Below are 47,624 nucleotides of genomic sequence, written 5' to 3'. Positions count from 1 at the left end.
GGGTGCGGCCTGTGGGGGGCTCGCGCTTCTTGTTGGGCTCTTTTGGGGCGTGGCCCCCCCCGCGCCCGCGGCTGGGGGTTAAACCACGTCTGTCGTTCCCGGCCTCCGGGCGTTCTCGGTGGCGCCTGGGCCGCGCGACCTCCGCGGTACGCGGCCCAGGGCCGTCAGGGGGTCGCCGCGAGGGCGGGGGAGGGGATGGCGAGAGCGGCCGCGTGGGCATCCATCCGCTCGGCGGCGAGGATCGCGGCGGCCGTGTCCGCGCGGGACGCGGCCACGACGAGCGCCCGCCCGGCGAGGGCATGGGCTCGTCGGTGCAGCGCCTCGCCGCGGGCGCCGCCGGCCTCGCCCGACTGCCCCGTGGCAGTCGAACGGACCGGGCGCAGCCCGCGCCGCAGTCGCGCGACCTGCTCGCTTATACGGTCGGCGGCGCGGTCGAGGTCGGGTTTCGCGTCCGCGCCGGCGGCGGTGCCGGTGCCGGCATCGGCGGAGAGGGCACGCAATTCGTCGGTCACTGCCAGCAGCGCGGCCAGGTGCCCGGCGAGCTGGATGTCCAGCTCCTCCCCGCGGGAGCGGTGCGGGTACTCCGGCTCGGCCATGCTGTGGACCGATTTGGTGCGGATCGGCTCGTACATGTTGGCCTCCACCAGGTCTAGGAGCCCATCCTAACTTAGATCGTGTCTAAAGTTCACGCCTGGCGAGAAGAAAACCCCGATGCCCAGGGGCATCGGGGTTCGAGGGGGCGGCCGAAAGGCGTCCCTAAGGCTGGCCGTAGCCGTCCAGGAAGCGCCCGATCCGGGTCACCGCGTCCGCCAGATCCTCCTTGTGCGGCAGCGTGACCAGCCGGAAGTGGTCCGGCTCCGGCCAGTTGAAGCCGGTACCGTGAACGATCATGATCTTCTCCGCGCGGAGCAGATCCAGCACCATCTGCCGGTCGTCCTTGATCTTGTAGACCTTTGGATCCAGCCGCGGGAAGGCGTACAGCGCGCCCCTCGGCTTCACACAGGTCACGCCCGGAATCTGCGTCAGCAGGTCGTACGCCGTGTCGCGCTGTTCCAGCAGCCGCCCGCCCGGCAGTACCAGATCGTTGATCGACTGCCGTCCGCCGAGGGCCACCGCCACCGCGTGCTGCGCCGGGACATTCGCGCACAGCCGCATATTGGCGAGGATCGTCAGCCCCTCGATGTAGCTGGAGGCGTGCCCCTTGGGGCCGCAGACCGCGAGCCAGCCGCTGCGGTAGCCCGCCACGCGGTACGCCTTCGACAGACCGTTGAAGGTCAGCGTCAGCAGGTCCGGCGCGATGGCGGCGGTCGGTGTGTGTGTGGCGTCGTCGTAGAGGATCTTGTCGTAGATCTCGTCGGAGCAGACGATCAGACTGTGCCGGCGGGCGATGTCGGTGATGCCGCGCAGCAGCTCGTCGCCGTACACCGCACCCGTCGGGTTGTTCGGGTTGATGACGACGATCGCCTTGGTGCGGTCGGTGACCCTGCGCTCGATGTCCGCCAGGTCCGGCATCCAGTCGGCCTGCTCGTCGCAGCGGTAGTGCACGGCGGTACCGCCCGCGAGGGACACGGCCGCCGACCACAGCGGGTAGTCCGGCGCCGGGACCAGCACCTCGTCGCCGTCGTCGAGCAGTGCCTGCATCGACATCTGGATGAGCTCCGAGGCGCCGTTGCCGAGATAGATGTCCTCGACGTCCAGCTCGATGCCCTTGGTCTGGTAGTGCTGCATCACCGCGCGACGGGCGGCCAGCAGGCCCTTCGCGTCGCCGTAGCCGTGCGCGCCGCCCAGCGAGCGCAGCATGTCCTCGAGGATCTCCGGCGGGCACTCGAATCCGAAGGGAGCCGGGTTGCCGGTGTTCAGCTTGAGAATGCGGTGACCCGCCGCCTCGAGCCGCATGGCCTCCTCGAGTACCGGGCCACGGATCTCGTAGCAGACATTGGCGAGCTTCGTTGACTGGATCACCTGCATATCCGCCACCTTACGGGCGTGTAACTCCGGCAGCGCGGTGTTTTCGGCCACGTGGGCGAAATCGTTGTGCGCTGAGGCGGCTCGGGACGTCCCGGTTCAGGCCGTGGTTCGCCGCCGCACCGAGCGTCCCGCGAGGACGTCCGTCCGCAGCCCGTCTTCGATGACAAAGCGACCGTCGATCAGGACGTGCGGAATGCCGGTCGGGAGGGTGCGCGGGGCTTCGAAAGTGGAGCCGGCGCTGACCGTCTCCGGGTCGAAGAGGACGAGGTCGGCGCGGTGGCCCTGCCGTACGAGGCCGCGGTCGGACAGCCGTAGCCGGGCCGCGGGACGCGAGGTGAGATGCGCCACGCACTCCTCCAGCGAGAGGACGCCCAGCTCGCGGACGTACTTCCCCAGGTACTCCGGGAAGGTGCCGTACGCGCGCGGGTGCGGTTTGGCCCCGCGCAGGATGCCGTCGCTGCCGCCGGTGTGCACCGGGTGCTTCATGATCGCCCGGACGTTCTCCTCGTGCCCGACGTGCTGGAGGATCGTCGTGCCCAGCCGGTCGTTCACCAGGAGCCGGCGGGCGGTCGCGAACGGCTCCTCGCCGCGCTCGGCGGCGGCCCGCGCGATCGTCTTCCCCACACAGCCCGCCAGCCCCGGGTCGGAGACCCCCGACACCTCGATGGTCTCCCACTCGACGGGCACTCCGTGGCAGCCGTCCGCGCCCTCGACCTCCATGGCGTGCCGGATGCGCTCGGCGCTCTCCTCGTCCCGCAGCCGGGCGAGGATCGCGTCGGGGCCGCCCTCGCCCGCCCAGCTCGGCAGCAGCGCGGCGAGCGTCGTGCAGCCGGGCAGATAGGGATAGGTGTCCAGGGAGATGTCGGCGCCGTCCGCCAGTGCCCGGTCCAGCAGCGCCAGCAGTTCCGGCGCGCGCCCCCGGTTCACGCCGAAGTTCATGGTGGCGTGGGCGAGGTGGAGCGCGCAGCCGGCGTCCTGGGTGAGGGTGACCATCTCCTGGTACGCGTCGAGGGCCCCCGCGCCGTACGAGCGGTGGTGCGGGCAGTAGTAGCCGTCGTACGCGGCCACGACCCGGCACAGTTCGGTGAGCTCGGCGTCGGAGGCGTACATGCCGGGGGTGTAGGTGAGCCCGGAGGACAGCCCGACGGCTCCCTGCTGAAGTCCCTCGGCGACCAGGCGCCGCATCCGGTCCAGCTCGTCCGGGGAGGCCGGGCGGTCCTCCCAGCCGACGGCGAGCATCCGGACGGTGCCCTGCGGGACGAGGTACGCGGCGTTGACCGCTATGCCCCGGCCGTCGAACCCGTGGTCGAGGCGGTCCAGATATTCGCCGACGGTCCGCCAGCCGAAGTCGATGTCGGTGGTTCCGGGCGCACCGCCGTTCCATCCGGTGATCTGGCGGCGGACCTCGGCGAGGGTGCGGTCGTCGACGGGGGCGTAGGACAGGCCGTCCTGGCCGATGACCTCCAGGGTGACGCCCTGGGCTGCCTTGGCCTCGTGCGAGGGGTCGCGGAGGAGGGCGAGGTCGCTGTGGGCGTGCATGTCGACGAAGCCGGGGGAGAGGGCGAGGCCGGCGGCGTCCAGGACGCGCCGTGCTGCCGGGCGGGGGCCGTCGCCCTCGCGCACGATGGCGGCGATCCGCCCGCCGTCGACCGCGACGTCCGCCCGGTACGAGGCACCGCCGGTGCCGTCGATGACGCGTGCGTCCCGGATGACGAGATCCATTGCGGCGACTGCCTTTCCGGCCGGAGCCTTTTCTCGTGTCCGCGGCTTCTCGTGTCCGCGGCGCGTCAGAAGAAGGTGCGGATGTAGTCCGTGACCGTGCCGTCCTGTGCGACCAGCGGGATGAGCTGCCACTTGTCGAAGGTGGTGCACGGGTGGGACAGGCCGAGCCCCACCCAGTCGCCGACCTCGAGATCCACGCTGTCGGCGACGCTCAACCACCCGTGCTGGTCGGACAGTCCTGTCACGGTGAGCCCGGCGGCGGGCCGCACCGCGCCGTCGCGCGCGGACCGTACGAGCTGAGCCTGGGGGAGATCCAGGTCGTACGGGGCGTCCCGCTTGCCCGCGTTGACGAACGCCTGGCCCGGCTCGGGCCGGGAGACGACCTGTGCCCACAGCCGGAAGCCGGGCTCCAGCACGCCTTCCTGCGGGACCCGGTTGAAGGGCGTGACACGGCGGTAGTGGCCGTCGTCGTGCGAGATGTACGCGCCCGAGCGCAGCAGTTTCAGTACGGGGCGGGAGAGTTCCGGGAGCTCCGCGAAGGTTTCCGAGACCGCGTCGAACCAGGCACTGCCACCTGCGCTCAGCACGATCTCGCCGGTCTCCGCGAAGCGGCCCGCCGCGTCGAACCCGGCGGTGAGGGAGACGAGCCGGCGCAGCCAGTCCGTCACTTTCCCGGTGTCCGCCTGCGGTACCTCGCCCTCGTAGCCCGCGACGCCGGCCAGCCGCAGCGTACGGACGCCCGCGACGGCGTCGGCGACCGCCGCGCAGTCGGCGTCCGTACGGGCGCCGGTACGCGCCCCGTCGCCGGCGCCCAGCTCGACCACGACGTCGACCGGGCGGGAGGCCCCGGCCGCGGCCAGCGCCTCGTCCATCAACTCCACGCCCCGCACCGAGTCCACGTAACAGATGAAGCGGAAGTCCGGGTCGGCGTCCAGCTGTCCGGCGAGCCAGCGCAGCGCGGCGGCGTCGACCAGTTCATTGGCGAGGAAGATCCGCTGGATTCCGAACGCCCGGTAGACGCGGACGTGGGCCGGCACGGCGGCGGTGATCCCCCAGGCGCCGTGGGCGAGCTGCCGCTCGAACAGCTGCGGTGACATGGAGGTCTTGCCGTGCGGGGCGAAGGCGAGCCCGTGGGCGGCGGAGTAACGCTCCATCAGGGCTAGGTTGTGCGCGACGGCCTCCGCCGAGAGGGCCATGACGGGGGTGGTGAAGCCGCCGGTGAACAGGTTGCGTTGCTCGGCGGCCAGTGCGCCCACGGTCAGCCCTTCGGCGTCCGGGGGGAGCGCCTTGAAGCGGTGGTCGACCCGCTCGTCCGCCAGGCGTGCGACGGCGTTGTCGGCGGCCATGGAGTCTCCTCGAAGTCACTGTTGCGCTCTCTGCAACACTCATTGCGTATAACGCTTGCGGCTGTCTAACATCCACGCAACCGCCGGGTCAATGGTGGGCACCGCCCCCGGCCCCGTCCCGAGCCGGGAGCGAGAGCCGAGGAGAGCGAAGGACCGTGACCGCACTTTCCGATGTCGACGTCGTCTGCCTGGGCGAGTCCATGGTCACCTTTGTGCCCTCGCGCCCCGGCCGCCTCGCCGACGTGCCCGCTTTCGAACGCGGGATCGGCGGAGCGGAGTCGAATGTCGCGTGCTGCCTCGCCCGCGCGGGACACACCTCGCGCTGGCTCAGCAGGGTCGGTACGGACGGCTTCGGTGATCACCTTCTGGACGCGGTCGCCGCGGCGGGGGTCGATACGTCCGCGGTCCAGCGCGACCCGGCGCGTCCTACGGGCATTTACTTCCGTACGGCCGGTGAGCGGGCGACGGACTCCGCGGGCGCTCGCGCCGTACGCGCAGCCGGGTCCGGGGCGACGGGTCCGGTGGACGCGGTGGGGCTCGGTCCGGCGGAGGCGGCGGGGCTCGGTCCGGACGCGGTGGGGCTGGGTCCGGCGGAGGCGGCGGGGCTCGGTCCGGCGGACGCGGCAGGGCTCCCGGAGCCGCCGGCCGAAGTCGTCTACTACCGGGCGGGGTCGGCTGCGTCGGTCATGTCCCCCGCCCTCATGCCGCGTGCGGAGGCCTGGTCCGGCCGCATCCTCCACTTGAGCGGCATCACCGCCGCCCTGTCCGAGGACTGCCTCGCCCTGATGCGCGAGCTCACGACCCGCAGGCCCGGCCGGCCCCTGGTCTCCTTCGATGTGAACTACCGCGCGGCGCTGTGGGAGAGCCCGTCCCTCGGCGATCCCGCGGATGGGGCTGACGGGTCCGCCGCTCCCGTCCCGGCGGCCGGCGGCCGTCCTGTGGACCGGTCCAGTGACAGCGCGGGCCGCGCCCGCCGGGCGGTGAGGCCCGGGTCCACCGTGCTCGCCGAACTCGCCCGCGGCAGCGACATCGTCTTCGTCGGCGAGGACGAGGCCGCGGCGGCCTGGGGCCTGCACGGCCCGGACGCCATCCGGGCCGCTCTCCCGGAGCCGGATGTGCTGGTCGTCAAGCAGGGCGCGGAGGGTGCGACCGTCTACGCACGGACGCCGGATCCGGCTGAGGGCGGGAGCGCCGGGCAGGCTGCTGCCGGGCGGAGCGGCGCGGGCGCGAACGGGGCCGTCACCGGGACCCGGTCAGCCGCCGGTGCTGTACTCACCGCCGGGCCCGCGCCCGCCGCCGGGCCCGGAGCGGCGGTCGGGACCGGGCCGGCAGTCGGGACCGGGCCGGCAGCCGCGGCCGGTCGGGGCGACACCGTGACCTTCGAGCCGGCGCTCGCCGTCGACGTCGTCGCCGCCGTCGGCGCGGGCGACGGTTTCGCCGCCGGCTTCCTCTCGGGCACCCTGCGCGGTCTGCCCACCGCGGAGCGACTGCGGCACGGCCACCTCATGGCCGCCGCATCCCTCACCGTCCCCGGCGACCTCGGCAGCCCGCCCTCCCGGGGCCACGCCGATCGCCTCGCCACCCTCGACCCCGCCGGGTGGGAGACACTGCGTCTCGGCCCCGGCTGGACGACCGACGGGGCCGAGGCCGCACGGGTGGAGGTACGTACGCCATGAGCCAGACCGTCGATCGCGCGCTGAGCATCCTGCCGCTGCTGGCGGAGGGGCCGGCGAATCTCGAGCAGGTGGCGCAGCGGCTCGGCGTCCACAAGTCGACCGCGCTGCGCCTGCTGCGCACCCTGCACGAGCACGGCATCGTCTACCGCCAGCAGGACCAGCGGTACCGGCTGGGCGCCCGGCTCTTCGCCCTCGCCCAGGAAGCCGTCGAGAACCTCGACGTCCGCGAGATCGCCCACCCCCACCTTGTCGAACTCAACGAGAAGTGCGGGCACACCGTCCACCTCGCGGTGCACGAGGAGAACGAGGTCCTCTACATCGACAAGGTCGAGAGCCGCTACCCGGTCCGGATGTACTCCCGTATCGGCAAGCCCGTCGCCATCACCGTCGCCGCCGTGGCCAAGCTGCTCCTCGCCGACCTCGCGGAACCGGAGCGGCGGGCTGTGGCCGAGAAGCTCGACTACCCCATGTACACGGCCCGTTCGACGCCGAACGCGTCCGCCTTCCTCGCCGAGCTGGCCAAGGTCCGGGAACAGGGCTGGGCCACGGATCTCGGCGGCCACGAGGAGTCCATCAACTGCATCGGCGCCCCCATCCGGGGTACGGACGGACGCGTCGTCGCAGCCTGTTCGGTCTCCGCGCCGAACGTTGTCATCTCCGCCGACGAACTCCTCAGACTGCTCCCGCTGGTGCGCCGTACCGCCGACGCCATCAGCCGCGAGTACTCAGGCAGCGCCAACACCCCTGCACAAGCGGGCCCGAAGAAGGAAGCAGCCACATGAGCGACAAGCTCCGGAAGACCGCGATCACCCCGGCCACCCACACCGCCCCGCCGGCCAAGTTCTCGCACGGTGTGCGGAAGGGCAACATCCTCCAGGTCGCCGGCCAGGTCGGATTTCTCCCTGCCGTGGAGGGCCAGGCCCCTACCCCGGCGGGCCCGAGCCTGCGTGAGCAGACCCTCCAGACCCTCGTCAATGTCGCCGCGGTACTCGAAGAGGGCGGCGCGAGCTGGGAGGACGTGGTCATGATGCGCGTCTACCTCACCGACACCGCCCACTACGCGGAGCTGAACGCCATCTACAACGACTACTTCGCCGAGCTGAAGGAAGCCCCGTCGGCCCGGACCACCGTGTACGTCGGCCTGCCCGCCGGCCTCCTCGTCGAGATCGACGCGCTCGCCGTGCTCGGCTGAGTTGCCCGGCAGGCACCGTCCCCATGAACCCCGCGGTGGGCGGGAGCGGAGCGACTTCCCCCCGTTGTGCTCCGATCCCCCGGACCCGCCCACCGCGGTCGCACCACCAGCAGGCACCAGCCACGGCCCACCAGCAACTGCACCACCGGCACGGACAGTTACCCATCCCGAGAGCCCCGAAGGGGCGTCACCCCCTGATTCAGCACCAGGTTCGGTCCATTCCCCCGTACCGGCGCGCGGTCCCCCTGCCGTGCCGCGGTCCCCCCTGCCCGGAATCCACGGAGTCCCCATGCTGCTCGCCGCCAACCCGACGCCGCCGCCACCGCCGCCGCCCCACACCGGTGGGCTGCTCGCGCTCATACCCGGCACGGCCGGTCTGCTGACCGTCGCCGCCCTGGGGATCGCGCTCCTCCTCTTCCTGATCATCAAGGTCAGACTGCAGCCCTTCGTCGCGCTGCTCGCCGTCTCCATAGCCGTCGGCCTGGGCGCCGGACTCTCGGTCACCGAACTCTTCGGCACCGTCCAGAAGTCCGACGCCGTATCGCTGATCGAGACCGGTATGGGCGGCATCCTCGGCCATATCGCGATCATCATCGGCCTCGGCACGATGCTCGGCGCGATCCTCGAAGTCTCCGGTGGCGCCGAGGCGTTGAGCTCACGCCTGCTGGGAGTCTTCGGCGAGAGGCGCGCACCGCTCGCCATGGGCGTCACCGGAGTCGTCTTCGGCATCCCGGTCTTCTTCGACGTCGGCATCTTCGTCCTCGCGCCGATCGTGTACGCCGCCGCCAAGCGCAGTGGAAAGTCGATCCTGCTCTACTGCATGCCGCTGCTCGCGGGTCTGTCCATGACCCACGCCTTCCTGCCGCCGCACCCCGGCCCGGTCGCCGCCGCGGGCCTGCTCGAGGTCGACCTCGGCTGGGTCATCCTCATGGGCATCGTCGTCGGTGTCCCCTCGGTCCTCGCCGCCTGGGTGTACGCGGCCTGGATCGGCAGGCGCCTCTTCGTCGCCGTACCGCAGGACATGGTGGAAGCCGCGGAGGAGGCCAAGGCCGCCGTGGCCGCCGAGCAGCGGGCCATCGGCACCCGGGCGCCCGAGAAGCCGGTCGCCGTGAGCACCGTCCTCGCCATCATCGGCACCCCGCTGGTGCTGATCCTGCTCGCCACCTTCTCCTCGATCGCGCTCGACCCGAGCACGCTCCGCTCGGTCATCGAGTTCTTCGGGCACCCCTTCGTGGCACTGACGATCGCGCTGTTCCTGGCGTACTACCTGCTCGGTCTGCGCCGCGGGTGGTCCCGCAAGTCCCTGGAGACGGTCTCCACCGCCTCGCTGAAGCCGGTCGGCAACATCCTGCTGGTCGTCGGCGCGGGCGGGGTCTTCGGCGCCGTCCTCAAGGGCAGCGGGGTCGCACAGGCGCTCGCCGACGCCTTCAACGACGTCGGCCTGCCGGTCATCGTGCTGGCCTGGCTGATCTCGGTCGTCCTGCGCGTCGCCCAGGGCTCGGCCACCGTCGCGATCGTCACCACCGCGGGCATCGTCCTCCCGCTGGTCGAGGGCGGGCACCTGTCACAGCCGCATCTCGCGCTGATCATCATGGCGATCTCGGCGGGCTCGATCTTCGCCTCGCACGTCAACGACGGCGGGTTCTGGATGGTGTCGAAGTACTTCGGCATCTCGGAGCGCGACACGCTGAAATCCTGGACGGTGCTGGAGACGGTCCTGTCGGTCGCGGGCTTCGTGGTGTCGGCGCTGCTCAGCCTCGTCATCTAGGCCTGTGTCAGAAGTCCTGCCCGGAGGGGCGCCCCGTGTCCGGGGCGCCCCTGCTCTCAGCTCGTCGAGCAGTACTGATCCTCCTTGCCGATGGAGCGGTACATGCAGTCGGCGTTCTCCAGGAGTTGCAGTACGGCGTCCCGGTTGCGGCTGGTCTCCCGCTCGATCACCTCGTCGGGCGGGTAGAAGCCGCCGCCCCCGAACCCGGACGGATACATCTCGAACGTGTAGGCGAAGATCTTCTGGTCCCCCCACAGAAAGTCGTCGATGGAGCCGTCGGTGATGTAGAGGTCGCTGGCCTGCTCGGGCGTGTAGCCGTTGCTGGCGGCCATCTTCTTGCCGATCGTCGCGAAGGCGTCGTGGTCGTCCTGCGTCATCCCGGGCGCGGTGTCCGCGTTGGTGTACCCGTACGGCCACAGCACCAGCTCGCTGTAGGTGTGGAAGTCGATACCGGCCTTGATCTGCTGCTTGCCGCCGATGACGCGGCTGCGGGCGAAGTCGGCGACGACCTTCACCTCGGGCGCGGACTCGGCGCGGGTTCCGCGGTAGGTCTCGGAGCCGGGGCTGCCCGAAGAGCCGCCGCAGCAGCCCCACTTGTAGTCCCAGTTGCGGTTCAGGTCCGTGCCGACCTGGGAGGAGCCGGAGTTGGGCTGGCGGTTCTTGCGCCAGCTGCGGTAGTTGCCGCTGGCGATGTCGTACTCGCCGCCGTCCGGGTTCAGGTCGGGGACGATCCAGATCTCGCGGCTGTCGACGGCGTTGGTGATCCGCGAGTCCTGGCCGTAGTCCTCGCCGAACTCGCGCAGCAGATAGAGCGCCATCTCGACGGTCAGATGCTCGCGCGCGTGCTGGTGGTGGGTGAAGAGCACCTCGGGCTCGGATTCGTCGGTGCCGACCTTGTCGCTGACCTTGACGGCGACGATGTCCCGGCCCTCGTGGGACTTGCCGATGACCTTCTTGCTCATGATGCTCGGGTACTTGGCCACCTTGGCGTCGATGTCCGCCATGGCCTCTCCGTAGTTGTTGTAGCCGGAGTCCGCGGGCGGGAAGTCGAACGGCTCGACGGCGCGGCCGTTCGTACGGGCCGGGGGGCCGGGCAGCGCGCGGAGCCGGTAGCCGAGGCTGCGCAGCTCCTTCGCCTGCGCGGCATCGGCGGTGACCACCACGGAGTGGTCACCCACCTCGTCGATGGACACTCCCGTTGCGGCGAGTGCGGTGCGCTCCGAGACGGTGGCCGGGCCGGTCACCTCGTACTGCCGTACGTTCTCGTCGGCGGCCGAGACCGAGGAGGGGGACGGCGAGGGGTTGTCCGCCTGGGCGGTGATGGGCGCGGCCAGGGCGATTGCCAGCAAGGTGGCCAGGGCGGTGGTCCGTCTGCCGCGAATTCTCAGTCGCATGAAGTCTCCTGGGAAGTCCAGTGTGGGGGTGCTCAGTGCGACGACGATCGTGCGGGTGTGCGAACCCAGCTTCGAGCGATGGCATGCAACGGTCAATAGGAGAGGGGCCATACGTGTGTCATCCGGTCCTCATGCGTGGTTGATCCCGCCATCCGGGGAATCCACAATGCGCATGACAACACCGAAGGAACTTCGGTACAGAGGGGACCCCCACATGAAGAAACCTCTCCTTGCCGCGCTGCTGGCCGTGATTCTGGCCGGCGCGGGCTCGGCCCCGGCCGCGGCCGCCAGCCGCGACTGGACCGCACCTCACGAAAAGGCGAAGGCCAAGGTCAAAGCCGTCGACTTCGCCGGGACGGTGGCACTCAGCAACTGTTCGGGCTCGGTCGTACGTACGCCGGGCTCCGCACCCCAGGACCCGGCGCTCGTCCTGTCCAACGGCCACTGTCTGGAGGGCGGCATGCCCGACGCGGGCGAGGTCGTCGTCGACAAGCCGTCCACCCGCAGCTTCAGCCTGCTGAATTCGGCCGGTTCGAAGGTCGCCACCCTCCGCGCCACCAAGATCTCGTACGCGACGATGAAGGACACCGACATCTCGCTGTACGAACTGAACACCAGCTACGCCCAGATCGAGTCCTCCTCCGGTATCCGGGCGCTGGAGCTCGCTTCCGGCCGTCCGGTGCAGGGAAGCGCTATCAAGGTGGTCTCGGGCTACTGGAAGCGGATCTACAGCTGCAACATCGACGGCTTCGCCCACCGACTGCGCGAGGGCGACTGGACCTGGAAGGACTCGGTCCGCTACACCCCCGCCTGTAACACCGTCGGCGGCACCTCGGGCGCGCCCGTGGTCGACACCGTCGGCGGCAAGGTCGTCGCGGTGAACAACACCGGAAACGAGGATGGCGAGCGGTGCACGGTCAACAATCCGTGCGAGGTCGACGAGGGCGGCAATGTGACGGTGCGGGAGCGCATCAACTACGCCCAGCAGACCTACGGCATCACCAAGTGCATCGGCATCGGCAACAAGGTCGACCTCGGCCTCCCCGGGTGTGAGCTGCCCAAGCCGCAGGACTAGCCGGCGCGCTGCCGGAGCGGAGCGATCGCGCCGCCCACCGCAAAGGGCCGCCGCCGTGTGGGAACGGCGGCGGCCCCGTTGGGGGGTGGTCCGGCTAGGGGAGGCCGTGGACGTGCGAGCCCACCTGGCCCGAGAACTCGTTGCCGTTCGTGGCGTCCCAGTTCGTCGACCAGGTCATCGCGCCGCGCAGGTCCGGATACGTCTTGCTCGGCTTGAACGAGCCGCACCCCGTGCCCTTGGTCAGGCAGTCCAGAGCGGCGTTGACGACGGTCGGGGACACGTACCCGGAGCCCGCCGCACGGGAGGAGGCCGGGATGCCGATGCCGACCTGCGAGGGCGCCAGGCCGCCTTCGAGCTGGATACAGGCGAGGGCGGTGAGGAAGTCCACGGAGCCCTGGCTGTAGACCTTTCCGTCGCAGCCGAGCATCGAGCCGCTGTTGTAGTACTGCATATTGACGACGGTCAGGATGTCCTTGATGTTGAGCGCCGTCTTGAAGTACTCGTTCGACGTCGACTGCATGTCGATCGTCTGCGGCGCCATGGTGATCACCAGATCGCCGCCCGCCTTCGACGAGAGCGACTTCAGCGCCTGCGTCATATACGTGGAGTTGAGGCCGTTCTCCAGGTCGATGTCCACGCCGTCGAAGCCGTACTCCTGCATCAGCGTGTGCATGCTGTTGGCGAAGTTGTCGGCCGAGGCCGAGTCGTTGACCGCGACCGCGCCCTTCTCTCCGCCGACAGAGAGGATCACGGACTTCCCGGCGGACTGCTTGGCCTTGATGTCGGACTTGAAGTCCGCCTCGGAATAGTTCAGCCCCGGGTCGAGGGTGAAGTCGACCGCTCCGGGCGTGCCGGTCGCGTCGGCGAAGGAGACGGCGATGATGTCGTACGCGTTCTGGACGTCGCTCAGTTTCTGGACGGCGGCGCCGTTGTTGAAGTTCTGCCAGTAGCCCGTGACCGCGTGCTTGGGGACGGCGGTTGCGCCGGCGGGCTCCTGCGACGCGTTGGCCGTGCCCAGGCCGACCAGTCCGGCGGCGGCGACCGCCGCCGCGGCAAGACCGCCGACGAGCCGTTTCCTCCTGCTGGATCCGTGGGATCGTGCGCGTTCCACGACTGCCTCCGGTGTGGGGGGAGTTGGGGTGCTACGTGGTGAACGCCGGGGGCCCCTGCGTCGTTGGCGTACAACGTGGTCCAGACCAATGCGGTTGTCAACCCCTCCGGCGGAAGCGCGGAAGCACACAAGGAAGGGCCGGTGCGGTCGTACCTCTTGTGCGCTGCGCCACATCCCGGTTTCAATCCGCAGGTCGGGTCGGGGAGACGAGTGCGGAGGCAGCCAGTGGCGAAAACCAGTGAGAGCGGCACCGGTGAGCTCATCCAGGAGCCGCGCAGATCGAGTTGGCGTTACATCGGACCCGGAATGGTCGTGGCCGCCACCGGCGTCGGAGCCGGTGACCTCGTCGCGACCCTGATCGCGGGCAGCAAGTTCGGCCACACCCTGATGTGGGCGGCCGTCATCGGATGCCTCGTCAAGATCTCCCTCGCGGAGGCCGCGGGCCGCTGGCACCTGGCCACCGGACGCACTCTCTTCGACGGCTGGCGCAGCCTCGGCCCGTGGACCACCGTCTACTTCGCCGTCTACGTCGTCATCTGGGGATTCGTCTACGGCGCGACCGCGATGTCCTCCAGCGCTCTCCCGCTGGTCGCGCTCTTCCCCGACTTCCTGGGCCTCAAGACCTGGGCGGTCATCACCGGTCTGATCGGGCTGGTCTTCGTCTGGTTCAACCAGTACGCCATCTTCGAGAAGGTCATGACCGTGCTGGTCGGCGTGATGTTCGTGGTGGTCGTGTACGTGGCCGCCCGCGTCGGGCCGGACATCGGGGCGTCGTTCGCCGGACTGGTGCCCGTACTGCCCGACGGGTCGCTGATCTACACGCTCGGCCTCATCGGCGGCGTCGGCGGCACGATCACCATGGCCGCGTACGGCTACTGGGTCAACGCCAAGGGCTGGACGAACAGCAGCTGGATGAAGGTGATGCGGCTGGACAACCGCGTCGCGTACATCACCACCGGCATCTTCGTCGTCGCGATGCTGATCGTCGGCGCCGAGCTGCTGCACTCCGCGAACATCGCGCTGACGCAGGGCGACAAGGGGCTGCTCGACCTCGGCACCATCCTGGAGGAGCGCTTCGGCGCGACGACCGCCAAACTCTTCCTGGTCGGTTTCTTCGCCACCTCCTTCTCCTCCCTGATCGGGGTGTGGCACGGAGTCAGCCTGATGTTCGCGGACTTCGTCGCGCGCTACCGCAGGGCCAGGCGTACGGGCGCCGCCGGGGGCGAGGGATCCTCGGCGCACGACGACGTCGTCGAGGAGGTCGCGACGGGCGAGGCCGAGCGGTCGCTGCCCTTCCGGGCGTACCTGCTGTGGCTGACCTTCCCGCCCATCAGCCTGCTCTTCCTCGACCAGCCCTTCGGACTGGTGGTCGTCTACGGCGTGCTCGGGGCGTTCTTCATGCCCTTCCTCGCGCTGACGCTCATCTGGCTGCTGAACTCCGACCGTACGCCGCGCGAGTGGCGCAGCGGGCTGCTCAGCAATGGGATGCTGGCGGCGGCGGGGCTGCTGTTCGTCGTGCTGTGCGTGCAGCAGGTGCGCGAACTGCCCTGGTAGCCACCGGATACGTACGGGCCCGCACCACGCGTGCGGGCCCGTACGCGCGTGCCCGCGGTGGTGCGGGCGGGGGCTGCCGTCCCCGCTCCGGCCGGACCGGGGGCGAAACCGGTGCACCTGTTCCGGATGTGCACTCTGAGGTCATCATTCCTCGCTGAGTGTTCTCTGACGCTCAGGGCGCGGATAAGCTGCGGAGGCAGCAGGACACCGCAGTACTGGAGCAGCGCGTACAGGGAAGATCTACCGGTCCCGGTCCGACCGGGGACGGAGCGGAACGGGGAACCACACGTGCTCACCGCGATAGCAGTCACCAGCTCCGAGCTGGTGCTTCCACCGTCCGATCGCCACACGCCCACCGCGGTCGTACTTCAACCGCCGGGAAGGCAGGAGTTAGAGGCGGCTCTTGTCGACATGCAGGTGCTGATCGAACAGCACGGATACGTTATCGCGCTGTACCCGTCCTCAATCGATCAAGGGTTCGCCCGGCGTCTGCACACGCTGCGTTCGGTCATGGAGAGCGACCGAATCGCGCTCCTGCAACTCGACCTCCCGCCGCTCGGGGCGGCCGTACTCGCCCGCCAGCTGCGGCAGTTGTCGCTCGGTGACTTCAGTCCCGGCGTACTCGCCTCGGCGGCCGGGCTGCTGGCCCACTACATCTACGCGGGCGCGCTGCTGGGCTCCGTCGCCAAGCTCGACCGGGTCTCCGTCAGCCTGAGATCCCACGTCACGTCGTGGGTGCCGGGCGCACAGTTCGGCGTACTGGCCGGACCGACGCCGCAGCTCGTCAAGGCCGGCACGGAAGCGCCGCCGGCCGGCCCCTCCTTCGCCACACAGCTCACGGTGGCGAACGGGCAGCTCCAGTCCGACTGGGTCACCACGACACTCGCCCGCCACTGGCGCGTCCAGGACGTGCGGGAATCCCCGCTGCCGGCCGAGTCGCCGCGTTGGTGGGGCACCTCGAAGCTGATCGAGTTCGCCGCGGCGATCAGCGACCCCGGGGTGCTGTACCAGCTGGTCGCATCGGTGCGCCGGGACATCTGCTACTGGTGCGGGCTCGAATTCATCGGCGACCAGTGCGCGTTCTGCTGCGCCACGATTCAGCGGACCGAGACCCCGTCGCCGCACGGCGGTGCCGTGGCCCGGTACGAAGCGCCCGCGTCCGGCCGTCCCCGGTGAATCCCCATGGCTCCCCGGCGCCGCGGCCGATCCCCTGCCGCCGGAGGCCCCCTGCGCTCCGAACCGTTCCCCGTCCGTCACCAGCACCGGCTACGTTCCCGAACGAGGTTTTCCCGCTATGAACTCACGCCAGCGCCGCGGCGTCATCCTGCTGCTCCTGTCGGTTCTCTGCGCTCTCGGGGCGTTCGCAGGCGTGCTCTCCGTGATCAGCGACGTGGAGTCGAAGGTCGGACCGGAGAAGACGGCGTACGAGCTCAAGGCCGACGTTCCCGCCTACAAGACCCTGGACGCCGGTCAGTTCACGAGGATATCGGTGCCGGAACGGTGGCTTCCGTCGACCGCGGTGACCGATCTCGACGAACTGGACGGCAAGATCGCCGTCAATCCGCTGCGCAAGGGCTCCCTGCTGCAGTCGGACATGGTTGCCGACCGCCCCGAACTGAAAGCGGGCCAGCAGGAGATCGCCATCATGATCGACGCGGCCACCGGTGTGGCGGGCAAGATCAACCCGGGTGCCACGGTCAACATCTACGCGACCTTCGAGGGCGACAGGGAGGGCACCGCTCCCGTCTCCAAGGTCATCGTCAGCAACGCACAGGTCATCGACGTCGGCGAACTCACCGCTCTGCGGCCGGGGAACGACCGGGAGCGTCAGCAGGCCGAGGGCGGGGAAGCCGTCCCGATCACCTTCGCCCTGAACACCGTGGACGCGCAGCGCGTGGCGTACGCGGAGTCCTTCGCCGCCCACGTCCGGCTCGCCCTGGTCGCTCCCGGCAGCGATGCGTCGATCCCGCGGGGCGAGCGCACGTACACCCTCGACGGAGACAGGTGAGGCAGCGGATGGTCACCAGAATTCTCCCGGCGGTCAGCGACCCCGACGCGGCACGGGCGGTCACCACACTGCTCAGCCAGCTGCCCGACACCGAACCCCTGCCTCCTGCCGCCGACTCGACCTCCCTGATCGACACCCTCGCCCAGCTCGCGAACGAGTCGATCGCGGATCTGCCCGAGGTGGTGCTCGTCCATGAGCGCGTCGCTCCGGTGCCGGCGCTGGAACTCATCCGGGAGGTGGCACTCCGCTTTCCCGCGGTCGGGGTCATCCTGATCACCGCGGATGTCAGTCCGGCGCTGTACTCCGCGGCGATGGACTCCGGGGCGCGCGGCGTCATCGGACTGCCCCTCTCGTACGACGAGCTGGCGGCGCGGGTACAGGCCACGGTCCAGTGGTCGGTGGGGGTGCGCCGTCACCTCAGCGCCGACGCCGACGTCTTCACCGGCCCCGGGGGCACGGTCGTCACGGTCACCGGCTCCAAGGGCGGCGTCGGCGCCACCCTCACCGCCGTACAGCTGGCGCTGGGGGCGCGTGCCTCGGGCCGGAGCGTCGCGCTGGTCGACATGGACCTCCAGTCCGGCGATGTGGCGTCGTACCTGGATGTGCAGTTCCGCCGGTCGATCGTCGACCTGGCGGGCATCAGCGACATCTCACCGCGGGTGCTCCAGGACGCGCTCTTCACCCATCCCACGGGTCTCGGCCTGCTGCTCGCGCCGGGCGAGGGCGAGCGCGGCGAGGAGGTGAGCGACCGGGCGACCCGGCAGATCGTCAGTGCGCTGCGCAGCCGCTACGACGTGGTCCTCATCGACTGCGGCACCCATATGAACAGCGCCAACGCCGCGGCGGTCGAGATGGCGGACATCGCCCTCCTGGTGACCACGCCGGACGTGGTCGCCGTACGGTCCGCCAAGCGCATGGTCCGGCTCTGGGACCGGCTGCAGATCCGCAAGGCGGAGGAGACCACCACCGTGGTCAACCGTCACAACCGCCATACCGAGATCCAGCCCTCGGTCATCGGGCGGACCACCGGGACACATGTCGCGCGGACCGTCGTACCGGCCAATTTCAAGGAGCTCCAGCCCTGCGTCGACGCCGGGCGCGTCCAGGACATCGACAGCCGCAGCACCGTCAAGCAGGCGCTGTGGGGGCTGGCGGGAGAGCTCGGTCTGGTGCAGGCCGCCGAGCCGCAGGGCGGCGGCAGGGGCAGCAGATTCCGCAGGCCGGCGGGGGACCGCGGATCGCTCCCGGTCCGTCGCCGGCGCGGCCGCGACAGCGGGCAGGTCTCCATCGAGTTCGTGGGAATCACCCCGCTGATCATCGTGGTGCTGGTGCTGCTCTGGCAGTTCGTGCTCGTCGGCTACACCTTCACGCTGGCGGGCAACTCGGCCGACATGGGCGCCCGTGAGGCCGCTCTGAGCGGGCAGGGCGGGGGCGGCGACATCGAGGCCGCGGTGAAGGAGGACCTCCCCCGGGCGTGGGCCGAAGGCGCACGGGTCGGCCACCACTACGAGAACGGGCTGGCGAAGGTGACCGTCGACCTCAAGGTCCCGGTGCTCTTCCCCGGCGGCATCGACTTCCCGTTCACGGTCACCGGCGACGCCGGTGCGGCCGAGGAGGGCTGAGGAGTGCGGGCGGGCGAGCGGAGCGGGCGCGAGGATCCGGGACGGGCACGGCAGCCGGACCGCGGCCAGGTGTGGAGCGGGCGCGGGGACCCGGGACGGGCACGGCAGCCGGACCGCGGCCAGGTGTCGATCGAGTTCCTGGGCTTCCTGCCGATACTGCTGGCCATCGCACTCGCCGTGGTGCAACTGGGCATCGGGGCCTACGCCGCCTCCCAGGCGGGTACGGGGGCGCGGGCGGCGGCGCGTACGGCCACGCTCGACCATCCCGTGACCGACCCGGAGACGGCAGGGCGCGCGTCGATGAGCGGCTGGATCGCCAAGGGGGCCCGGATCGGCATCGCCGACGGCGGGGCCACGGGCGGGGTCTCGGCCACCGCCACGGTCAAGATCCCCTCGATCATTCCGGGTGTCGACTTCGGGACGGCCGAGAAGACCGCCACGATGCCCCGCACGCCGGACTCCGTGTCGCACGTACCGAGGAGCACCGGATGAGCCTGAGGGCGCGCATCGCCACGCCCGAGACGGCGGGCGGGCAGCACGAGGAGAGCCATCTCGTCGCGGTCTACCGCGTCAAGCTGCTGGAGGAGATCGACCTCGCGGAGATGTCCCTGCTGGCCGCCGCCGAGCGGCGGGCCCGCCTGGAGCGCGTCCTGGGGCACATCATCAGCCGTGAGGGCCCGGTTCTCTCCACCCACGAGCGCTCCCTGCTCATCCGCAGGGTCATGGACGAGGCGCTCGGACTGGGCGTGCTCGAACCGCTGCTGGAGGACGCGTCCATCACCGAAATCATGGTGAACGGCCCGGATCAGATCTACGTCGAGCGGGCCGGACGGGTCGAGCGCCTGCCGATGCGCTTCGCCTCCAACGAGCAGCTGATGCAGACCATCGAGCGCATCGTCTCGACCGTCAACCGCCGGGTGGACGAGTCGAATCCGATGGTCGACGCACGGCTGCCCTCCGGGGAACGCGTCAACGTCATCATCCCGCCGCTCGCGCTCACCGGCGCCACGCTCACCATCCGCCGCTTCCCGCGCGCGTACAAGCTCCAGGAGCTGATCGGCCTCGGCACCCTCGACGAGCAGATGCTGATGCTGCTCTCGGCCCTGGTCCGCGCCAAGTTCAACATCATCGTCTCCGGTGCGACCGGCGCCGGGAAGACGACGCTGCTCAACGCCCTGTCCGGGCTGATCCCCGAGGACGAGCGCATCATCACGGTCGAGGACGCGGCCGAGCTCCAGCTCCAGCAGTCCCATGTGATCCGCCTCGAGACCCGCCCGCCGAACGTCGAGGGCAAGGGCCGGGTCACCATCCGCGATCTGGTGCGCAACTCGCTGCGGATGCGCCCCGACCGGATCATCGTCGGCGAGGTACGCGGCGGCGAGACCCTGGACATGCTCCAGGCGATGTCCACGGGCCACGACGGCTCGCTCGCGACCGTGCACGCCAACAGCGCCGAGGACGCACTGATGCGGCTGCAGACCCTGGCGTCCATGTCGGAGGTGGAGATCCCGTTCGAGGCGCTGCGCGACCAGATCAACAGCGCTGTCGACTGCATCGTCCAGCTGTCCCGCAACGCGGACGGATCGCGCAAAATCAGCGAGATAGCGATGCTCTCCTCACGAGGCAGGGAGACCTTCCGGATCGTCTCCGTCTGCCGGTTCGAAGCCCAGCCCATGGGCGCCGACCGCGTCGTGCACGGCGCATTCGGGTACTTCGCGCTGCCCGGCCGGACCGCGGAACGCCTCACCTACGCCGGCGAGCCGGTTCCGCCCGCCTTCGGAGTCGCCACCTCCGAGGATCAACTCGCCACCCGAGAAGCCAAGTAAGCCAGCCACGAGGAAGCCGACCCTGGACATGGAGAATCTCGCGCTACCGACGATCGGCATCGCACTGCTGTGCTGCGTTCTCGCGGTCATGGGCGTGCACACCTACGCGTCGGGGAAGGCCCAGCAACAGGCTGTCGTGGACCGGCTCTCGATCACCGGCCCGCCGGCCCCCGCCGGCCGCAGGCGCCGCTTCCGGGGCGTCGACCGGAGGATGCGGCAGACCCGGTACGGCAAGAAGCTCGACAACAGGCTGGCGGCGACTGGCCTGGACCTCACGGTCGGTGAGTTCACCGCCTACATGGTCTTCCTGGCGGCCGGTCTGTGGTTCGTGGGCTCATCCGCGCTCGCCGCGTTCTTCGGTCCGATCGCCGGACTGCTCGGCATCTGGGCGGCCTTCGGCTTCCTCGGCTGGCAGCGTGGCAAGCGCAACGAGAAGTTCATCAACCAGCTCCCCGAACTCTCCCGGATCCTGGCGAACGCCACTCAGGCGGGCCTCGCGCTGCGTACCGCCCTGTCCATGGCAGCCGAGGAGCTGGATGCCCCGGCCGGCGAGGAACTGGGCAAGGTGGCCGACAAGCTGTCGGTCGGCCACTCCATCGACGACGCACTGGGCGAGCTCACCGACCGGCTGCCCTCCCGCGAGCTGGTCGTCCTGGTCACCACACTGGTGCTGTCCAACCGCGCGGGCGGTACGGTCGTCGGCTCGCTCCGGAACCTCACCGTGACACTGGAGGAGCGCAAAGAGACCCGCCGCGAGGTCCGTACACAGCTCTCCCAGGTCCATATGACGGCCTTCGCGGTGCCCGTTCTGGGCCTGGGCGCACTGCTGCTGATGAACCAGGTCATGCCGGGATCGCTCGACAGGATGACCTCGTCGCCGCTCGGCCAGGGAGCGGTCGTCGTCGCCTTCGGCCTCTACGCGCTGGGCTTCTTCATGATCCGCCGTATGTCGAAGATCGACGTCTGAGGGAGGGAACGGAGCGATGGGACTACTGCTCGCGTCGGTGACCGGCCTGTGCATCATGGGCGTCTTCCACGGACTGCGGATGTACCGCGCCGAGGCCAAGCTCCCCGGGGACCTCGCCGTCGCCCTCGAGGTCGGAGCCGCCCGTACGACGGCCGTCGGCTCGTTCATCGACCGACTCGGCATGCGCTTCGCACCGACGGTGCTGCGGATGATGGGCCCGAAGCGGGTCAACGCGACCCGCCGCAGAATCGACCTCGCGGGCAACCCAGGCGGTCTGACCATCGACCGCTACGCCGCCCGCCGCGCCGTTTACGCCATCATCGGCGTGCTCGGCGCGTTCGTCATGCTCGACAAGGGCAACTTCGTGCTCGCCGTGCTGCTCCTCGCCTTCGGCATGTGGTGGACGGATGTCGGCATCTGGTCCGCGATCCGCCGGCGCAAGGACGTCATCGAGCGGACCCTGCCCGACTTCCTCGACGTCCTGGCGGTCGTGGTCAGCGCGGGCCTGGGCTTCCGGCAGGCACTCGACCGCGTCGCCGAGAAGTACGAGGGCCCCTGGGCCGACGAACTCCGGATCACCCTGCGGCAGATGGACATGGGCGTCAGCCGTCGGCAGGCCTTCGACGAGCTGCGCAGACGCAATGATTCCGAGCAGGTCGCGATGTTCGTCACGGCGCTCCAGCAAGGAGAGGAGCTGGGTGCCCCGATCGTGGACACCCTCATCCAGATCGCCACGGACATGCGCCGTACGGACGCCCAGAACGCCCGCCGCAGGGCCGCCAGAGCCGTCCCGAAAGCCACCGCGGTGATCACCACCTTCATGGTCCCGGCAACCATGATTCTGCTGGTCGCGGGCTTCGTCTTCGGTTCAGGTGCGGACTTCGGCTCGGTCACGGGACAGTGATGGATGTGAGGGAGGAGGCGTCAGGGGCATGTTCTTACGCAAGGGCGCGGCCGCACCAGGTGGTCTGACCTGTGGGCCCACGGTCCATCCCGCGCTCACCGCAGTCGTCCCCATGGCGCCTCCGGTCGGTGCTGGGGGGCCGGCCGGACACGGCCCGGATGCACCGGCTGAACCGGCTGAGTCGTATGCACCGCATGCACCGGCCGAACCAGCCGAACCGGCTGAACTGACTGAACCGGTGCGTCCGGTTCACTCGGCTCAGCCGGTGCATCCGGCGTATCCGCTGGCGCCCGAGCACCCCGGCGGCGGCGTTCGGCAGAGCCCCGAGCCCGCCGCCGTGCCCTCGCTCAACATCCAGGTGAGCGCCCTCCAAGCGCTGTGCCGGCAGGTCTTCGGCTTCCGGATGGCGATGATCGCCGTGGCAACCCCGGCGGCGCTCGCCCGTACGGCACCGGGGCCGGCCACATGGCTCGTCGGCGGCGCCGTGATCGTCACCTTCATGGGCTCCTATGTGCTCTTCCGCGACTGGGAGCGGTTCGGCCCGCTGCTGCTGCGGCATCCGGCGCTGCTCGCCGCCGACATGCTCTTCGGCTCGCTGCTCCTCGTCACCGCGACGCCCGAGTCGACGCTGGGATACGTCACCAGCTGTACGCCGCTGCTCGCCGGTCTCCTCTACGGGTGGCGCGGAGCGGGGGTCTTCGCGGGGCTCGAGGTGTTCATCCTGGCCCTCGTCCACGCCGCCGACGAACGCCTGGACGCGACCATGGCGGGCGCCTTCCTGCTGCCCGGGTTCTGTGTCGTCGCGGGGGCGATCGGCGTCACCCTGCGCGGCCTCATGTTCCGCTTCGGGGCGGCGACCCAGGCCCTCACCGAAACCCGCGCCCGCCTCGCCGTCACCGAGGCCGTCGGCGGCGAACGGGCCCGGCTCGCACGGGAGATGCACGACTCGGTGGCCAAGACCCTGCACGGAATGGCACTCGCCGCGGACGGACTGGCCGACTCCGCCGGAGGGATGGATCCCGAAGAGGTCAAGCGGCAGGCCGAACTCATCGCCCGGGCAGCCCGGCGGGCCGCCGCCGAGTCGCGCGAGCTGCTCTCGGACCTGCGCCGGGAGAGCGACATCGACAGCGCCGGTCTGGATGTGCCGGATGAACTCGCCGCTCGGGTGGCGGACTTCGCGAGTGGCAGCGGCCTGGACGCCCGCTTCCGGCTGCTGAACTCGGCCCCGATACCCCCGGTGCCGTACGCCGTGGCACGGCATCTGCTGACGATCGTGAGCGAGGCCCTGGAGAACGCCGGCCGGCACGCCCGTCCCACACGCGTGGAGGTGGAGACGGGCATCGTCGACCGGGCGTTGCGGATCAGCGTCCGCGACGACGGCCGCGGCCTGCCGACCGGTACCACGCTCGACAGTCTGCGCCGGTCCGGGCACTTCGGCCTGGTCGGCATGGTCGAGCGGGCGGCGGGCATCGGGGCCCGGATAAGGGTCGGGAAGGACCGGGGGAGAGCGGGCACCGAGGTCCGTCTCGACCTGCCATTGGCCGCCGTGCGGCCCGCGGACCCCACGCTCGCCCAGCACACGGGGGAGAGGAGCCAGGCCGATTGAACTCCCTCCGGTTCCTTGCTCCGTTCCCCAACCCTCATGAGAGGAGGCCGCAACCATGAAGGATCCGTCCCGACCCGGTGGACGCGGCGCCACGCCGACTCATGCGCCCCCGCTCGCTCCGTCGCACGCCGTTCCCCCCGGCTCCGCGCACACCCCGCCGCGGCTCCCCGTACCGCCCACACCGGCCGAATCGCCGGAAGCTTCTTCCGCGCCGAGTCCGTTGCGCGTGGTCGTCGCGGACGACAATCCGGTCGTACGGGCCGGGCTGGGTGTCCTGCTGGGCGGCCGGCACGACATCGAGGTAGTCGCCGAGGCCGCTGACGGGCGGCAGGCCTGCGAGGCGGCGCGGCGGCACCACCCCGACGTGGTCCTGCTGGATGTCAGGATGCCCGGCGTCGACGGCATTTCGGCGCTGCCGTACCTGACCGGACTGGCGCCCGTACTCATGCTCACGTACAGCCGCGAGAGCGGCATCGTGCAGGAAGCGCTGCGCCGGGGCGCGGGGGGCTACCTCGTGCATGGCGAATTCACCGCCGATCAACTCGTCCTGGCAGTACGGGACATCAAGTCGGGCCAGGCGCACTTCACCGCCACGGCTGCGAACGCCTTGCTGGAGCACCTTCGCCTGCACGGCATCCCGCAACAGGCCGGCCCCATCCCGGATGGTCAGGGAGGGGCTCGGAACCAGCCATCGAGGCAACAGAGTTCTTTGCAAGTGCGACCAGGTATGGCACAGTCGTTATCCGGACCGGAATGGCGCCGGCACTCCCCGGCTCCCCGGCGGACCCCGGGTCAGGAGACCCGGGGCCAGGGCCCTCGGGTGGACCGGGCGCAGTTCGGGCTGAGCCGGCGGGAGGTGGAAGTGATGGACCTGATCGCGACGGGTATGTCGAACCAGCACATCGCGGCCACCTGCTTCATCAGCGAGAAGACGGTGAAGAACCACATCAACCGGATTTTCGGCAAACTGCGGTGCAGTACCCGCAGCGAGGCGATCGCGGCGTGGATGGGCACCTCACGAGGAGGCCCGTCGGATGCGTGGAGGGGGGCGCACGGTGGCTGACGGAGGATGGCTCGTGGGCGGCAGGGCCCGGACGATGGGCCCCGGGACCACCGGGCCACGAAGCGGTGTCGAATACGGGCTACAAAATGCGACTTGGGCCTCGATATGGGCCCGTGGACCCTGGGCGCGGTCCGGTCGTCCAGCGTACGTTGCTCATGTCGAAGTCGATAGCGGCGCCGGCGAGGAAGCGACCGGGAACGGGGACGCCACCGACAAGGCTCACTCGGCGCTCGTAGCGGGGGCGGGCCCAAACGGAGGGGAACATCATGAGCGACCTGATGACCAAGGCTTATGTTCAGGCCGACGTTCACGCCAGCCACTGGACCAAGACCGCCGCGGCGAAGTTCAAGAAGCGCTATGCCAATCCGAGGGACCGCGGTCAGACGGCGGTCGAGTACCTGGGCATCATCGCGGTGGTCGTGCTGATCGTTGGCGCACTGGCAGGCACCAAGATCGGCCAGACGATTTACCGGGCAATCGGCACTCAGATCAGCAAGGTCGCCAAGTAGGTGTGACCGTACGCAAGTACGGCGATGCAGGGCAGGCCTTCCCCATCTACATCACGGTGGTGGCAGGCCTGCTCTTCCTCGCGTTTGCTTACTTCGCGGTCGCGCAGGCCGTGGACAAACGCAGTGGTGCACAGACCGCTGCCGACTCCGCAGCCTTGGCGGCATCACAGGATGCTCGCGATCAGCTGCGCGAAAGTCTGCTCGATTCGCTCCTGGATCCGGACACCTGGGAAGACCTGGTGAACGGGCAGGGGGTCGAGTACACGGGGGCGTGTGCACAGGCTCAGTCTTTTGCGGCGAGGAACGACGCCGATCTGGTGGGACAGGGCTGCCAACGGGTGGACGACGGGTTCACGGTCACGGTCGAGACCCGCGGCACCGTGGGAGATTCAATCGTCCCTGGCACCGAGAACAAGCACGCTCAAGCGACGGCAACCGCAGTCATCGAACCGCTTTGCGGCATCAAGCCGAGTCATTCCGACGACGGTAAGCCGGACAAGGGCAAGGACAAGAAGAAGCCCAAGCTTGAGCTCGAGTGCGGTGACCAGGACTGGATCATCGACCCCGAGGACATAGCCGATCGCCCGGATGCGGCAGACCTGTTCTCCGTTCACCTCGAAGACTGACCCGCGCGCAGCAGACGACGAGCAAAGGAAGCACGTGTCATGAGTATTCGGCATACGACGGGGGCCCGTAGGGGACTGTCCGCTGTGGTGTTGGCAGCCGCCATGGCCCTCGCCATCTCTGGCTGCGGCGGCGACAGCAATGATGATGGCGGCGGCCGGACGGAGTCCACCAAGTCCGTCCAGGGCGGCAAGAATGGCGGGTCCCACGGGCAGGACAACAAGGTTCCGGACACAAGCCAGACCTTGGCGGAGATCAATGGCAGGAACGGCATGGTCGTCACGGTGAATTCGGCGGAGCGCGACTCGGGCGGATTTGTCACCGTCACGGGGCAGCTGAAGAACACCGGCGAAGAGGACTTCCTCTCGTCTGATGCCACCCTTTGGGCAGGAGACGAAGCGGAGATCGCCAAGCATGGCGAATCCATCGGCGGTACGACCCTGATCGACAGCGTGGGAAAGAAGCGCTATTACGTCCTGCGGGATACCGATGGACGCCCGCTCTGCACCACCTTCGCGTCGGACATCGACGCCGGGAAGAGCGTCCCGATCTTCGCCCAGTTCCCCGCTCCTCCCGCGAACACCAAGCAGGTGGACTTCCAGATCCCGACTTTCCCCTCCGCCACCATCGAGATCTCGGGGTGAGCGGCCGCATGACCACGACGTGCTTGTCCCGTAAGGCTGCCGCCGTCGCCATCACCACGGTCGCCGCAGCCACCTTCACGCTCACACCCGCCCCACACGCCCTCGCGGACGATCCACCCGGTACACCGGGGTCCGCGGCGCCACCTGTGAAGGTGGACGCCAACGACCCCGATCTGAAGATGGTCAACGGCGCCAGTCTCGCCGCGTCCAAGGTGCTCGACATCAAGTCGGTCGTCGAGACTCAAGGTGGCGAGGAGCGGCGCGAGGACACCAACCAGAGTGTGAAGTTCGCGCTTCAGGCCGAGGTGCTCTTCGGCAAGGACAGCGCGAAGCTGAGCAGCGACGCACACTCCCGTATCAAGGAGATCTCCGAGGAAATCAAGAAGCAGGACGCGCAGAACGTCCGTGTCTTCGGCTTCACCGACAATCTCGGTTCTTCGGCTCATGGCGATGTGTTGTCCAAGAAGCGGGCCGACGCGGTACAGAAGGACCTCGCGCAGGACCTGGGCTCCGGGATCAGTTTTGAGATCCGCGGCTACGGCGAGGAGTATCCGATCGCCGCAAACGATGACGAAGAGGGCCGAAAGAAGAACCGTCGCGTCGAGGTCAGCTTCCCCCGAGCCGAAAGCTGAGCGTCCCGGTCTTCAGCTGAGCGTCTGTAGGGTCTCAAAGTTCTTGGCAGAATCTCGCGGTCGTTGGCAGGAGGGTGGCAGAAATGCCACCGCCGTGAGATTCGCAGGTCAAGTGCTTCACCCGTATGGTTGGCTCGGGCGATAGTCTGAGCCACCCAAGGCGGGTGCCTGGCACCTTGGCTCCACAGATGGCCGTCTGTGGGGTCTGGGGGTGCGTCATGGTGACTGCAACGGTCAGTGTCCGTCGGCGGGTTGGCGATGTCGTTGATGAGCGGGCATGGGCTGAAGCATCAACCGATCTATTGCAGTCGGCCGTCCCATGGCGAACGTTCCGCTGGTACAAGGGGCAGCAGCACTACTCGGGCACCTACTGGTCAGCAACGACGCGTGATCACGTGATCTACGAATCGCGCCTTGAGCTGGCACGGTTACTCTTCGCTGACTTTGACCCCTCCGTACGGCACATCGTCGCTCAGCCGTTCCTGATGAAGGCCACGGTGGAGGGGAAGGTTCGCAAGCACATCCCCGACTACCTGCTGGTTACGGAGCAGGGTCCTGTGGTCGTGGATGTGAAGCCGCTGCATCATTTGTCCAAGGCTGACGTGTCTTTCACGTTCGACTGGGTACGGCAGGCGGTGGAGTTCCGAGGTTGGGGGTTCGAAGTCTGGAGTGAACCTCCCTCGGTGGAGCTGGAGAACATTCGGTTCCTGTCTGGCTATCGCCGGGACTGGCTCTTCAGTGCCGAGCTCCTGGATGAGCTCAGCCGTGCTGAACTCGATGGAGTTTCACTGGGCCAGGCCACTCGCTGCCTTCCCGGCCGGCCCGAGCCGGAAGTCCGCGCAGGTGTCTGCCACCTGCTCTGGAAGCGTCGTTTCGCTGTGGACCTGGAGCGTTCACTCAGCCCATCGAGCGTGCTGAGGTGGGTGGGGTGACCAGGGCGGGCGCACGTGAGTCGGTGCCCGTTTCCGCTACGACGGGGAGACCGTCGAAGTGGTGGAGATGGCCGCGACCATGGCTGGCAACGAAGTGGTCTTGAAGGACTCCCGGGGTCGGCTGCTGCGGCTATCGCTGAAGGAACTGCTGTTCTCCGACCGCACCGCCATCATCCCCGATGATCCAGGACCATCCGGGGATGATGCCGAGGAGATCGCTTCCGTCATCTTGGGGCAGCTCACGGAGGCCGAGAGGGCGACGGCCCTGGAACGGGCTGCACATGTGCGGGAAATCCTGACCGGGTATCGGTCCGGCAGCGGGGAACTCGCTCAAGACGGGGAACCTCGCCCCGAGTACTCTCCGGCACGGCCTCTGGAAGAGCGCTATGCGGCGAAGGCCGCGGAACTTGGCGTCGGACACCGCTCCGTGAGCCGATGGGTCGCTCTATTCCGTGCGGGCGGCGAGGCAGCGCTTGCCCGCACGAAGGGGACCCGTCGGAAGCCGCAGTCCACTGCGGATGAGCGGTGGGTTGAGACCGTGCTTGAGGTGATGGTCGAGCACACCGGGGAGTCCAAGCCGTCGCGCACGATCGTGATTGATCGGACCCGGGCCCGGGCCCGGGTGATCGCGCGGTTTGGTCCGGATGTGGTGCCTCAGCCGATCCGGGCGACGGCCTTTCGGGTGCTGTCGGAGCTGGAGCGGCAGCATCCGCTGTTCCGGCTGAGTACGAAGCGGAACCGGGATATCGCCGATCGGCCTGATGGTGTCTACGGGAAGCTGCGGCCCACGCGGCCGGGCGAGTACCTGCTGATGGACTCCACCCGGCTGGATGTTTTCGCGTTCGACCCGTTCACGCTCAGGTGGGTGCAGGCGGAGCTGTCTGTCGGGATGGACTGGTACACGCGCTGCATCACCGGCATCCGGCTCACACCGGTGTCGACGAAGGCGGTCGATGTGAGCGCCGTCCTCTACCAGTGCTTCCGGCCGCGGCCCGCGGGGCGGGATTGGCCGCGGGAGGCAGTCTGGCCCGAGCACGGCATTCCGCGGACGGTGCTGGTCGATGCCGGTGCGGTCGAAGGTCCTGGGCTGGCGTCGCCGCCGATCGTGCCGGAGACGCTGGTGGTCGACCACGGCAAGGTCTATGTGTCGGAGCATCTGACCAGCGTTTGCCGACGGATGGGCATCGCCATTCAGCCCGCGCGGCTGCGGACGGGCCGGGATAAGGGTCCGGTGGAGCGGTTCTTCCGGACGCTGCGGGAGGACCTGCTGCAGGCCCTGCCCGGCTACAAGGGACCCGACATCCACTCTCGGGGCGAGTGCCCGGAGGACGACGCGTTCTTCTTCCTGGACGAGTTGGAGGCGATCATCCGGGAGTGGACCGCGACGGTGTATCACAGGCGGCCGCATTCGAGTCTGGTCGATCCGGGCACGCCGGGGCTGCGGATGTCGCCGACGGCGATGTTCGAGCATGGCATGGCCCGGGCCGGCTACATCGAGGTGCCCCGGGATCCGAACCTGGCCTTCGAGTTCCTGCACACCAAGTGGCGCACGATCCAGCACTACGGCGTGGAGATCGACCGGCGCCGCTACAGCGGGCCGGGGATTAAGGAGGCCAGCAGCATCAAGAGCCCCTATGACAGCCCGGTCAAGAACGGCTGGCCCCTTCAGGTCGATCCGGACGACATCACCCGGATCTATTTCCGTGATCCTGACCGGTGCTGGCGCACCTTGCGCTGGGAGCATGCGCCGTCCGGTTCGATGCCGCTGAGTGAGGACGCGTTGGCGTTCGCGCGGAAGCTGGCTGCGGCGAAGTATCGCTTTCCCGACGACAAGCTGGCTGCGGCGAAGTATCGCTTTCCCGACGACAAGCTGGCTGTCGCCGACTTGCTGGAGCGGTGGAATCTCGGGCTGGGGACCACGATCGCCGAGCGGCGGATGGCCCTGCGGCTCTCGCGTGAGCAGGCCGCGATCGAGGTCCCGGAGACCGAGGACGACGCCGTCTCCCTTTCCTCCGTACGCAAAGCCCTCGGAGAGTCCGCAGAGCCCACCAAGCAGACGCTGCAAAAGCCGGAGCCGGAGATGGCTGCGGAGATGGGGGACGACGACGCGGCGGACCTTGAAGACCTGGGCGAGGACGGGGACTTCTACGCGGACGCGCTGGAGGACGTGTGAGTACCGCCGCCGGTCAGCCTGATCTGGGCAATCTCGCGCTGTCCAGGAAAGAGGACTTCAGAGCGTTCGCCAGTACCCCGCGCCGCATCCAGCCGGCGCTGCTGAGTCGGGCCCAGCTGCGAGCCCTGGGGGCGATAGCGCTCGCCGAATACAACCGGCTGCGGCGGGAGTGGCACGCCAACCTCGGCCCGATCAAGACCCCGCAGCTGGCCGAGTTGCACGAGGACCTGTGGGACATCGTCGACAGCAATCTGCAAGATGGCGACAAGGCCAAGGGGGCGGTGGCCGTCGATGCCTTCCCCGGCTGGGCAAGACCACGTCCGTGCTGGCGTTCGCCCGGGAATTCCACCGCAGGGAGATCGCCGAGCACGGCGAGTTCACCGCCGAGGGGCACGAGCGCTGGCCGGTCTGCCGGGTCGGGCTGACGGGCAACACCGGCATGAAGGACCTCAATCGGGCCCTACTGGAATTCTTCGAGCACCCCGGACGAGTACGCGGCACTACCGCCGAGTTCGGCCGGCGGGCCCTGGACTGCATGCTGTCCTGCGAGGTCCGCCTGCTTGTCCTGGACGACCTGCACTTTCTGAAGTGGCGCAAGACCAGCGGCATAGAGGTGAGCAATCACTTCAAGTGGATCGCCAACGAGTTCCCCGTGACCCTGGTGATGATCGGCGTCGACCTGGCTGAGAAGGGCCTATTCAGCGAGGCCGGGGCCAACGGTGACGCAGCGCTGGCTCAGACCGGCCGCCGCACCACCCGGCTGACGATGCGCCCATTCACGATCGCGGACGAGCGCGGGCGGCGACAATGGCGGCAGATGCTCCTGGCGCTCGAGAAGCGCATCGTCCTGGCGGACAAGTACCCCGGGATGCTCGCGGACGAATTGTCCGACTACCTCTTCGCCCGCAGCACCGGACACATCGGCTCGCTCATGACACTGATCAACCGCGGCTGCCAGCGGGCCGTCCGCAGCGGCAGCGAACGCCTCGATCGGGATCTGCTCGACGGCGTGAAGAACGACGAGGCGTCCGAGAACGCCCGCCGGGAACTCGAAGCGGCGCTGGAGAAACGACGGCTGACCAGTCGGCCCCGATCCAGCTTGGCCACGTGACGAGCACCCTGGGCACGTTCCCCATCCGGGTGCAGCCCCTGCCGGGCGAGGCCCTCGATTCCTGGCTCGAAGCCCTGGCCCATCGTCTGCACACTCCCCTCGGCGACGTTCTCGCGGGCCTGGGGCTGCACGCGCCGGGCCCGGAGCAGGCCGACAGTCCGTCGACGGAGATGCTCACCAGACGTCTCACCCCCAGCACGGCCTCGGCAATTTCCCAGGCCACCGGCACCTCCGTCGCCACTTTGCACGCTATGACCTTGGCCCACTACGACCAGCGGGCCCTGGTCCTCGACCCCCGCTCTGGACTGGCTGCCAACGCGACGCGCTGGGGCAGAAGCACCGGCTCTCGCTTTTGCCCGGACTGCCTGGCCGAATCGGGCGGCCGCTGGCAGCTGAGCTGGCGACTGGGCTGGACGTTCGCCTGCACAAAGCACGACCGCCTGCTGGCCGACCTCTGTCCTCAGTGCCTCAGCCGCCAGAGGCCCCGCCCACCGGCCATGCGCGAGATCCCGCATCCCGGGCACTGCCGGAACCCGTTCCAGGAGGACGATGCCGATTCCGGCAAGCGGCGCTGCGACGCCGATCTGGCCCAGACGGCCACCGTGCTACTCGATGTTGGCCATCCCGCGATGGACGCCCAACGGCTCGTGAACGCGATCGTTGACTCCGGCACCGCCGACTTCGGTCCCTACGCCGACCACCCACAGACTGCCCTCGACGCACTGGCCGACCTGCGGGCCCTCGTCGGCCAGATCCTCATCCACGCTCCACGCAGGGCCCTGGCTGAACGGCTTCCCACGGACCTCCCTCTCACCACGGACGAGGTGAACACCCTCTTCTCCCCATCTGAGTTCGAACTCCTGGCCCGCCGGGGGATGCAAGCGTCCAAGAGCGCCGCCATCACCGCCGTCGGCACCACCCTCGCCGTGAACATCCTGACCCGACCAGACATTCAGCAGGCCAGCGCCGCCATCCGCTGGGTCACCGAAGCTGACCACGGTCCTCGCCCTTCAGAACGAACAACACTGCTCGCCTCCTGGGGAAAGGGCACCACCGAAACCTTACGCTCAGTACAGCTCGCGGCCGTCGGCCCTCAGCTCCGGGCCGTCGACCAGCTCCGCTACCGCGTTCGTACCGCCCGCCCGAGCGTCCAGCCGCACGCACGGACCCACCAGCGCCTCCGGTCGATCCCCACCTCACTCTGGCCCGAACTCGCGCTGCCACTCGTTCCGCCCCAGCACCACCACTACCCGATCATGAGGCCAGCCCTGTCCTGCCTCATCGGACTGGTCGGCAACCGCCAGTCCATCGACGCCATCGCCGAGCGCCTGGGAAAGGCCACCACCGGATTCATGGCGTCCCGAATGCTCAACTACCTGCGAGGACACAGGCAGTGGCCGGACATCCAGACCGCCCTGATCCACATCGCGGACGAGTTGGACACCCACCCGGCCCCAATCGACTACCAGCGGCGGCGACGCATCGACTACACCCACCTGCTGCCCGACGACCAATGGGCCGCTATCGCCCGGCAACTCGGGATCAACCGCGGCAGCGGCACGCTCGCCAGGCTCTTCAGGAACTACCTCTTCCTCCGCATCAGCGGCCTGCCCAGCTCGATGGCGCCCTCCACCTGCATCCCCGTGAACATCTCCGCCCGCTCACAGCAAGCCATGCGTTACCGCCGCTTGACCGCGGAAGTCCTCGCACACCTCGACCATGCAGCCGAAGAGTTCCTGCGACGCCACCACGTCGTTGATGAACCGGTGACATGGCACCCACCGGCCGACATCCTCCACGGCCTCACCTTGCCCGGGCATCATCCCTCCAGGATCGACATCAAGGTGCTGCACCGACTGATCCGCGAATCCGAAATGACGGCTACCCAGGCCGCAACGCATTTGGGCACCACCCTCGACGTCGTGCGCTGCCTCCTCGATCAGCAACCGGCACCCGATACAACCGAGCGACGCCCACGGCCCGCACCTGTCACCGATCCTGTCCGCGCTGCCCTGGACGCCACCACCTTCCGCGCCCTCTATCACGACCAACACATGTCCCTTCGCACCATCGGGGAGCTCTACGGAGTCAAAGCCGACGTGATCAGAGGCATCGCCGCCGAGTACAGCATCCCGACTCGCACCCCGAAGGAATACCGGCAACTCCAGGAACTCTCCCGCGAATGGCTGCACGAGCAGTACATCAACCGCGGTCGCAGCCTCGACGACATCGCTGCAGAGACCAAGATGACGAGGTCAAACGTCGCCAAGCGGCTCAAGGCCCAGGGCATCCCTCTTCGACCCCGCGGAGGTGCAAGCCACAGCGAGACGCTCCGGATCCAAACCCGAGCTCGCCAGGCACCTCGACTCCTGCGGCCCGTACTGAACAGCCCCGCTGCAGAGAAGCGACTCCGACGTTTCGTGATCGCTTCCACCTATCCCACCTTGCAGAAAGCCGCCCGCGCACTCGGGCTCCACAACAGCACGCTGGTGAACCAGATCAACCGGCTCGTCCGCGAGCTCGGCGGGCCTTTGCTGCAACGAGCCGAACGGAGCCGCCCCATGACACTTACGCCTCTCGGCAGGCGTGTCGTCAACGCGGCAGTAACCTGGCTCTCCAGCCACGAACAGACTGCTGACGATCCGACAACACAGCGAGACTGATCTTGCCGATCCGCTCGTGAGGCAGAAGACATCGGCGCAGGTCAGCGCGCCGACCATACGTCGTGGACCGCACGGCCGATGCGCGGCTCACCGGCCAGACTGGCGGCCTTGATCGCGCGTTGGGCGAAGACGTCTTCGTGGCGGTCTGCCATCTGTTGCAGTGCGTCCTTGCGGTCCCGCTTGGAGAGCCTGTCGAGATACGTGTGTCCGACGAGGTGGTCGGTCTCGTGCTGCAGGCACCGAGCGAAGTAACCCATCCCCTCGATCATGAGCGGGTTGCCTTCCTTGTCGAATCCTCGCGCGACAGCATGATCGGTGCGGGAGACCGCCATGGCGGCACCGGGGACGGACAGGCACCCTTCGAAGTCGTCGATGAGACAGCGGCGGCCCGGATCGGGGAGGTCGAGAACCGGGTTGATGATGTGGCCGACATGCCGGATCCCGTAGTCGTCCGGGCAGTCATACACGAACATCCGCAGGTCGACCCCAACCTGATTGCCTGCGAGGCCGGCACCGTCGGCGACGTGCATGGTCAGGAACATGTCGTCGGTCAGCGCGGACAACTCGGAGGTGCCAAACTCGGTCACCTTCCGGCACGGGCGGTTCAGGATCTCCTCGCCCACCACCGCGATCCGGCGCACAGAGCCCCGTTCGGCCTCCGGTGGCAGAGCTGGATAGGAGTCGACCGGCTTGCCCTGAACGCGGACTCGCCGGTCGATAGGACCAGAGCGGTCGTGACGAACGGACATTGCGATCTCCCCTTCTTTCCGGGCCGCACCTGGGAATCGTCGGCGGCCCGAACTCTCCGAGTAGCAGGACCAGTTGCGAAGTCCTTTGCAAAGTAGCAGACTTTGCAAAGTGACTGAAGAAGACTTCAACACCCCGTCCGGCCAGTCCGCCAAGGCCGGCGAAGGGCTGCGCGAGCACGAGGTCCGCACAGCCCTGCTGAACCTGCTCGCCGAAGCCGGCACCGTGACAGCGAGCGAAGCGGCCGCCCGGCTGGGCTACAGCTCCGGGCTCTGCTCGTTCCACCTGCGTCAGCTCGCACGCCACGGACGCATCGAAGATGCCCCTCACAGTGGAGGCCGCGCTCGCCCTTGGCGCCTGCGGCAGTCGACTCCGGCGGTCGGTTCGTCCGCTGAGGACTTCGGTGACTTGGCCCGCGGGCTGGAGGACGAGAGCTGGCAGCGCTGGGACAACCAGAGGGACCAGGCACCAGCCGAATGGCGCCGCGACGAAGCCTTCAGCGCCGTCGCCTATCTGACACCCGAGGAGATGAGCCGGGTCGCAGCCGTAATCCGACGGGCACTTGCCCCCTACCAGGAGCGCGAACAACGACCTTTGGCCCGGCCTGAAGGCGCCCTCCCGGTGGCTCTCATCAGCCGGTTGTTCCCTTTGCTTCCCCACGCGACGGACGACGCGGGCTGGGAGTGAGAAGTCGAGGGCGGCAGCTCGCGGATCGCTTGAGGAAATGACACGACGGTGAGACAGCAGGCAGATGCAACGACGTGAGACAGCCTGAATACCCCAAGGTCACAGCGCTGCTACATGACACAGAAGCCGAGACCCGTCAACAAAGTTGTAGGTTCTCGCGGCTGATGTCGTAATCTCGCGAGCAATGTCGTACACGACATCGTGATGAAGATTCGTTCCCGCGCAAGATGATCAGCGCGGCGGAGTCAGCCCCCGGGGGGGCAAGGGCGTCTGGATGAGGGCGCACACCAGCGACCTGATGGCAGTGCGGCTCGTCTGTTCCGGGAACGGTACCAGCGGCGCGGTCAGTAGGGAGACGCTGAGTTCTGCTTTGCCCAGTTCTTCTCGGCGTCGGAGCCTCCTGGGGGCGGCACGATTCCGTTGATCATCCAGAGGTCCTCGCTGGTTTCGTCGGCGTGGAACTCCCAGTGCAGCCCTGCGTGCTGTTCGAGGTGGGGCTGCAGCATGCCCTTGATCCACTGGGCGGTCCGGCGGCGGGTCTCCTGGTCGGGGTTACGCCGGGCGATGTGGTCGATGGCGATGCGGACCCCGGCTGGGGTGGGTTCCCCGCCGACGTAGAAGGGCCGGGTTTCGTGGAACAGCGTGACCACGTAGAACCGGGGCAGCCCGACCTTTTCGTAGTGGTCGGCGATGCGGGAGGCGAGTTGGTGTTTGTCGTCGTCGGTGAAGACTCCGGGGGTGTGATGAATAGTCCACAGTGGCATGGCGGTTCGGTACTCCTCGGGTGATGGGATGAGATGTCAGCTGGCAGCTGAGAAGGTCAGGTGCTCCACGGGGCCGGAAAGCGCTGCTTTGACGGTGACGGTGACGTCGTCGGCGAGCACTTCCGTGTCCCCGGCCTCAAGGCCGTCGACGATCCGCGCCGCGATCTCGGCGGGCGTGGCCTTCTGCCGTTCGATGGCGGAGACCATGTCGGTGTCGATGAATCCAGCGTGCACGCCGACGACCTGGGTGTTCTGGGGCGCCAGTTCGAGTCGGAGCGAGTTCGTGACAGACCACGCCGCAGCTTTGGATGCCCCGTAGGCGCCGCTGCCGGCTAGCCAGGACAGCACGGAGTGCATGTTTACCAGTGCGCCCCCGCTGTTGGTGGCCAGGATCGGCGCGAACGCCCGCGCCACCCGCAGCGGCCCGAAGACGTTGACGTCGAATGTCTCGGTGGCGTTCTCGACATCGCCTGTCAGCAGTGCGGCCGGCAGCAGGACGCCGGCGTTGTTGAACACGATCTCGGCGTCGGCGGCGACCTCCGCGAGGGCGGCGACCGACTCCGTTGAGCGGACCTCAAGCTCGGCGGTGACCACCTCTGGGCGGTCGTCGATGTACGCCGAGCGCGCGGTGGAGTACACCTTTCGCGCCCCGCGCGCCAGCAGCTCGTCTACCAGCGCCGCGCCGAGCCCGCGCCGGCCGCCGGTCACCACGGCCACCCTGCCCGCTACTGCAACCACAGCACCCTCCACCTGGATAACGATGTCGTTAGTTAGATGGAATCACGCCGCGCTGGGTAACGCAAGCGTTAGTTACATTGGTTACAATGGTGGGATGACGATGGAGTTCGAGGAGCGGCTGCGCGACCGGGATGCCTGGTCGATCGGCGACGGGTGCTCGGCGGAGCGGGTGCTGGACCTACTGAGCACCAAGACGGTGTTCCTGGTGGTCCGCGAATGCTTCTACGGCACAGCTAGGTTCGAGGACTTCGTGGCGCGGATCGGGACCTCCGCACCCGCGGTGTCACGGGCGCTCAAACAGTTGGAGTCCGCACGGGTCGTCGCGCGCGTTCCCTATCAGGAACCGGGCAGGCGGGCCCGCGACGAGTACCGGCTGACCGAGGCCGGCGAGGACCTGCTGCCGGTGTTCCTGTCGCTGATGCAGTGGGGTGACAAGTACCTACAGGAGGGCCGCCCGCCCCTGTCGTTCGTCGAGACCGACACCGGCCGTGCGATGCGGGTCCGCGTGACCGCCGACCCGGCGCCGGAGACGACGTCCGACAAGATCGAGATCCGACTGAACCCCGCCTGGCGGCGCGGCTAGCGGCCTGCGACCGGCAGCACCTGGGGAATGCCACGATTCTGAGACTGATCTTGATGACATCACGGTGAGACAACCAAGAACTCCCAGGTGGCACAAGATCGACATGTCACGCGCGGCGAGAACCTACAGCGTCCCGGTCTTCGCGCGCGATCGTGCGTCACGCGGATCTGCCGGCCGCCGAAAACGCCGGCCATGCCGGCTACGGCGCTCCCACCGCCCCACAGGTGGGCCCGGGTTCGGGTTTGGGCCCGTGGGCCCATGTACACCTGTAAACAGCCGACTAGTCTGACGTCCTCTCCCCTATGGTGACGCCGAGTGTGGAGAGGGCCATCGGAGGATTCCGGACGGCCGTTGCCACTGCCGGTGCAACAGCAAACGCGGAGATCAGGAGTGGTTCGGCGATGAGGACACAGGTGGTGCGCCGCCTCATAGCGGTCGCGGCTTCGGCAGTGCTGGTCATGGGCATTGCCTCGGGGTGCAGCGGATCCTCCTCCGACGGGGAGGACAGTTCGGAGAAGCCTGCGAACAAGGCCCCGGGCGCGGAGTCCGCGGCGGACGGCTCCGAGGACAACGACGGCAGGGGCGGCGCACAGGCACTGTCCGATGGGGAGCTGAGCAAGGTCGCTCTCACCACCGCGGACGTCAAGGACTTCAAGGTCCAGAAGCCGCCGACCGAGGCCCTGCAGAGCGAGACCAGGCCCAAAGCGGACAAGTCCGAGTGCCAGCCGATCGCCGGAATGATCGGTGACGGACAGGATCCCGCACCGACGGGCACGGTCTACCGGCAACTGACCACCACCGACTCGAAGAAGCTCGGCCTGGCGCTCTTCGAACGGCTCTCCGGCTACAGCCAGAAGGATGCCGAGAAGACGATGGCGGATCTCCACGCGGCAGTCGAAAAGTGCACTGGCGGCTTCAATACCAGTGAGAAGTCGGACAGTTCGACGTACAGCGCGGTCAAGGCGGTGACCGCCCCGAAGGCCGGTGACGACATCGTCGCCTACGAGCTGACCGGGAAGCTCAAGGGCGACCAGATGCCTCTGCTGTTCACCGTGGTCCGGCAGGGTTCCTCGGTGGCCTCGTTCTACTCCATGAACCCCTTCGAGCCGGCCAAGGCCGAGATCCCGGCCTCGGTGGTCACCGCCCAGGCCGAAAAGCTGAAGTAGCCGCCCGCAGCGCACGGGGGAGGGAGGCGCACCGTGGGAAAGGGCACGGAGGTGACCGGCAGGCGACCAGGTGGGCGCCGCCCGCGGGGTTTCTCACTCGTGCGGATGCTTCGATTACGGCCCGGGGATCACGGTCAGACGGCGACGGAGTACCTCGGTCTGGTCGTGGTCGTCGTGGCGATCATCGGCGCGCTGGTCGGTACGGGGATCGGCACGGAGATCATGTCGCGGATCGGCACCGCCGTCTGTGAGGTCGCGGGTGGCGGCAACTGCGGTGACGCGGAGGCCGGTGGCGGGGACGGCCCGGTGGCGACCGGGAGCAACGACGACGCCAACGACGACGCCAACGACGACGCGAACGACGACGCCAACGGCGGCGCGAACGGCGGCGCGAACGGCGGCTCATCCGCCGGAACCGATGGGAGCGGGCAACAGCCGACGAACGACGGCTCCGGTGCCAAGTCCCCTGAGGAGAAGGCCGTCGAGCAGGCGGAGCAGGACCTCAAGGATGCCGAGAGGGACTGGGAGAACGCCGAGAGAAAGACCAAGGAAGCGGCCGCGGAACTGATGAAGATCGCCAGCGAAGAGCTGGGGATCGACGCGGCCCTGGATTGCTTCGCCAAGGGCCGGCTCGACGCATGCGGCGAAACGGCTGTGAATGTCGCCCTGAGTTTCGCCGGCGGGGTGGCAGGCAAGCTCCTCAAGAAGTACGGAGCGCCGTGGAATTGGAAGAAGGGGTACCAGCTCGCTCAGCGGATCAGGAAACACGGCGGTGACCTGGCCGGCGGGGCGAAGGGCATGTGGGACGCCAACAAAAAGGTCAAGAAGGCCGGAGAAGCCCTCGAGCAGGCCAAGAAGAAACTCCCCAAACGCGAGAAGAAGCCGGAGAGACAACCGGAGGGGAAGCCGGAGAAGAAACGGCCTGAAGCGTGCCACAGCTTCCTTCCGGGGACCCGGGTCCTGCTCGCGGACGGCACACGTACGGCCATTGAGGACGTACGGGTCGGCGAGCGGGTCACCGTCACCGACCCCGCTCGCGGGCTGACCACGAGCCGTCCCGTGGTGGGGACGATCACCACCGAGGACGACGAGGTGTTCACCCGCCTCACCGTGCGGGTGGAGGGCGGCCGGGCGTCGACCATCACGACGACCGATACCCATCCGTTCTGGCTGGCCGACCGGCACCGTTGGGCGGACGCCGGCGATATTCGCCCCGGCGCGGAACTCCGCACTCCTTCCGGGACGACTCTCCAGGTCACCGGGGTCGGCCATTACACGAAACGGCAGCGCACCCACGACCTCTCCATCGCGGGCATCCACACCTACTATGTAGCCGCGGGCGCTCAGAACGCCCTGGTCCACAACAACGACGGTCGCTGCAAGGAGTTGGAACTCGGCCCCTTCGATTCCTTCGAACAGGCCCGTAACGAGGCGCTGGACCGGCTCGGAGAGATCGATCCGCATACGCGCCAACCCCTGATCGGGCGTCTCGAGACGGCGACTTCCACCTATGGGAAGAAGGTGGGTTTCACCACCCGCCCCCACGGGGTCTACAAGGAATTCAGAATGGACTACGACCCCACAAAGGGACCGCACATCAACGTCACGGTCGGCAAGGGAGCTTCAGCGAAGAAGTATGCGGTCAAGTGGAAAGGGACCGAGGAAGAGTTCGAACGGCTGCTGGAGAACAACACGTGACGCAATACTCGTACGGAAGCCACCCGGAGCTCCTGCCGAAGTCGCTGGGGCGCGGTCCGGAGACGGAGAGTTCCGGTGTCCGCGAACTGACGCTCGACGAGAGCCGCCGACTCGAAGCGGCCAGTATCAACCGCTTTCCCCCCGCCTCCGGGGGGTCGCTCGAATGGGAGGACGGCTCCTATCTGGAGCAGCACTTCTACGAGGACGAACCCGATGGGGCCCGGCTCGTCGGCGGGCTGGTGTCGAGCCATGCCGCACCGGACTCGGAGGTCGTGCTGTTCTGGGGCAACCTGATCATGCCCACGGTGGCTCTCCCGGCGAGCTCCCTCGTCCGGCACATGGATGAGGTGCTGGAAGTCGGCCCGGTGTTCTGGGTCTTCTTCCCGGAGAGTCATGTGCTCATCGAATGCTGCCCTGACGGGCAGGTGACGGTGGCCGCAGTTCCAGCCGCCTGAAGCCGAAGGGGACGGGGGCAGGGGCAGCAGGCAGCGGCCAGGACCGTACAACCACGTCGGACCCCGCGGCGGACAGGGCTTGCCCCGTCGCCTACGTAACCGGTTCCATGCCGGTCAAAGGATCACAGAGCCCACAGCCCCTTGCCCAGGGCGCTGAGCCCGCGGGCCGGCGCAAGCAGCAGCACCATCAGCCGGGCCCGCCCCTCCGGCACCAGCTTCGCAAGCACCTTCCCTGCTGTCTCCCCACCGCGGAGGTGACCTGCCCGGCGACGGCACCTCGCCGCGTCGCGTCCAGGACTCGGACCTCCCCGACAGGGAGCCACGGGCATGATCGAAGAGCCCCTGACTAGCCTCCGCCCGCTGGGACGCACAGTATGGATTGCAGGTGAGTGACGAAATGTCCAGCGATGGAGGCGCCGGGGTCGGACTCCCGAACCCACGGGCGGACCCGGCAGCCGGGGCACACCATGCCGGCCTGCAGCCCACGGCGGAGCAGGCTGTGACGCAGCCGGCCCCGGTGTTCGCCGGGGCAGCGCTCGCTGCTGTCTATGTGCTGCACGACGAGGACGGGGAGCTGCGACTGGCCGGGACCGTCGGGGAGCCCGGAGCCCGGTACGGGCTGTCGGCGTGTTACGCCCTGTCCGATCGGTCCCCTGCCGCCGACGCCTTCCGGGCGGGCCGGCCCCTCTGGCTGGACTCCGCGGAGCTCGCCGCCTACCCCGAGAGCGCTCCGGGGACGCTTCCGGCCGGCATTTCGCTGGGCGCGTTGCCGCTCGGCGTGAACGCCCGTGGCCTCGGTTGCCTGGTCGTCGTGGACGACACCGGGGAAGGCTTCGACGTCGAGCGGCGCAATCTCCTGGAACTGTACGCCGACCATGTCGCCGCACGGCTCGAAGCAGGCGGTGAGCCGAGCGCTGTCGAGGCACTGGCCGGGACGGGGCCCCGCGCCCTTCCGGGCCCGGCCTTGGACGGTCCCCGGGTCGGCTCGTTCACCTTGGTGCTGAGCACCGGGCTGATCGATGCGGACGCGAGCCTGCTCGAACTCGTCGACATCGCCGAGGAGGACTTCGACGGCCGGGTGGAGACACTCCTGGCCCACAGCATCCCGGAGGACCTGCCCGCGCTCATGTCCATCGTCGAGCCGGGTCAGATGACCGTCGGCGACCGGGAACTCGAGTTCCGTATCCGCCGGCCCACCGGCGAACTGCGCTGGCTGCGGGTGCGCTGCCGGGTCCTGCCCGACGCCGTCGGCAGGCCGGAGCGCGTGCTGGGCGTGGTCGCCGACGCCTCGTACCTGCGGCCCGGCGCCGACGAGGTCTCCCGGGTACAACGGCTGTCCGCCACGCTGGCCAATGCGGTGACCATCCAGGACGTCAGCCGGGTGGTGGTCGCCGCCCTGCGGGAGCCGCTCGGAGCCGACCGGGTGGCGCTCGCCGAGCTCGGCGGCGACCGGCTCGTGGTCACTGTCCTGGACCCGTCGGAGCCCAGCGGTTGGCCGGAGGTCTGGCGGTCCGAATGGCGCTCCGAGTGGCCCGACCTGCCGACCCGCGCCCTGCCCACCCTCGCCGCCGCGCTGCGCGAGGGCCGGGCGAGCCTGTGGTCCGCGGGCACCGCGCTCGAACCCGGCCTCGCGGGCGTCGGCCCGGGCGGTCTCGCGGTCCTGCCGCTCCCGGCCGATGGGCGGGTGGTCGGCGCGTGCCTGGTGGGCTGGGACGAGCCGCACGAGTTCGGCCCGGAGGAGCGGTCCCTGCTGACGGCGACGGCGGGCTTGGTCGGGCAGGCCCTCAAACGCTCCCATGCGCTGGACGCCGAGCACGAGCTCGCCACGATGCTCCAGCGCAGCCTGCTGCCGCGCAGACTTCCCGAGCTCGGCGGAGGGGTGGCCGTCGCCCGCTATCTGCCCGCGGTGGTGGGACTCGAAATGGGCGGTGACTGGTACGACGTCATACCGCTCTCCGAGGGCCGTGTCGCACTGGTCATCGGGGACGTGCAGGGGCACAGCGCCGCGGCCGCCACGATCATGGGTCAGATGCGGACGGCGATCAGGGCCTACGCCGTGGAGGGGCACCCGGCCGACGTGGTCGTCTCCCATACCAACCGCCTGCTCGTCGGCATGGAGACCGACCTCTTCGCCACCTGCTGCTACGTCGAACTCGACATGGAGGAAGGCGAGGCCTGGGTCGTCCGGGCGGGACACCTCCCGCCGTTGCTGCGCCACCCGGACGGCGCCACCCTGGAGGTGACGGCCGAGGGCGGCCCCCCGCTCGGAGTGCTCGAGGACGCCGAGTTCACCATCACCACCGTCGGACTGGTACCCGGGACGGTCCTCGCCCTGATGACGGACGGCCTGGTCGAGTCCTCACGGCTCGACCTGGACGACGGCATGGACCGTATGCACGAGGTGCTCGCCGCCACCGACCCGTCCGACGCGGACCGGGTGGCAGATGAACTGCTCGGCGCCGTCGACCGGCGCGACGACGACGTGGCGCTGCTGCTCCTGCGCTACGACGGGATGGAGTTCCGGCCGATACGAGCCGGATGGACGGTGTGGCGGCTGCCCGACGCCGTGGTGCACGCTCGCCGCTTCACTGCCCGCACGCTGCGCTCCTGGGGCCTGGAGGAGAACATGGACGTGGCTCTTCTGGTGGTCTCCGAGCTCGTCACGAACGCTCTGATCCACACGCAGGGAGAAGTGCGCCTCGACCTCACCGTGACAGTGGGCCGCCTGCGGGTGGCCGTGAGCGACTTGTCGCCGCGTGCGCCCGCCAAACCGGTGATCGTGGGCTGGGAGTCGACCGGCGGCCGGGGCATCCTCCTCGTCGAGGCGATGTCCTCGTCCTGGGGCTCGGTACCGGTCAGCGGCGGCAAGCAGGTGTGGAGCGAAATCCAGCTGCCACCACGCGAGCCGCGAGTCACGGACGCCCTCGGGAGGCAGGAGAGGCCCGCCGAGCCCCGGACCGGACACCCCGTCACCGGGTGAACAGTGAGGAGGTGCTCGGAGTGAAGCCTCGGTCGCCCGGCGCCGCCGTCGCCGTGGCCGCTGTGTCCCTCGCTGTCGCCCTGGTGGCCTGCGGACAGGCCGCCGAGTCCGGTGGCTCGGGCGGGAACACCCCCGGTGGGCCGAGGGACGGGGTGACGATCGGCCTGCTGCTGCCCGACAGCCACACTGCTCGCTGGGAGGCGTTCGACAGGCCCCTGATCGAGCAGAAGATCAAGGAGCTCTGCAGCGCCTGCACGGTGGAGTACGCCAACGCCCAAGGGGACGTGGCCACACAGCAGCAGCAGGTGGACACCATGATCACCAAGGGGGTCGACGTGATGATCCTCGACCCTGTCGACTACAAGTCGCTCCGCTCCTCGGTGAAGCAGGCGGACGCCGCGGGCATCCCCGTCGTCTCCTACGACCGCCTCGTCGAGGGCCCGATCTCGGGCTATGTCTCCTTCGACGGCGACGAGGTGGGCAGGCTCCAGGGAGAAGCCCTCCTCCGAGCCATGGGTGACAAGGCGGACGGTGGACAGATCGTCATGATGAACGGCGATCCGACCGACCCGAACGCGGTGTGGTTCAGGAACGGGGCGTTCTCCGTCCTCAAGGACAAGGTGAAGATCGGCAAGGAGTACGACACCCCCCGGTGGAGCCCGGAGAACGCCCATATCAACATGTCCGGCGCCATCTCCGCCCTCGGTGCCGGCAGCATCGACGGCATCTACTCGGCCAACGACGCACTCGCCTCGGGCATCGTCTCCTCCCTGAAGTCCGGCAACGTCAAGCCACTGCCCCCCGTCACCGGCCAGGACGCCGAACTCAATGGCGTACAGCGCATCGTCAAGGGCGAGCAGTACATGAGCGTCTACAAGCCCTTCAAGCCCCAGGCGGAGGCCGCCGCCGCGATGGCCGTCACTCTGGGCCGCGGCGAACCGCTCGACGACATCACCCAGGAGACGGTCAGCACCCGCGCCTCGAAGAATGTCCCGGCCGTTCTGCTCAACCCCGTCGCACTGACCGTCGACAACATCAAGGAGACCGTCGTCAAGGACGGCATGTACACGATCGATCAGATTTGCACCCAGAAGTTTCTTTCGGCTTGCGAGAAGGCTGGGCTCACCAGGTAATCAGGGGGAGAAGGGAGATGGTTTCGGTGTCATCCCCGCCCCTGCTGGCGTTGCGCGGCGTCTCCAAGCACTTCGGTGCCGTCCAGGCGCTCACGGACGTCGATCTGGAAATCCACGCCGGCCGGGTCGTCGCCCTGGTGGGCGACAACGGCGCCGGCAAGTCCACCCTGGTGAAGGTGATCGCGGGCGTCGCTCCCGCCGACAAGGGGCTGATCGAGTGGGAAGGCCGGGTCGTGCAGATCAAGCGCCCTCACGACGCCCAGGACCTGGGCATCGCCACCGTCTACCAGGACCTCGCGCTGTGCGACAACCTCGACGCCGTCGGGAACCTCTTCCTCGGTCGCGAGATCCACAAGGTCGGCGTCCTGGACGAGGTGGAGATGGAGCGCCGCACCCGCGATCTGCTGCACACCCTGTCCATCCGCATCCCCAATGTGCGCGCCCCTGTCGCCTCCCTGTCCGGCGGTCAGCGCCAGACGGTCGCGATCTCCCGCTCTGTCCTCGCCGGCCCCAAGGTCCTCCTTCTTGACGAGCCCACCGCCTCTCTGGGCGTCCAGCAGACGGGCCAGGTCCTCGACCTCGTCGACCAGCTGCGTGACCGCGGGATCGGGGTGCTCCTCATCAGCCACAACATGGGCGACGTCAAAGCCGTCGCGGACGAGGTCGCGGTGCTGCGCCTCGGCCGCAACAACGGTCTCTTCGATGTGAACACCGCATCCCAGGAACAGATCATCTCCTCCATCACCGGAGCCACGGGCGAGGCCGTGACACGTAATCCCCCGCATGCGGGGGAGGCAGAGCTGTGAGCAGGCGCGGGCAGGTCTTCAAGGGCTGGATCGACGCATACGAGCACAGGCTGGCCAGCGGAGAGCTCGGCTCGGTCCCCATCGTCCTCGGCCTCGTCATGATCTGGATCATCTTCCAGAGCCTGAACAGCAACTTCCTCTCGGCGCGCAATCTGTCCAATCTCAGCGTGGACATCGTGGGCACCGGCCTGATCGCGGTCGGCATCGTCTTCGTGCTGCTGATCGGCGAACTCGACCTGTCGGTCGGATCCGTCAGCGGTCTCGCGGCGGCCCTGTTCGCCGTGCTGAACGTGCTGCACGGCGTGCCGGAATGGCTCGCCCTCATCATCGCGGTGCTCTGCGGCGCGGTCATCGGAGTCGTCCATGGATTCTTCTTCGCCAGGGTCGGCGTACCCGCATTCGTCGTGACCCTCGCGGGCCTGCTGGCCTGGAACGGCCTGATGCTCTACATCCTGGGCACGAACGGCACCATCAACCTCGACGACGAAGGGCTGGTCGCCATGCTGACCAGCCACTACTTCAGCAACGTCGCTGCCGCGTACGGTCTGGCGGCGCTCGGCGCGGCGGTGTACTTCCTCAACGCCTACCAGGACCGGAGGCGCCGCAAGGCCGTCGGGATGCCGTCCCGGACCCTCAAGGAGATCGTGGTGCGCACGGGTGTGCTGGCGGTGATCGCGTTCGCCGTCGCCTATGTGCTCAACCAGTTCCAGGGCCTGCCGCTCTCCCTCCTCATTTTCCTGGTCGTCATCGCCGGACTCGATTTCCTCCTCCGCCGCACGTCCTACGGGCGCAAGGTCTACGCCCTCGGCGGCGGGGTCGAGGCAGCCCGCCGCTCCGGCATCAACGTCGTGTGGGTGCGGATCTCGGTTTTCATGGCGTCCGGGACCATGGCCGCGGTCGGTGGCCTGTTTCTGGCCTCGCGGATCACCTCGGCGAGCCAGACCTCCGGCTCTGGCATCCTGCTCATGAACGCCATCGCCGCGGCCGTCATCGGAGGCACCAGCCTCTTCGGCGGACACGGCACCACCTGGTCCGCGCTGCTCGGCATGCTGGTCATCCAGTCGATCGCCTCCGGAATGGCCCTTCTGGGCATCCAGGCAGCCGTCCAGTTCATGATCACCGGCGGTGTGCTGCTGGCTGCCGTGGTCGTCGACTCACTGTCGAGACGCTCCCAGAGAGCACACGGCCGGGCCTGACCCCCGGTCCGCTACGGGTCTGACCCGCGGTCCGCTACGGGTCTGACCCGCGATCCGGCTACGGGACGGGCTCCCGCGCCCGCATCCGGCCCGTCCCGGGGAAGCGAAGGCGAGGCGTCACCCGCACAGCGCAGCCACCCGCGGCGACCTGCGACGGCCGGAGCCGTCATCGCGTTGGGGTCCAGCAGAACGGCGTCCCGGCCGAAGGATGCGAGATCCGGCAGTGCGGCGAGTACCTCCTCCGTAGAGGGACGTCGGAGGAACGATATGACGCCTTCGGCAGCTCCGGCTTACTGGCCGACTGCACGGGCATCGGTCGACACCGTCAGCCCGACCGAGAACGAGTCGACGTCCACTCACCTGCGGGAACCGAGAACGGGACTCGGACGCGACAAGACCTGGTTCGCCGATCAGGGTTGGCCCGGATTCAGTCATGTGCGAGGTGATTCCGGAGGGTGTTCGCCGGCCGATCTCGGGTGGAGGGCGCGGGGGAGCGTCGGGGTACGGAGCGGGCCGCCGGTCGTGGTACGCGCTTCGCAGAACCGAGTGCGTCGCCGATGCTCAGGCCGGGCGTGTGAGCA

The 47,624-nt window shown here is 68.7% G+C and carries 42 protein-coding genes; 33 read left to right on the top strand and 9 right to left on the bottom strand.

Annotated elements, in window-relative coordinates; all coding sequences use genetic code 11:
* Positions 1-164: 164 nt before the first annotated feature.
* The 4 genes from ABZW18_RS24860 to ABZW18_RS24845 all read right to left on the bottom strand — a co-directional run bounded on the left by ABZW18_RS24860 (position 165) and on the right by ABZW18_RS24845 (position 5,036).
* Positions 165-632: a hypothetical protein gene (locus ABZW18_RS24860; protein WP_356191149.1), complete on the bottom strand. Its 468-nt coding sequence runs from the start codon at positions 630-632 to the stop codon at positions 165-167.
* Positions 633-756: 124 nt separating this feature from the next.
* A complete protein-coding gene (locus ABZW18_RS24855) occupies positions 757-1,968 on the bottom strand; it encodes a pyridoxal phosphate-dependent aminotransferase (RefSeq protein WP_356191147.1) in 1,212 nt (403 codons plus the stop codon).
* A gap of 96 nt (positions 1,969-2,064) precedes the next feature.
* Positions 2,065-3,690, bottom strand: a complete 1,626-nt coding sequence (locus tag ABZW18_RS24850; RefSeq protein WP_356191145.1) for a D-aminoacylase — start codon at positions 3,688-3,690, stop codon at positions 2,065-2,067.
* Positions 3,691-3,755: 65 nt separating this feature from the next.
* Complete coding sequence (locus ABZW18_RS24845; protein ID WP_356191143.1) at positions 3,756-5,036, bottom strand: alanine racemase; 1,281 nt, start codon at positions 5,034-5,036, stop codon at positions 3,756-3,758.
* A gap of 155 nt (positions 5,037-5,191) precedes the next feature.
* Between ABZW18_RS24845 and ABZW18_RS24840 the strand changes: the two genes are divergently transcribed.
* From ABZW18_RS24840 to ABZW18_RS24825, 4 genes are all read left to right on the top strand, one after another.
* The gene (locus ABZW18_RS24840; protein ID WP_356191141.1) at positions 5,192-6,712 is read left to right on the top strand and encodes a sugar kinase; all 1,521 of its coding nucleotides are present in this window, start codon (positions 5,192-5,194) and stop codon (positions 6,710-6,712) included.
* A complete protein-coding gene (locus ABZW18_RS24835) occupies positions 6,709-7,494 on the top strand; it encodes an IclR family transcriptional regulator (protein ID WP_356191139.1) in 786 nt (261 codons plus the stop codon). The genes ABZW18_RS24840 and ABZW18_RS24835 overlap by 4 nt, the downstream gene beginning before the upstream one ends.
* Positions 7,491-7,904 (top strand): RidA family protein, encoded by a 414-nt coding sequence (locus ABZW18_RS24830; protein ID WP_356191136.1) that lies wholly within the window; start codon positions 7,491-7,493, stop codon positions 7,902-7,904. Before ABZW18_RS24835 ends, ABZW18_RS24830 begins: the two co-directional genes overlap by 4 nt.
* A 289-nt stretch (positions 7,905-8,193) precedes the next feature.
* Positions 8,194-9,672 (top strand): gluconate:H+ symporter, encoded by a 1,479-nt coding sequence (locus tag ABZW18_RS24825; protein WP_356191134.1) that lies wholly within the window; start codon positions 8,194-8,196, stop codon positions 9,670-9,672.
* Between the two features lie 56 nt (positions 9,673-9,728).
* Here the strand turns inward: ABZW18_RS24825 and ABZW18_RS24820 are convergent, their stop codons facing one another.
* Positions 9,729-11,066, bottom strand: coding sequence for a M14 family metallopeptidase (locus ABZW18_RS24820; protein WP_356191132.1), 1,338 nt, complete (start codon positions 11,064-11,066; stop codon positions 9,729-9,731).
* A 214-nt stretch (positions 11,067-11,280) separates the two neighbouring features.
* On the opposite strand from ABZW18_RS24820, the gene ABZW18_RS24815 reads away from it, so the two are divergent.
* A complete protein-coding gene (locus tag ABZW18_RS24815; protein WP_356191130.1) occupies positions 11,281-12,141 on the top strand; it encodes a serine protease in 861 nt (286 codons plus the stop codon).
* 94 nt (positions 12,142-12,235) lie between these two features.
* On the opposite strand, the gene ABZW18_RS24810 is transcribed toward ABZW18_RS24815, so the two are convergent.
* On the bottom strand, positions 12,236-13,252 hold the full coding sequence (locus ABZW18_RS24810) for a chitinase (protein ID WP_356191128.1): 1,017 nt from the start codon (positions 13,250-13,252) through the stop codon (positions 12,236-12,238).
* 225 nt (positions 13,253-13,477) lie between these two features.
* Between ABZW18_RS24810 and ABZW18_RS24805 the strand changes: the two genes are divergently transcribed.
* The 19 genes from ABZW18_RS24805 (at position 13,478) to ABZW18_RS24715 (ending at position 34,090) form a co-directional block, all read left to right on the top strand.
* Positions 13,478-14,806, top strand: coding sequence for an Nramp family divalent metal transporter (locus tag ABZW18_RS24805; RefSeq protein WP_356191125.1), 1,329 nt, complete (start codon positions 13,478-13,480; stop codon positions 14,804-14,806).
* A 288-nt stretch (positions 14,807-15,094) separates the two neighbouring features.
* On the top strand, positions 15,095-15,982 hold the full coding sequence (locus ABZW18_RS24800; RefSeq protein WP_356191122.1) for a hypothetical protein: 888 nt from the start codon (positions 15,095-15,097) through the stop codon (positions 15,980-15,982).
* Between the two features lie 118 nt (positions 15,983-16,100).
* Positions 16,101-16,814, top strand: a complete 714-nt coding sequence (cpaB, locus tag ABZW18_RS24795) for a Flp pilus assembly protein CpaB (protein WP_356191119.1) — start codon at positions 16,101-16,103, stop codon at positions 16,812-16,814.
* A gap of 8 nt (positions 16,815-16,822) precedes the next feature.
* Complete coding sequence (locus ABZW18_RS24790; protein ID WP_356191117.1) at positions 16,823-18,436, top strand: AAA family ATPase; 1,614 nt, start codon at positions 16,823-16,825, stop codon at positions 18,434-18,436.
* Between the two features lie 69 nt (positions 18,437-18,505).
* Positions 18,506-18,928 (top strand): TadE family protein, encoded by a 423-nt coding sequence (locus tag ABZW18_RS24785; RefSeq protein ID WP_356191152.1) that lies wholly within the window; start codon positions 18,506-18,508, stop codon positions 18,926-18,928.
* Positions 18,925-20,262, top strand: coding sequence for a CpaF family protein (locus tag ABZW18_RS24780; protein ID WP_356191116.1), 1,338 nt, complete (start codon positions 18,925-18,927; stop codon positions 20,260-20,262). Before ABZW18_RS24785 ends, ABZW18_RS24780 begins: the two co-directional genes overlap by 4 nt.
* A 28-nt stretch (positions 20,263-20,290) precedes the next feature.
* Positions 20,291-21,229, top strand: coding sequence for a type II secretion system F family protein (locus tag ABZW18_RS24775; RefSeq protein ID WP_356191114.1), 939 nt, complete (start codon positions 20,291-20,293; stop codon positions 21,227-21,229).
* Between the two features lie 16 nt (positions 21,230-21,245).
* A complete protein-coding gene (locus ABZW18_RS24770) occupies positions 21,246-22,133 on the top strand; it encodes a DUF5936 domain-containing protein (protein WP_356191111.1) in 888 nt (295 codons plus the stop codon).
* Positions 22,134-22,245: 112 nt separating this feature from the next.
* Positions 22,246-23,739 (top strand): histidine kinase, encoded by a 1,494-nt coding sequence (locus ABZW18_RS24765; protein ID WP_356191151.1) that lies wholly within the window; start codon positions 22,246-22,248, stop codon positions 23,737-23,739.
* Between the two features lie 55 nt (positions 23,740-23,794).
* Positions 23,795-24,802, top strand: coding sequence for a response regulator transcription factor (locus tag ABZW18_RS24760; protein ID WP_356191108.1), 1,008 nt, complete (start codon positions 23,795-23,797; stop codon positions 24,800-24,802).
* 266 nt (positions 24,803-25,068) lie between these two features.
* The gene (locus tag ABZW18_RS24755) at positions 25,069-25,311 is read left to right on the top strand and encodes a hypothetical protein (protein ID WP_356191106.1); all 243 of its coding nucleotides are present in this window, start codon (positions 25,069-25,071) and stop codon (positions 25,309-25,311) included.
* Between the two features lie 2 nt (positions 25,312-25,313).
* On the top strand, positions 25,314-25,937 hold the full coding sequence (locus ABZW18_RS24750; protein WP_356191104.1) for a pilus assembly protein TadG-related protein: 624 nt from the start codon (positions 25,314-25,316) through the stop codon (positions 25,935-25,937).
* Between the two features lie 102 nt (positions 25,938-26,039).
* Positions 26,040-26,579, top strand: a complete 540-nt coding sequence (locus ABZW18_RS24745; RefSeq protein ID WP_356191102.1) for a hypothetical protein — start codon at positions 26,040-26,042, stop codon at positions 26,577-26,579.
* Positions 26,580-26,587: 8 nt separating this feature from the next.
* Positions 26,588-27,211 (top strand): OmpA family protein, encoded by a 624-nt coding sequence (locus ABZW18_RS24740; protein WP_356191100.1) that lies wholly within the window; start codon positions 26,588-26,590, stop codon positions 27,209-27,211.
* A gap of 218 nt (positions 27,212-27,429) precedes the next feature.
* Positions 27,430-28,143, top strand: a complete 714-nt coding sequence (locus ABZW18_RS24735; RefSeq protein ID WP_356191097.1) for a TnsA-like heteromeric transposase endonuclease subunit — start codon at positions 27,430-27,432, stop codon at positions 28,141-28,143.
* Positions 28,144-28,210: 67 nt separating this feature from the next.
* On the top strand, positions 28,211-30,316 hold the full coding sequence (locus ABZW18_RS24730; protein WP_356191095.1) for a transposase: 2,106 nt from the start codon (positions 28,211-28,213) through the stop codon (positions 30,314-30,316).
* Entirely contained in the window at positions 30,313-30,741 is a 429-nt protein-coding gene (locus ABZW18_RS24725) for a hypothetical protein (RefSeq protein ID WP_356191092.1), read from the top strand. The genes ABZW18_RS24730 and ABZW18_RS24725 overlap by 4 nt, the downstream gene beginning before the upstream one ends.
* Positions 30,639-31,427, top strand: coding sequence for a TniB family NTP-binding protein (locus ABZW18_RS24720; RefSeq protein ID WP_356191089.1), 789 nt, complete (start codon positions 30,639-30,641; stop codon positions 31,425-31,427). The genes ABZW18_RS24725 and ABZW18_RS24720 overlap by 103 nt, the downstream gene beginning before the upstream one ends.
* Positions 31,424-34,090, top strand: coding sequence for a TniQ family protein (locus ABZW18_RS24715; protein WP_356191086.1), 2,667 nt, complete (start codon positions 31,424-31,426; stop codon positions 34,088-34,090). Before ABZW18_RS24720 ends, ABZW18_RS24715 begins: the two co-directional genes overlap by 4 nt.
* 41 nt (positions 34,091-34,131) lie before the next feature.
* Here ABZW18_RS24715 and def read toward each other — a convergent pair whose 3' ends face one another.
* Complete coding sequence (gene def, locus ABZW18_RS24710) at positions 34,132-34,839, bottom strand: peptide deformylase (RefSeq protein WP_356191083.1); 708 nt, start codon at positions 34,837-34,839, stop codon at positions 34,132-34,134.
* 109 nt (positions 34,840-34,948) lie between these two features.
* Here def and ABZW18_RS24705 point away from each other — a divergent pair, with 109 nt between their 5' ends.
* Complete coding sequence (locus ABZW18_RS24705; protein WP_356191081.1) at positions 34,949-35,524, top strand: helix-turn-helix domain-containing protein; 576 nt, start codon at positions 34,949-34,951, stop codon at positions 35,522-35,524.
* Positions 35,525-35,868: 344 nt separating this feature from the next.
* Here ABZW18_RS24705 and ABZW18_RS24700 read toward each other — a convergent pair whose 3' ends face one another.
* Both ABZW18_RS24700 and ABZW18_RS24695 read right to left on the bottom strand, forming a co-directional pair.
* Positions 35,869-36,288, bottom strand: a complete 420-nt coding sequence (locus ABZW18_RS24700; protein ID WP_356191079.1) for a tautomerase family protein — start codon at positions 36,286-36,288, stop codon at positions 35,869-35,871.
* Positions 36,289-36,324: 36 nt separating this feature from the next.
* Positions 36,325-37,026, bottom strand: coding sequence for an SDR family oxidoreductase (locus ABZW18_RS24695; RefSeq protein WP_356191077.1), 702 nt, complete (start codon positions 37,024-37,026; stop codon positions 36,325-36,327).
* A 94-nt stretch (positions 37,027-37,120) separates the two neighbouring features.
* Here ABZW18_RS24695 and ABZW18_RS24690 point away from each other — a divergent pair, with 94 nt between their 5' ends.
* From ABZW18_RS24690 to ABZW18_RS24655, 8 genes are all read left to right on the top strand, one after another.
* Positions 37,121-37,609, top strand: coding sequence for a helix-turn-helix domain-containing protein (locus tag ABZW18_RS24690; RefSeq protein WP_356191074.1), 489 nt, complete (start codon positions 37,121-37,123; stop codon positions 37,607-37,609).
* Between the two features lie 401 nt (positions 37,610-38,010).
* A complete protein-coding gene (locus tag ABZW18_RS24685) occupies positions 38,011-38,775 on the top strand; it encodes a hypothetical protein (RefSeq protein ID WP_356191072.1) in 765 nt (254 codons plus the stop codon).
* A 33-nt stretch (positions 38,776-38,808) separates the two neighbouring features.
* Positions 38,809-40,473, top strand: a complete 1,665-nt coding sequence (locus tag ABZW18_RS24680) for a polymorphic toxin-type HINT domain-containing protein (protein WP_356191070.1) — start codon at positions 38,809-38,811, stop codon at positions 40,471-40,473.
* On the top strand, positions 40,470-40,928 hold the full coding sequence (locus ABZW18_RS24675; RefSeq protein ID WP_356191068.1) for a hypothetical protein: 459 nt from the start codon (positions 40,470-40,472) through the stop codon (positions 40,926-40,928). Before ABZW18_RS24680 ends, ABZW18_RS24675 begins: the two co-directional genes overlap by 4 nt.
* 397 nt (positions 40,929-41,325) lie before the next feature.
* Entirely contained in the window at positions 41,326-43,908 is a 2,583-nt protein-coding gene (locus ABZW18_RS24670; RefSeq protein WP_356191066.1) for a SpoIIE family protein phosphatase, read from the top strand.
* A gap of 20 nt (positions 43,909-43,928) precedes the next feature.
* Positions 43,929-45,041: a substrate-binding domain-containing protein gene (locus ABZW18_RS24665; protein ID WP_356191064.1), complete on the top strand. Its 1,113-nt coding sequence runs from the start codon at positions 43,929-43,931 to the stop codon at positions 45,039-45,041.
* A 17-nt stretch (positions 45,042-45,058) separates the two neighbouring features.
* A complete protein-coding gene (locus ABZW18_RS24660) occupies positions 45,059-45,847 on the top strand; it encodes an ATP-binding cassette domain-containing protein (RefSeq protein ID WP_356191061.1) in 789 nt (262 codons plus the stop codon).
* Positions 45,844-47,043: a sugar ABC transporter permease gene (locus ABZW18_RS24655; RefSeq protein WP_356191059.1), complete on the top strand. Its 1,200-nt coding sequence runs from the start codon at positions 45,844-45,846 to the stop codon at positions 47,041-47,043. Before ABZW18_RS24660 ends, ABZW18_RS24655 begins: the two co-directional genes overlap by 4 nt.
* Positions 47,044-47,624: the final 581 nt, after the last annotated feature.

The organism is Streptomyces sp. NPDC004647, assembly GCF_040609575.1.
GTDB lineage: Bacteria > Actinomycetota > Actinomycetes > Streptomycetales > Streptomycetaceae > Streptomyces.
Note: the sequence above shows the minus strand (reverse complement) of the source record. Positions and strands in the feature narration are given on the sequence as shown.

Bases quoted from the DNA above. Each gene is read 5' to 3' on its own strand.
- ABZW18_RS24860 (WP_356191149.1), bottom strand. From the start codon at position 632: ATGTACGAGCCGATCCGCACCAAATCGGTCCACAGCATGGCCGAGCCG.
- ABZW18_RS24855 (WP_356191147.1), bottom strand. From the start codon at position 1,968: ATGCAGGTGATCCAGTCAACGAAGCTCGCCAATGTCTGCTACGAGATC.
- ABZW18_RS24850 (WP_356191145.1), bottom strand. From the start codon at position 3,690: ATGGATCTCGTCATCCGGGACGCACGCGTCATCGACGGCACCGGCGGT.
- ABZW18_RS24845 (WP_356191143.1), bottom strand. From the start codon at position 5,036: ATGGCCGCCGACAACGCCGTCGCACGCCTGGCGGACGAGCGGGTCGAC.
- ABZW18_RS24835 (WP_356191139.1), top strand. From the start codon at position 6,709: ATGAGCCAGACCGTCGATCGCGCGCTGAGCATCCTGCCGCTGCTGGCG.
- ABZW18_RS24830 (WP_356191136.1), top strand. From the start codon at position 7,491: ATGAGCGACAAGCTCCGGAAGACCGCGATCACCCCGGCCACCCACACC.
- ABZW18_RS24825 (WP_356191134.1), top strand. From the start codon at position 8,194: ATGCTGCTCGCCGCCAACCCGACGCCGCCGCCACCGCCGCCGCCCCAC.
- ABZW18_RS24820 (WP_356191132.1), bottom strand. From the start codon at position 11,066: ATGCGACTGAGAATTCGCGGCAGACGGACCACCGCCCTGGCCACCTTG.
- ABZW18_RS24815 (WP_356191130.1), top strand. From the start codon at position 11,281: ATGAAGAAACCTCTCCTTGCCGCGCTGCTGGCCGTGATTCTGGCCGGC.
- cpaB (WP_356191119.1), top strand. From the start codon at position 16,101: ATGAACTCACGCCAGCGCCGCGGCGTCATCCTGCTGCTCCTGTCGGTT.
- ABZW18_RS24790 (WP_356191117.1), top strand. From the start codon at position 16,823: ATGGTCACCAGAATTCTCCCGGCGGTCAGCGACCCCGACGCGGCACGG.
- ABZW18_RS24780 (WP_356191116.1), top strand. From the start codon at position 18,925: ATGAGCCTGAGGGCGCGCATCGCCACGCCCGAGACGGCGGGCGGGCAG.
- ABZW18_RS24775 (WP_356191114.1), top strand. From the start codon at position 20,291: ATGGAGAATCTCGCGCTACCGACGATCGGCATCGCACTGCTGTGCTGC.
- ABZW18_RS24770 (WP_356191111.1), top strand. From the start codon at position 21,246: ATGGGACTACTGCTCGCGTCGGTGACCGGCCTGTGCATCATGGGCGTC.
- ABZW18_RS24765 (WP_356191151.1), top strand. From the start codon at position 22,246: ATGGCGCCTCCGGTCGGTGCTGGGGGGCCGGCCGGACACGGCCCGGAT.
- ABZW18_RS24760 (WP_356191108.1), top strand. From the start codon at position 23,795: ATGAAGGATCCGTCCCGACCCGGTGGACGCGGCGCCACGCCGACTCAT.
- ABZW18_RS24755 (WP_356191106.1), top strand. From the start codon at position 25,069: ATGAGCGACCTGATGACCAAGGCTTATGTTCAGGCCGACGTTCACGCC.
- ABZW18_RS24745 (WP_356191102.1), top strand. From the start codon at position 26,040: ATGGCCCTCGCCATCTCTGGCTGCGGCGGCGACAGCAATGATGATGGC.
- ABZW18_RS24740 (WP_356191100.1), top strand. From the start codon at position 26,588: ATGACCACGACGTGCTTGTCCCGTAAGGCTGCCGCCGTCGCCATCACC.
- ABZW18_RS24735 (WP_356191097.1), top strand. From the start codon at position 27,430: ATGGTGACTGCAACGGTCAGTGTCCGTCGGCGGGTTGGCGATGTCGTT.
- ABZW18_RS24730 (WP_356191095.1), top strand. From the start codon at position 28,211: ATGGCCGCGACCATGGCTGGCAACGAAGTGGTCTTGAAGGACTCCCGG.
- def (WP_356191083.1), bottom strand. From the start codon at position 34,839: ATGTCCGTTCGTCACGACCGCTCTGGTCCTATCGACCGGCGAGTCCGC.
- ABZW18_RS24700 (WP_356191079.1), bottom strand. From the start codon at position 36,288: ATGCCACTGTGGACTATTCATCACACCCCCGGAGTCTTCACCGACGAC.
- ABZW18_RS24690 (WP_356191074.1), top strand. From the start codon at position 37,121: ATGACGATGGAGTTCGAGGAGCGGCTGCGCGACCGGGATGCCTGGTCG.
- ABZW18_RS24685 (WP_356191072.1), top strand. From the start codon at position 38,011: ATGAGGACACAGGTGGTGCGCCGCCTCATAGCGGTCGCGGCTTCGGCA.
- ABZW18_RS24670 (WP_356191066.1), top strand. From the start codon at position 41,326: ATGTCCAGCGATGGAGGCGCCGGGGTCGGACTCCCGAACCCACGGGCG.
- ABZW18_RS24660 (WP_356191061.1), top strand. From the start codon at position 45,059: ATGGTTTCGGTGTCATCCCCGCCCCTGCTGGCGTTGCGCGGCGTCTCC.